The following is a 57,671-nucleotide window of genomic DNA, read 5'->3' as shown; positions in this document are numbered from 1 at the left end:
CCTTCAATATCAAAAGTATTGGCAGAACCAATTCCGATAACAATATTCTTAGTTTGGTAAGAGTTTTTGTTTGTAACTACGGTAAATTCAGGATAACTTCCTTCAATTTTCATTACTTTCTCATTTGGAATCTGAGAAATATGCGGATAAGTTGTTGCTAAATCCTGTGTGCTTTCAGTAAGCAGTTCAGAGCCTAATTTTCCTGGTGTAATTCCGTAAGCGTTATAAAATATTGCTTCTTGCAGAGAAGAATTTTTCTGGTGTGTAAAAATTCCTATTTTTTTGTCAGTAACAAAAGTTTTGTTTTTTGCGGATCCTAATACAAGAGCGCAGGACATTCCTGAAACTCCACCGCCTATAATTAAAACATCAAACATATTATCTGTTGTCATTCATTTTTTCCTCTATTCTTTTTGAAATTCTAAAAATCAAAAGAATAAGAACAGCGCAAAATGAAGCGGCGATTCCAATAAAAGCTACAATACTATCTCCTTGAAAAGGATTTTTAAAGTCTAATAGCGTAATATTAAAAACGATTAAAGCTAATGCTAAAAGCACTAAGATTGAAGTAAAAATTTTCATAAGATTGTTTCTGTTTGGTCTAAAATAATAAAGTAGAACTCTCGAAAAATAGCTAAGAGTTGTATTTTAGAATATTTTACGGGGTAAATTTATAAAAATAAAATTTAGACGAACAAACCTTTAACATTAGCGGCGAATAATTTAACAGCAATTGCTAAAAGTATCACTCCAAATGTCTTACGAACTACGCCAAGTCCGTTTTCTCCTAACAAATTTTCGATTTTTTTAGAAGATTTCAAAACGATGTAAACTAGAATGATATTTAGTAAAATCGCAATGATAATATTAATGGTGTGAAATTGAGATCGGAGCGATAATAAAGTGGTCATAGTTCCCGCTCCAGCGATTAATGGAAATGCCAACGGAACAATAGAAGCAGATCCTGGCTCTTCGTCACGGTAGATTCTAATTCCTAAAATCATTTCTAGTGCAAGAAAAAATAAAACAAAAGATCCGGCAACGGCAAAAGAATGAACGTCAATACCAATTAGGTTTAATAATCCTTCTCCAACAAAAAGAAAGACAATCATAATGGCTCCGGCAACAATTGAAGCTTTCTCTGATTCGATATGTCCAACTTTAGCCCTTAAATTCACAATAATAGGAATAGAGCCAACAATATCAATTACGGCAAAAAGTACCATACTCACTGTGATAATTTCTTTGAAGTCGATTTCTAACATATCGCTTTGATTTTTAGGGTTTAAAAAACTGCTGCAAAAGTAGTTAATAAAGTTAGTTGATTTTTCGACCGATTGTATTTTTGTTATAAAAACATGTTTTATTGGTTAAAAAAGTAATATTTGTAACAATTAATAATTTAACCGCAAAAATCCGCAAAGAATTACGCAAGGTTCGCAAGGATAAAAAAACAAATAATGTTTTGTGAACCTTGCGTAAACCCTTGCGAACTTTGCGGTTAAATTTTAAGAAAGAATATGTGCTTTCTTTGACTATCTTTGCACTTTATAAATAACAGTATTTTAGAATCATGTTTCAGTTAGGAAAAACTATTATTTCAGAAGATATTCTGGAAAAAGAATTTGTGTGCAACTTGTCTGCTTGTAAAGGAGCTTGTTGTGTTGATGGAGATGCGGGTGCGCCTTTGAATGAGGCTGAAACGAAAATCTTAGAAGAAATTTATCCGAAAGTAAAACCTTTTTTAAGAAAAGAAGGGATTGCTGCGATTGAAGCGCAAGGAACTTGGGTAAAAGGAACGGATGGTGATCTAGAAACTACATTAATAGATAATAAAGATTGTGCTTATGTAATCTTTGACGGAAAAACGGCACTTTGTGGAATTGAGCAAGCTTACAATCAAGGAATCGTAGATTGGAAAAAACCAGTTTCTTGTCATTTGTATCCAATTCGAGTAAAAGACTTCACAGAATTTGCAGCAGTAAATTATGATAAATGGGATATTTGTGACGACGCTTGTTCTTTAGGAAAAGAATTGGAAGTTCCAGTTTACAAATTTGTCAAAGAAGCACTAATTCGTCGCTTTGGTGAAGATTGGTATTTGGAACTTGAAAAAGTAGCCGAAGAACATAAAAATTCTTAAAAATCAGCGTTCCAAAATATAGTCATTTTGACTACATATTTTAACTCAAAAAAATAAAGTTTTAACTCAAAAAAAACTTTTTAAAACTATTTAAAATTTCTTGCTTTTTATATTTAAAAGTCTATATTTTACGGGGCTTTAAGAGGATGGTATGGGTTTTAAATGGCTCATTTGCAGTAAATTAATTATTGTCTGAAAAATTTTTCAAAAAATAGCCGTTGTTAAAAACTACGTCCGATTGTGAATAAGTTTGGCTTTTATTTTTGAGCTTAATTAACAATCTTTGTAGTCTACTGAATGAGTAAAAATTCAATACAAAAATTAACAAAATCTGTCATGTCACAAATCGAACCAATATTACAAGAAAATAAAAATCGCTTCGTTATTTTTCCGATTAAACATCATGATATTTGGGAATGGTACAAAAAGATGGAAGCAAGTTTTTGGACTGCCGAAGAAATTGACCTTCACCAAGATTTGACAGATTGGAATAATAAATTGAATGACGACGAAAGATATTTCATTAAACATATTTTGGCATTCTTTGCAGCTTCTGACGGAATTGTAAACGAAAACCTTGCTGAAAACTTTGTAAATGAAGTTCAGTACGCTGAAGCGAAATTTTTCTACGGATTTCAAATCATGATGGAGAATATTCATAGTGAGACCTATTCTTTATTAATTGATACTTACGTTAAAGACGAAGCGGAGAAAACAGAATTATTTAATGCTTTGGAAGTTTTCCCTGCAATTGCTAAAAAAGGAGAATGGGCTTTAAAATGGATCGAGTCTGATTCATTTGCTGAAAGACTTATTGCTTTTGCTGCTGTTGAAGGAATCTTTTTCTCAGGAGCTTTCTGTTCAATTTATTGGTTGAAAAAACGTGGTTTAATGCCAGGTTTAACTTTCTCTAATGAGTTGATTTCTCGTGACGAAGGCGTACATTGTGATTTTGCAGTTCACTTGCATAATCATCACTTAGTAAACAAAGTGCCAAAAGATAGAATTAAAGAAATCATTGTTGATGCTTTAGATATCGAAAGACAGTTTGTTACAGAATCTCTTCCAGTAAGTTTAATTGGTATGAACGCAACTTTAATGACACAATATTTAGAGTTCGTTGCCGATAGATTATTGGTAGAATTAGGTTGTGAGCGTGTGTATGGATCAGCGAATCCGTTTGATTTCATGGATATGATCTCTCTTCAAGGAAAAACTAATTTCTTTGAAAAACGTGTTGCAGAGTATCAAAAATCTGGTGTAATGAACACCGATAGCGATGCTCAGAAAATTTCATTTGATGCAGATTTTTAGGTAACAAAATACTTTTAGCGCCTGATCTTCCAGTAACGCTAAAAAAAGATTACAGATTTTTTTTTAAGGTTGAATCTCTTTCCCCAAGTCGCAGGTTCAATAGCAATTTATGACGCATTTAAATTCGATTTTCGAATTTGAAACAAGTAACTATTGAGAATTCGGTAATTCTCAAAAAATAATTTAAAAACACGCAATGTTTAAGTGCTGGAGTTCGTTCTCTAAGGACTTTCATTTTTTCAATAACTATAAAAGGTAAGCTTATGTATGTAGTAAAAAGAGATGGCCACAGAGAGCCCGTAATGTTTGATAAGATTACAGAAAGAATCAAAAAATTGTGCTACGGCTTAAATGAGCTTGTAGATCCGGTAAAGGTAGCCATGAGAGTTATCGAAGGATTGTATGATGGGGTTTCGACTTCTGAATTGGATAATCTTGCAGCAGAAACGGCAGCTTCTATGACAATTGCGCATCCTGATTATGCTCAATTGGCAGCTCGTATTGCTATTTCTAATCTACACTCAAATACTAAAAAATCTTTCTCTGAAACGATGAAAGATATGTACGGATACGTTAATCCAAGAAATGGACAAGATGCGCCATTAATTGCTGATGATGTGTACAAAGTGATTCAAGAAAATGCTGCTTTTTTAGATTCTCATATTATTTATACAAGAGATTTTAATTACGACTACTTTGGTTTCAAAACTTTAGAGCGTTCTTATCTTCTTAAAATAAACGGAAAAATTGTTGAGCGGCCACAGCATATGTTAATGCGTGTTTCTGTTGGTATTCACTTAGACGATTTGAAATCGGTTATTGAGACTTATGACCTAATGTCTAAAAAGTTCTTTACGCACGCAACGCCAACGTTGTTCAATGCAGGAACTCCAAAACCACAAATGTCTTCTTGTTTCCTTTTGGCAATGCAAGATGATAGTATTGATGGTATTTACGATACATTAAAACAAACAGCAAAAATCTCACAATCAGCAGGAGGAATCGGACTTTCTATTCATAACGTTCGTGCAACTGGATCTTACATTCGCGGTACAAACGGAACTTCAAACGGAATTGTTCCGATGTTGAGAGTTTTCAACGATACGGCTCGTTACGTAGATCAAGGTGGAGGAAAACGTAAAGGAAGTTTTGCGATTTACATCGAAACTTGGCATGCTGATATTTTCGAATTCTTGGATTTAAAGAAAAATACAGGAAAAGAAGAAATGCGTGCGAGAGATTTATTCTTTGCCATGTGGACTTCAGATTTGTTCATGAAACGTGTTCAAGAAGATTCAACTTGGACTTTAATGTGTCCTAATGAATGTCCAGGATTATATGATGTTTACGGAGATGAATTCGAAGCGTTATATACAGATTACGAATTTAGAGGAAAAGGAAGAAAAACAATCCGTGCTCGTGAATTATGGGAGAAAATCCTTGAGTCACAAATCGAGACTGGAACTCCATATATGTTGTATAAAGATGCAGCAAACCGTAAATCAAACCACAAGAATTTAGGAACAATTCGTTCTTCAAACTTGTGTACAGAGATTATGGAGTTTACATCTAAAGATGAAATCGCAGTTTGTAACTTGGCTTCTATTTCGTTGCCAATGTTTATTGAAAACGGAAAATTTGATCACGAAGCGCTTTACAACGTTACAAAACGTGTAACTCGTAACTTGAACAAAGTAATCGACAGAAACTATTATCCAGTAAAAGAAGCTGAAAACTCAAACATGCGTCACCGTCCAGTTGGTTTAGGTGTGCAAGGTTTGGCTGATGCTTTCATTATGTTGCGTATGCCGTTTACAAGTGATGAAGCAAAAGCGTTAAACCAAGAGATTTTCGAAACTTTATATTTCGCTGCTGTAACTGCTTCTATGGAAATGGCAAAAGAAGAAGGACCATATTCAACTTTCGAAGGTTCTCCAATGTCACAAGGAGAATTCCAACACAATATGTGGGGAATGAAAGATGAAGAATTATCAGGTCGTTGGGACTGGGCTTCATTAAGAAAAGAAGTTATGGAACATGGAGTTCGTAACTCATTATTAGTGGCACCAATGCCAACTGCATCGACTTCTCAAATTCTTGGAAACAACGAAGCTTTCGAACCATATACTTCAAACATTTATACACGTCGTGTATTGTCTGGAGAGTTTATTGTAGTAAACAAACATTTACTAGAAGATTTAGTAAAATTAGGTTTATGGAACGAAGATTTGAAACAAGAAATTATGCGTCATAACGGATCTGTTCAAAATATTGATAAGATTCCGCAAGACTTGAAAGATCTTTATAAAACAGTTTGGGAAATGTCGATGAAAGATATTATCGATATGTCTCGTCAAAGAGGATATTTCATTGATCAATCTCAATCATTGAACTTGTTCATGCAAGATGCAAACTATTCTAAATTGACGTCAATGCACTTCTACGCTTGGCAATCTGGTTTAAAAACAGGAATGTACTACTTGAGAACAAAAGCGGCTGTAGATGCGATTAAATTCACATTGAACAACGATAAAAAAGAAGAAACAGCTCCATCATTAGTTCAGGAAACTGAAGCAATCAGTGTTGAGGATTATAAAGCAATGCTTTTAAAAGCACAAGCGGCAGATCCTGAGGATTGTGAGATGTGTGGGTCTTAATTCTTTTTTTAGAAGAAAGAACATAGAATAAAGAGGATAGATTTACTCTTTGAAAATAGAAAGCAGTTATTGTAATGATAGCTGCTTTTTTGTTAATACTAAATAAACAGTTTATGAATAAAGTTTTAAGCTTAGTTTTTCTATGTTGTGTTTTTGCATGCCAACAAAAGGCTGAGAAGCTACCAGTACAAAAAGAACAGAATTTAGAAGAAATTGACCAAGAAGATGTAACAACTATTAGCTCTATAACAACAGACTACGATACGTTGATTAATCGAGTTAAAAAGCGAGGAGATGTAGATGCGTATGATGAACTTTTTTATAGTTTTCAAGATTGCTGTTTTAGTGCAAGAACAGATAGTGTTATGGTATATGCCAAGATTATGGCAGAAAAGTTTAATTATGATAGAGCGTATTATCACTATTATGATGCTGTTTTGGAAAAGAATGGAATAGATTATTCGAGTTTTCCGCAAATTGATATCAGTAAAATGAAAAAACCGGAAAAACAAAAATTAGAAAACTGGTTTAAATTTATGCTCGAAAGAAAACAGATAAAGCAAGAAACATTGGATTCTATTAAAAAATAAAATGTTATGAATCTTAATTTAAGTATAGCTGAAAATAAAATAGAATATTATCAATTGGCAATTCAGTATTTTAAGAATATTAATTCTGAGGAATATGAGAATATTAATTTTAGTGAGATTCTTCCAAAATCTATTTCAATTCTAATAGATCATGATTTTATTCCAACTCCCTGTATTGAAATTAAGTTAGAGCTTCTTGAAAATCAAAAAAAGACAGCGAATTATTTTCTGTATTTAAATGAAAATAAAGAATTTCTAGACGAATTTTTATATTAAGAGGGTTAACGTTTTTTATGTAAAATATAGCCCGTGGTTTCAACCACGGGCTATATTGATTATGGTTGTCTAATATTATGTAGACAATATCCTCAAAAATTTCCCGTTTTAATTATTACCAAAGACTTTTCAAAACTCAGCACCTTAGAATCTTAGCAACTTAGCCTCTTTAAAAGAATTAAACCTTTTAAAAAGAATCGAGTCTTATTGTAATAATTTCTGAACGATGAAAAAAAGCAATCTTTGGTCCTTACGATTAGGTTTTTCAGGAAAACAAACTTCAAAAATTGAAAAACTCGGCTTAGAAAAATTTCTAAAGCAATCTTATAATTCAAAATTTGATACATCATTGCCTTCTTTTTTAGATGATGATCCCAAAACATTGCTTGAACTCAAAGAACTTCGAGAATCTATCAAGACTGCAGATTCTGAAGCCAAAAAGAAAATCCTTAAAAAAGAAGTTTATTCTGCTGTTGAGTTCAGAAAATGGTGGATTGCAAAAATGCGAAACGACGAATTTCCGCTTCGGGAAAATATGGTTTGTTTCTGGCACAATCATTTTGTTTCTACTTCTCAAAAAGTAAAAGTCAATTACTGGATTTATCAGCACAATATGATTTTGCGTGAAAATGCCTTTGGGAATTTCAAAGAATTGACCAAACAAATTCTAAAATCAAATGCCATGGTTCGATATTTGGATAATGGAGACAATAAAAAAGGAAAAGTCAATGAAAATCTAAGCCGTGAACTACTAGAACTCTTCACAATCGGAATCGGAAATTATACTGAAGACGATATTAAAAACGGTGCAAAGGCTTTGGCTGGTTTAAATATTGGCGATGACGGCGCTGTTTACAGAAAAAATATCGAAGACAATAGCAATAAAACCTATTTCGGAAAAACCGGAAACTGGAAAGCAGATGATCTGGTCGATATTATTTTCGAACAGAAAAACATTCCTTATCTCATTACCCGAAAAATTCTGAAATGGTTTGTGTATGACAATCCACCTGAAGATTTAGTAACGTATTACGGCGATTATTTCCGAAAAGAAAAGTTTGAAATTCAACCTTTACTGACTAAGATTTTTACCGAAGAATTTAAAAAAGAGAATTCTGGAAATAAGATAAAAGATCCGTTAGTTTATATTTTGCAGCTGTGCGACGAATTGGAAATAAATGATATAAATGATGCTGTTATTGCTGTTTTCTTAAAACAGCAGGGAATGGATCTATACAATCAGACCAACGTAAAAGGTTGGGATGGCGGAAATTCATGGCTGACATCACAAATTTATCTGCAAAGAAACAATACAGCCGATTTGCTATGCAGTGGAAAAAGTCTTAATCGAAGAGTTTTGAAAACCATGACAAATGGAGTTGAAAAAGAAAAATCGGAATATGAGAAAATCGATGTAAAAGTAGCTTTTGACTCAGATGGAAATAATAAAAGTATTATTTCTGAATTGTCAGATCGATTATTGTTTAATGTTAGCGATTCCGCTCAAAAAGACATGGAAAATTTATTGAAGTACGATTTCGATCCCAAAGACCCACATGCTGATTTTGCCGTGGTTAGACTTTTTAATTACATCACAAAACTTCCAGAATATCAATTAATCTAAAAAGCAGTAATCATGAATAGACGAAATTTTTTAACACTGACAGGAACTTTTACTGGCGGATTATTGATTCTTCCAGATTTTTTACATGCTTTTGGTTCTCAGAATAATTTGGTTGTGGGAGAGCAGTGTATTGTTTTTGTCCAATTGAATGGCGGAAACGATGGTTTAAATACCTTTATTCCGTACGATGATCCTTTATATTATGATTTGCGAACTAAGATTGCTTTAAATAAAGATGCTGTTGTCGGGAAGAATAAAGGAATGGCATTTCATCCTTCTTTAAAAGATTTTGCTCAAATGCAGCAAAACGGAGATTTAACGGTAATTCAAAATGTCGGTTATCCAGAACCGATTCGTTCTCATTTTCGCAGTCAGGAAATTTGGCAAACAGCGACTGATTCCAATAAATACATAAATGAAGGCTGGCTCGGAAGATTTCTGGATTTGCAATGCAACGGACATCAGGCAACAGCTGGAATAAATCTAGATTCGATCGATAATTTGGCTTTAAAAGGTGTCGAACCTAATTTTATAACGGTAAAAGATCCCAATCGATTTAAAGTAAAAGGAAAAGAGGAAAATGTGACTTTGTCTAAAAACCCGCATTTAGATTTTGTTCGAAAAATTGCCAATTCCGTTACCGAAGGTTCAGATGAAATCCAGAAAGCTTTGGTAAAATCAAAAACTGAAATCAGTTATCCAAAAACAGAATTGTCGAAAAACTTAGAATGGATTGCGAGACTGATAAAAGGAAATCTGAACTCAAAAGTATATTATACTTCATTAAACGGATTTGATACGCACGATAATCAGCTTTCCATTCATGAACGAAAACTAACAGATTTAAATGATTCGCTGTTTAGTTTTTATTCCGATTTAAAACAATCTCAATTATTACAGAATGTCACAGTCGTAGTTTTTTCTGAATTCGGAAGACGCGTAAAAGACAACGGCAACGGAACCGATCATGGAACTGCGGCGCCAATGTTTATTATAGGAGGAAATAACAAAGGAACAATTTTAGGAAATAATCCAAATCTAGCTGACTTAGATAACGGCGATTTAAAATACCAAATCGATTTCAGAAGTGTATATGCATCTTTATTAAAAGAAAAAATGAATTTCGATTATACTAAAATCGGGATTATGAATAAACCGGTTTCAGGATTGTTTTGATGGGTTGATAGCCACGAATTCACGAATTTTTATTTTTAAAATCTGTGAAATTTGAATTAAATATCCACAACAATTTGCGCTAATTCGTGAATTCGTGGCGAAAAAATTTTAGAATCTTAGCATCTCAGAACCTTAGAACCTCATTCTAATATTCTCATTTTAAGCTGATTTTTTTATATTATCATACAAAACCTGCTAAATTTGTTAAGAAATCCTTTTTTGTTTCATAAAATGCAATCTTTTTTTTGGTGCACTAAAAATAATTTATACATTCGCAGAGAATTTAAAACAAAACACAAACAAAATGGCAAGTAACCGTTTTTATTTTAGCAACAATTTTTATTTCTTCTTTAGTAGAAGTCAGGATTGTGCTATGGTTATTTGAGATAAAAATTAAGACAAATAAAACTAATATACAATCCTGATGCAAATCAGGATTTTTTTTTGACTATATGACAACGAAAATTGCAATACAAGGTATAAAAGGATCATTTCATCATCAGGTTGTGAAAGAGTATTTCTCTGAAAATGTGGATATTGATGAATGTTTGTCTTTTGAAGAATTGATCGATAGCCTTATTGCCGGAAAATCTGATCAGGCCGTTATGGCGATTGAAAACTCGATTGCAGGCCCGATTATTCCAAATTATGCATTGATTGACAAGAACAATCTGCACATAATTGGAGAGCATTATTTAAACATTCAGCAAAATTTAATGGCTTTAAAAGGTCAGAAAATTGAAGATATAAAAGAAGTTCATTCGCACCCAATGGCACTTTTGCAATGCATGGATTTCTTGAAACAATATCCAAATATCAAATTGATAGAGGATAAAGATACAGCTGAAACAGCGAGAAGAATTCAAGAAAAACAGTTAACAGGAATTGCAGCAATTGCAAGTGTGACGGCTTCTGAAATGTACGATTTGGATATTATTGCATCATCGATTCAAACGATTAAAAACAATATGACGCGTTTCGTAATCATCAAAAAGCAAAATTCATTTTTGCCAGAAAGCGAAATCAACAGAGCGTCAATCAAATTTGAATTAGATCATAAAAGAGGAAGTCTAGCAGCGGTTTTAAATGTAATGAGCGACTGCAAACTGAATTTGACAAAAATCCAGTCGCTTCCAAAAATTGAAACGCCTTGGAAATATTCATTTTTCGTAGATGTGACTTTTGAGAAATACGAAGATTATGCAAAAGCAAAATCGCTTTTAAATATAATGGCAGAATATTTTAAAGTATTAGGAGAATATAGAAATACGAAACCTTTGACTACTGAGTCATAAAGTTGGAAAGTCGAAAGTCTTAAAGTCAAAAAAAAAGCAAATTAAAAAGTTTAAAAGAGCCTAAAGCTTAAGGCCTAAAGCAATAAAAAAATGATTACAACAGCAAAACGATTAGACACAGTTGAAGAATACTACTTCTCATCAAAACTAAGAGAAGTTCGTCAGTTGATGTCTGAAGGAAAACCGATCATCAACATGGGAATTGGAAGCCCTGATTTGAGTCCGTCAAAAGCAGTAATTGAAGCAGTCGCTGCGGCAATTCAAGACGAAAACGGACATGGCTATCAAAGCTATCAGGGATTGCCAGAAATGAGACAGGCGATGGCGGATTTTTATCGTGATCAGTTTGGTGTTGAAGTGAATCCGAATAATGAGATTTTACCTCTTATGGGTTCGAAAGAAGGAATTATGCATATTTCGTTAGCATTTTTAAATGAAGGCGATCACGTTTTGATTCCGAATCCAGGTTATCCAACTTATACTTCGGTAACCAATTTAGTTCAAGCAGTTCCGGTTTATTATGATTTGAAAGAAGAAAATGGATGGGAACCAGATTTTGAAGCTCTTGAAAAATTAGACCTTTCGAAAGTAAAAATTATGTGGCTGGGTTATCCGCACATGCCGACAGGAGCAAGAGGAAGTTTAGCGTTATTTGAAAAATTGGTTGCTTTTGCTAAAAAACACAACATCTTATTGATCAACGACAATCCGTATAGTTTTGTTTTGAATGATAATCCGATGAGTTTATTGCAGGTTGAAGGTGCAAAAGATGTGGCTTTAGAATTGAATTCATTAAGCAAAACATTCAACATGGCAGGCTGGAGAGTTGGAATGGTTTTAGGAAATCCTGAAATTATCGATGCGGTTCTAAAAGTAAAAAGCAACATGGACAGCGGAATGTATTACGGAATTCAGAAAGGCGCCATCGCAGCATTAAAATGTGATAAATCTTGGTTCGAAGATCAAAACAAAATTTACAGACGCCGTAGAGAATTAACGGAGAAACTAGCTGAAAAGTTAAACTGTAAAGTATATGCAGCAGGAGTTGGTTTATTTGTTTGGGCAAAACTTCCGGAAGGAATCGAATCAGCAGAGAAGTTCATTGACGAAATATTATATGAGAAACATATTTTCATCACGCCAGGAACCATTTTCGGAAGCAACGGCGAAGGATATATCAGATTCTCATTGTGTGTAAAAGAAGAAAAAGTACAAGAAGCGATAGATCGATTTTAGATTTTAGAATGCAGATTTTAGATTTCAGATTGTCAGGCTGAGCGAAGTCGAAGCCCGCTTCAATAGGAAAGCCCTTCGACTTCGCTCAGGGTGACAAATGAAAGTAAAAGTTGGAATTTGGAATTTTAAAATTGGAAATTAAAGAAATAGTATGAAAGTATACGTAATAGGAATAGGATTAATTGGAGGTTCGATGGTGTTAGACATCAAAGGGCGTTATCCTGAAGCGACTATTTTTGGAATCGATAGCAACGAACAACATTTACAACAAGCGATTGAGTTAGGAGTTATTGACGAAGCGGGAAGCTTTGAAGATTTACAAAAAGCTGATTTTGTAATTGTTTCGGTTCCGGTGGATGTGGCCTTAACGGTTTTGCCAAAAGTTCTGGATGCGGTTGGAGATAAAACAATTGTTTTTGAAGTAGGATCGACTAAAAAGCCAATTTGTGATGCAGTTGCCAATCATCCGAAAAGAAGAAATTTTATAGCAACGCACCCAATTGCAGGAACAGAGTTCTCAGGGCCATCAGCAGCAATAAGAGGTTTGTTTCAAGGAAAAACAAATATCATTTGCGAAGTGGAAAAAACCACTTTCAAATTGCAGGAAAAAGCACTGAATCTTTTTACCTCAATAGGAATGAGAATTCGATATATGGATCCAGTTTCGCACGACAAACACATTGCTTACGTTTCGCATTTATCGCACATCAGTTCGTTTATGCTCGGGAAAACGGTAATGAATAAAGAAAAAGACGAACAGGATATTTTTGATATGGCGGGAAGTGGATTCGAAAGTACCGTTCGTTTAGCCAAAAGTTCGCCAGCGATGTGGACACCCATTTTTAAGCAGAATAAAGAACACGTTTTGGAAACTTTAGAAGCTTATATTTCAAATCTCAGTCGGTTTAGAGATTTGTTAAAAGAAGAAGATTACAACGCCATTTTTGAAGAAATGGAAAGCACAAATAAAATAAAAGAAATATTAAACGGATTAATTAAAAAGTAAAAACTATAATAAAATGGAAAATAAAAAAGAAATGAGAAAGTGGTTAGAAGATTTCAATTTAAATCACCCACTTGTGATAGCTGGACCTTGTAGTGCAGAAACTGAAGATCAGGTATTGAAAATCGCTCACGAATTAAAAGATTCAAAAGTAAGCGTTTTCAGAGCTGGAATCTGGAAACCAAGAACTCGTCCGGGAGGATTTGAGGGTATTGGAGAAATCGGATTAAAATGGTTACAAAAAGCAAAAGCTGAAACTGGTTTATTAATGGGAACTGAGGTTGCAACTGCAGCTCACTGTAAACTTGCTTTAGAATATGATATCGACGTTTTATGGGTTGGTGCACGTACAACTGCAAACCCTTTCGCAGTTCAAGAAATTGCAGATACTTTAAAAGGAACTGATAAAATCGTTTTGGTTAAAAACCCTGTAAACCCAGATTTAGCTTTATGGTTAGGTGGTGTTGAGCGTTTACACATGGCTGGAATCGAGAAATTAGGAGTTATCCACAGAGGTTTCTCTACTTACGAAAAAACAAAATACAGAAACATTCCAGAGTGGCAGATTGCTATCGAATTGCAAAATAAATTCCCTGATTTACCATTAATCATCGACCCATCTCACATTACTGGAGATCGTAAAATGATTTTCGAAGTAACTCAAGAGGCTTTAGACTTGAACTACGATGGTATGATCATCGAAACGCATATCGATCCAGACAACGCTTGGTCTGATGCTGCTCAGCAAGTTACTCCAGATACTTTGAAACAAATCATCAAAGATTTGACTATCAGAAAAACGGATGATACTACAGACGAGTACAGCCAAAAAATGACAAAATTAAGAGCTAACATCGACGTACTTGATGCTAACTTATTAGAATTGTTAGGAAAACGTATGAAAGTGGCTGACGAAATCGGTCAGGTGAAAAAAGATGCGAACGTTGCGATTCTTCAAAACAACCGTTGGAACGAAATCTTAGGAAAAATGATTTTAGAAGGTGAGAAAAAAGGTCTTACTGAAGAATTCGTTTTAAGAATGTTCAAAGCGATTCACCAGGAAAGTATCGGTCACCAAGAGAAAATTTTCAACGCATAATTTCTTGTTAAACCATATAAGTGATATAAGTTAATTTAAGGTTTTTAAAAACTTTGTTATTGAGTTTTATTATATCACGCATTTAAAATTAGATTGTTTTTATATTAAATCTCCACTGCTTTCGGGCATTGGAGATTTTTTTTGATAAATAAGTTTTATCTTCCCAACCTTTTGACGTTTTTTGTTCTCTATAACAATATGAACCTTAATTTTTGTATTATGAAATTAAAATTGTTTTCGTCTGCGCCGAGCATTTTTCAAGTGAATTTGAATGTATTGCTTCTCTTTTTCTTGTTTATTGGAACAAAAACTTTTGCACAAAGCCCTGAACTTACTGTAAAAGGGGAAGAAGCAGAAAAAGTGAGAATGAATAAACTTTTTGTAAATGTAAAAGTCGTTGGCAATATTGCTTACACTACCGCTGAAATGCATTTTTTTAATTCGGGGAATCGTCAGATGGAGGCAGAACTTATTTTTCCTTTACCAGAAAATGTTTCTGTTTCAAGATATGCTATTGATATTAATGGAAAACTTCGTGAAGCTGTTCCGGTAAATAAAAATAAAGGGAAACAAGTTTTTGAAGCAATCGAACATCGTCGCGTCGATCCGGGATTGTTAGAAAAAGTAGATGGGAATAATTTCAAAACTAGAATTTATCCACTAATGCCAAATGGCGAGCGAACTGTTGTTATTGGTTATGAAGAAGAACTCTCAGCTGTTGATAAAGATAATTTAGCATATCAGTTAGTAAGTCGTTTTCCTAAAAAATTAGATCAGTTCGAAATTAACGTTTCTGTTTTAGGAGCTTCTACGGCACCAACAGTTACTGAAAATTCAGGAAATGAAATTACATTTTCAAAATGGAATCAGGCTTTTCAGGCATCTATTAAAAAAGAAAATTATCAACCATCAGAAAAAATAGTACTTAAAATTCCAATACAGCAAAATATTCCAAGTGTTTTAATGCAAGACGTTGGTGGACAGTATTATTTTTATGGAAATACTTTTATTGAAGGAAATAAAACTGCTAAAAAAACACCAGCTTCAATTGGTTTAATTTGGGATAATTCTTTGAGTTGTAAAAATCGTGATTTGAAAAAAGAATTGGATTTGCTAGATGCTTATTTCCAAAAAGTAAAAAACACAAAAGTTACATTGTACTTTTTGAATTATACTTTTGAAAAACAGCAAGAATATATTATTTCTGATGGGAATTGGTCAGCTTTAAAAGCTATTTTAGAAAAAACGAGATACGATGGCGGAACTCGATTTTCGAAATTGAACTTTACAGGTCAGGATGAATATTTATTTTTTACAGACGGATTATCTTCTTTGAGTGAAAATCTTCTGCCAAAAACTAAAAAACCAGTTTATTCAATTACATCTTCAGTTTCTGCTGATTTTGCTTTTCTGAATTTTTCGTCCACAAAAACTGGCGGTAGTTTTATCAATTTAAATCAGATAAATGCTGAAACTGCTTTGGATAAATTGACGAATACAAATTTGAAATTTTTAGGAATAAAAGAGAATTTAACCGTAACCGATTTATTTCCGATGGAAGGAACGTCGGTTTCAGGGAATTTTAGTTTTTCTGGAATTTCTTTAAACTCAAAAAATGAAATTACGTTACTATTTGGTTATAATAATGAAGTGGTTTTAGAAAGAAAAATTACGCTTGATGCTTCAACTCAAAATAGTAATGATATTAATATTGAAAAACTTTGGGCACAGAAAAAAATCGCAAATCTTGAATTAGAATATGCTAAAAACGCTGATGAAATTGAACTTCTTGGAAAGAAATTCGGAATTGTAACCAAAAACACTTCGTTGATTGTTTTAGAAGATATCAGAGATTATATTTCTTATGATATTATTCCACCAACTGAATTGCGTGCCGAATTTGACAGAATTAAAAAACAAGAACATGATACTTCATTAGCTCAGCAAAGAAGTAATTGGGAAAGTATAGACAGTTATTTTAAAGGATTAGATGTTTGGTGGAAAAAGAATATTAAATATAATGGGCAAAAAATAGCGTCTAAATATAAGCATAAAAATGAGGTTCAATCAGGAATAGCTTATGGACGTGAAACGATAAAAGGAAATCCTGATGCTGTTTTAACAATAGATGAGCCAATTGGAGCAGGACCAGTATCAACGACTATTGTAGAAGATAATGCGGTATACAATACGCCACCTCCACCATCTGAACCAAAAGTAGATCAAGTTAAATTTGTTAGACCAGTTGTTGCAAAAGCAGAAGAGGTTACTGAGGATGCACCAAAAATCACTGATTTAAAAGATAAGAAAGTTGGCAGTGAAGTAATTAATCAAAATTCAAATTCTGCCAAATTAGAAGAAGTAGTTGTAGTAGGTTACGGAACTCAAAAGAAAAGTGAAGTAGTAGGCGCTGTTACAGAAAGTATTTCAAAAGATAAATTTATACCTCAAGATTCAGGTACAGATGAAGGTTATTTGGCTAGAGATTCAAAAAAGCCTTTAATTATAGTAGATGGTCAGTTTTATGAGGGAGAAGTGGCTGATTTAAATTCTGATGATGTTGAGTCGGTAGATGTTTTGAAAGATCCGTTTAGAATTTCTGTTTATGGAAGCAGGGCAGCAAATGGAGTTATTATTATAACAACGAAAAAGAAATCTTCAAATAATGGTATTGTCCAAACAAAAAGTTGGAATCCAGATCGATTATATTTAAAAGCATTGGCATCAGCACCAAAAGAAAAACAATATGATTTGTATTTCGAATTAAGAAATACGCAAGAAAGAAATCCAAGTTTTTATTTTGATGTGGCTCACTTTTTCTACAATCAAGGCGATATTAAAAAGGCGTTGTTGATTATAAGTAATGTTGCCGATTTAGGTTTAGAGAATCATCAATTGTATAAAACTCTTACTTATACATTGCGCCAGTGGAAAGATTATGATGATGCCGTTTTTACCGCAAAACAAGTTGTAAAATGGAGAGAACACGAACCACAGAGTCTTAGAGATTATGCTTTGACACTTGAAGATACTGGAAAATATCAAGAGGCTTTTAATCAATTAATTAAAGCACTTGAAGTAAATTATTATGGAGAAATGGGTGGTCAGTATGAAGGAGTAGAAGATATTATTTTGATGGATATTAACCGATTAATGACAGCACATCCTGGTTTGAAAACAGGTAAATTAGATAAAAAATATATCACAAAAATGCCTGTTGATATTCGAATAATCATGAATTGGAATCAAATGGATGTTGATTTGGATCTGCATGTAATTGAACCAACTGGCGAGGAATGTTATTACAGCCATACATCAACACAAATTGGCGGAAGATTTTCTAAAGATTTTACAGATGGTTATGGCCCAGAACAGTATATCATAAGAAATGCTGTTAAAGGGAAATATAAAATTCAGAGTGATTATTTTGGAGAAACGGAATTAACTGAAAATGGCCCAGCTACAATTATGGTTGAAATTTATACTACTAAGGCAGGAAAAACAACCAGAACTTTAAAAACAATTCAGTTAGGAAAAGTGAAAGAAAATGAAGATTTAGCTGTAATTGTTTGGTAAGATTCATAAAATCAAATTAGAGATTTCAAATTTAAAAGGCGAAGTTGCGTTGTTCAATTCTAAAAACGTAATTTTGCCTTTTATTTTTTAGGTTTAAAAAGCAATCTAAAATCTAAATTCAGCAATCTAAAATTAAAGAATGACAGGAACCGTTTATAAATCTACAGGAAGCTGGTATACCGTAAAATCTGAAAATGGAGATTTTGTGGAATGCCGTATGAAAGGGAAATTTAGAATAAAAGGTATAAAAAGTACCAATCCTATTGCTGTAGGCGATATAGTCGATTATGAATTAGAGCAAACTTCTGACGCTGTTACCGGAATGATTCATAATATTCACGAAAGAAAAAATTATATCGTTCGTAAATCGGTTAACTTGTCCAAACAGATTCATATCATTGCTTCCAATATTGATCAGGTTTTTTTATTAGTTACAATCGATAATCCGCCAACAACTACAAGTTTTATTGATCGTTTTTTGGTTACTGCCGAAGCATACGGAATTGAAGCGATTCTTATTTTTAATAAAATTGATACATTAAACGATCAAACTTTAGACGATCAACTTTACCTACAGCACATTTATTCTGAAATAGGTTATAAATGTCTACGAATTTCATCAACAGAAAACAAAGGAGTTGACAAACTGAAAGAAATGATGGTCGGAAAAGTAAGTATGTTTTCTGGACATTCTGGAGTAGGAAAATCGACTTTAGTAAATGCGATGGAACCAAGTCTTCATTTAAAAACTTCTGTTATTTCAGAACAAAGCAAACAAGGGCAGCATACAACTACTTTTGCAGAAATGTACGATTTATCTTTTGATGCAAGAATTATAGATACGCCAGGAATTAAAGGTTTCGGAATCGTTGATATGGAACCATCAGAAATTAGCGGTTATTTTCCGGAATTCTTCAAATTAAAAGATCAATGTAAGTTTAATAATTGTTTGCATAAAGAAGAACCGCATTGTGCTATAAAAGCAGCTTTAGAAAAAGACGAAATCGCTTGGTCACGTTACAATAGCTATCTTAAAATCCTCGAAGGCGACGACGAGCACTACCGTACAGATACTTATGGGGAAGATCGCGCTGCGAGTGACGAAACGAGAAAATAATCTTTTGAAATTCCAATTTAAAAAAATCCAAATTCCAATTATAAAAAATAACATCAATATTTTGTAGAGATGCACTTCAGTGCATCTAACATTGGAATTTAAAATTTTTATAATCCTTTTAATCTGTGGCTAAAAAATAAAAAATGAGAGTTGTAATTCAAAGAGTATCTGAAGCATCAGTAACAGTAGATTCTAAAATTGTTGCTAATATTCAAAAAGGATTGTTAGTTTTAGTCGGAATTGAAGATGCCGATACTCAAGAAGATATTGACTGGCTTGCCGGGAAAATTATAAAAATGAGAATTTTTGGTGACGAAAATGACGTCATGAATTGTTCGGTTCAAGATGTAGATGGCGATATTATTGCGGTAAGCCAATTTACTCTTCACGCTTCTACAAAAAAAGGAAATCGTCCATCTTACATAAAAGCATCAAAACCAGATTTTGCAATTCCGATGTATGAAAAATTTGTACAAGCTTTAGAAAAGGAGTTTCAAAAGAAAATTCAAACCGGAATTTTTGGTGCAGATATGAAAGTTAGCCTTCTAAATGACGGGCCTGTTACTATTTTAATGGACAGCCAAAATAGAGAGTAAAAAATTACTAAACATTTGTTAAGGTTTTCTAAAAATAATATATATTTGGTGAAAAAACTTACTAATGAAAAAACTTTTTTGCGCGTTATTTTTTCTCCTTTTTACAGTTAATTCCTTTGCTCAAAAAAATGATTATTCGGTATTTTCTATTTCCGATAGTTTAAAGGATAATGCCAATGCAGTTCTTCGTTTAGATCAAATGGATATTACAATTGCTTCTCAAAGAAGTATGAATATAAAAGTGCAGAGAGTCATTTCTGTTCTTAACAGTAAAGGTTTAAATGATGTCGATGGATATCAGCATTATGATAAATCGACTTCAATAAAAAATATAGAAGCAATTGTATATGACGCTTTTGGCAAAGAAATAAAAAAAATAAAACGAAAAGATTTTAGAGATCAAAGCGCTGTTAGCGGTAGTACACTTTTCTCAGATAACCGTGTTCTCTATCTCGATTACACTCCAATTTCATATCCCTTTACTATTGTTTATACAAGCGAAATTGAAACTTCAAATACCGCTTTTATACCGCAATGGTATTTTGTGGGAGGCTATTATTTAAGTGTCCAAAAATGTGCTTTAAATGTTACTTTCCCTAAAGAGCTAGGATTTAAAAAGAAAGAATTTCGTTTTTCCGATTTCAATATTAAGAAAACAACAGAAACCGATACTCAATTAAGCTATATAGCAACAAATATTCCCGCTCAAAAACCAGAAGATCTGAGTCCAAGTTATGGAGATCTTTTCCCTAAAGTAATGATGGGATTAGAGAATTTTCACTTGGAAGGAGTAGATGGTAAGGCAACTACTTGGGAAGCATTTGGAAAATGGTATGGCGATAAAATTTTAACCGGGACAACAGTTTTACCGGAAGAAACCAAAGTAAAAATAAAAGCACTTGTTGGAGATGAAAAAGATCCGATTAAAAAAGCAAAAATCATTTACGATTACGTACAGAAAAAATCTAGATATGTAAATATCGCTGTTGGAATTGGAGGTTGGAAACCCATGATGGCAAATGACGTAGATCGATTAGGATATGGAGATTGTAAAGCATTGTCCAATTATACAAAAGCACTTCTACAAGTTGTGGATGTTCCGTCATACAATACCATTTTATATGGAAATCCATACAAGACAGATATTCAATCGGATTTTGTTTCTATGCAAGGAAACCATATGATTCTCGCAATTCCTACAGGAGATAACTATGTTTGGTTAGAATGTACAAGTCAAGACGATCCGTTTGGATATCAAGGGACTTTTACCGACGACCGAGATGTCCTAGTTGTGAAACCAGAAGGTGGAGAAATTGTTAGAACTAAAATTTACGATGACAAAGGAAATAAACAATACGGAAAAGGAAATTATTCAATTGATAAAGATGGAAATTTTTCAGGAACGTTAGCTATAATTTCAGAAGGAAGCCAATATGCCCAAAAATCGAGAGTCGAAACTTTTCTTCCTAATGAAAAAGAAGAGCATTATAAAGAATATTGGGATAACATTAATAATTTAAAATTGGGTAAAATCACTTTTACCAACGATAAAGAAAATATACGTTTTACGGAAGATGTGCATTTAAGTGCCACAAATTACGGAGCGATTTCAGGTAATAAAATGATTTTTGTAGTTGATGCATTCAATCAATCAACAGCCAATATTAAGCGAATAAGAAATAGAAAAAATCCATTTCAAATTCAGCGTGGTTATTTAGATACTGATGAAATAGAAATCAATCTTCCAGAAGGTTTCAGTATCGAATTTCTTCCTTCAAATTATGAACTTAAAGGTAAGTTTGGAGAATATAAAACAGAAATCATAAAAAAAGAAAATAATAAGCTGACTTACAAAAGATCGATGTTTTTAAATAAAGGGAAATACTCAAGTAAAGACTATGATGAGTACCGTTTATTTATGGAACAGATTTCTAGAAATGATAATGCCAAAATAATATTAACCAAGAATTAAAACGAATCATAACCCAAAAACAAACCAAGAATTACCAATGAAAATTATTAAACTACTTAGCTTGTCTTGCATTCTGCTAGTCGCTCCCAAAGCGATTTCGCAAGAATTCAAATTAGGAAAAGTTTCTATTGCCGAATTAGAGCAGAAAGTTCATCCTAAAGATTCTTCAGCTGCTGCTGCCATTTTGTACAAAAAAGGAGTGTCTAAAATGGAATTTGACCAGAATGAAGGTTTTATAATGGTCACAGATGTTGAAGCTCGTATTAAGATTTATAAAAAAGAAGGTTACGAGTGGGCCAATCAAAGTGTTTGGTATTACAATCAGACCAATTTAAAAGAAAGAGTATTTTTTTCTGATGCTGTTACTTACAATCTTGTAAATGGAAAGATTGAAAAAACAAAACTAAAGAGTGATGGTTCTTTTGATGAGGCTCTTTCTAAATTTAGAGGTCTAAAAAAAATTACAATGCCAAATGTAAAAGAAGGTTCTGTTATAGAATATCATTATTCTATAAGATGCCCTCGCGAATCTATTGTTCGTGATTGGGATTTTCAGACTTCTATTCCAGTTAACTACTCTGAGTTTAAAATAGCTTATCCAGAATATTATGTTTTTAAACCAAGACAAAAAGGATATATTTTTCCTAAAATAACTACTGTTAAAAACCCTAAAAGTGTAACAATTAATAGTAAAGAAAGAGGAACTGGACTTGTTTCTAGAACAGAATTTTATAACGATAAAATTGATTATGTAGAAACCGAAACTACGTATGTTGCTCAAGATTTTCCTGCTTTAAAAGATGAGGATTATGTAAATAATATTGACAATTATACTTCAAGTGTTGAACACGAATTATCGTTAGTTCGTTTTCCTAATCAACCAGTTAAGGAACTTTCTACAGACTGGAATTCTGTTGTGAAAACAATTTATGAATATGAGGATTTTGGTCCAGAATTGAATAAAACTGGTTATTTTGAAGAAGATTTGAAAAAATTTCTGGGAGGAATTACCAACCAAAACGAAAAAATCTGGGCAATCTTAAATTTTGTAAAAGGAAATGTAAAATGGAACGGTTATACAGGTTTTAGCTGTGATAACGGTGTGCGAAAAGCATATAAAGATAAAACAGGAAATATCGCAGATATTAATTTAATGCTTACAGCAATGTTGCGTTCTGCAGGTTTGACAGCAAACCCAGTTTTGGTAAGCACACGTTCTAACGGAATTGCTTTGTTTCCAAACAGAAATGCCTTTAATTATGTTATTGCTGCTGTTGAAACTCCAGAAGGATACATTTTATTAGATGCCAGTTATAAATATTCTGTGCCAAACGTTCTTCCATTTAGAACATTAAACTGGTTCGGAAGATTGATTAGAAAAAATGGTTCTTCTGAAGAAATAGATTTAATGCCACATAAAACATCAAATGATATTGTTTTTATGAATTTTGATATTGATGCTGATGGAAAAGTAAGCGGAAAAGCTAGAAGACAGTGCACCGATTACAGAGCAATGTTGAGTAGAGAAAATTTCGAAAAATCGAAAGAAGATGAATATCTAGAAAAACTTGAAAATAATAATAGAAAAATTGAAGTAAGCGAATATTCTAGAACTAACGAGAAGGAATTGCTATCTCCAACAATTGAATCTTATTCTTTTAAAGGAGGCGATTTGTCTGAAATGATTGGAGGAAAAATATATGTAAATCCAATGTTGTTTTTTGCTCAAGAAAAAAATCCTTTCAAGCAAGAAGTGCGCGAATATCCAGTAGATTTTGGTTATCCGTTTCAAGACAAATTCAATATTACAATCAAAATTCCTGATGGATTTGCAGTAGAAACATTACCGCAGCCTGTTGCTTACAACATGGAAAATAACTTAGGAAGCTTCAAGTTTAATATATTGGCAAATGATAATGTTTTGCAATTAATGGTTGTCAATCAAATTAATGAAGCTATTATTAGTACAGAACAATATGAAATGCTAAAAGAATACTATAAAGGAGTAATCGCAAAACAAACAGAAAAAATAGTTCTAAAACGCATATAAATATCATGTTAAGATCTTTGCTGTTTTGTATTGCCTTATTTTGTAGTACAATAAATATCCAAGCTCAGAAATATGAGCTTGGAAAAGTTACTGTTGCCGAATTAGAAGAAAAAATACATCCTGTAGATTCTTCGGCGCCTGCCGCCATTTTATTCAAAAAAGGAAAAACCGTTTTTACATATAATGAAAAAGTAGGTTTTTCTGCCGTTCATACTTATGAATTTAAAATTAAAATTTATAAGAAAGAAGGATTGAAATGGGCAGATCAAAAAGTACATTACTATGTTGGTTACCAAAACTTAAGAGAAGACATGTTAGAGTTTTCGAATGCAGTAACGTACAATTTGGAAAACGGGAAAGTAGAAAAAACCAAACTTGAAAGCCAAGGTCAGTTCAAGAAAAAAATTAATGAATATTGGAATGAAAAAACAATAACACTTCCTAATGTCAAAGTCGGATCTGTTATAGAATACAAATACGTTTTAAAATCTGAAAATATTGGAGAGTTTCCTGATTTTGATTTTCAATTTGATATTCCTGTAGATTATTTTGAGTATAAAACAGAATTCCCAGAATTTTATATCTATAAAACCATTCTGACGGGAAAAAATAAAATAGAAAACGATGCAAAACTTGGAAACGGAAACCAGAGTTTTGATAACGAATATGGGCAAACCCGAAAACTAAGTTATAAACAGATAAATGCTTTTTATTCAGGAAAAAATATTCCCGCCTTATTAGAAGAACCTTATGTTGATAATTTAGAAAATTATAGAGGTTCTATTAAACATGAGTTAGAACGCATTCGAATGCCCGAACAACCTGTAAAAGATTTTACGATTACTTGGGAAGGCGTTGCAACGACGATTTTTAAAGATGAAAATTTTGGAAAAGAACTCAGCAAAAGAGATTTTCTTCTAGAAGATGTGAAAAAGCTGCTCGGTAACGTAGAATCATTAGAAGAAAGAACAAATATCATTTTTAAGTTCGTTCAAAATAAAATGAATTGGAATGAGATTAACAGTTGTTTTTCAAAAAAAGGAGTTGAGAAAGCATACAAAGAACAGACAGGAAATGTTGCCGAAATCAATTTCATATTACTAAACATGTTGAAATTGGCAGGAGTAGATGCCAACCCAGTTTTGGTAAGTACAATTGAAAATGGTGTTCCGGTTTATCCTACTAGAACGGGTTTTAATTATTTAATTGCATGCGCAGAAATTGACGGAAAACAAATTCTGCTCGACGCTTCCAAGAAATATACTTCGCCAAATATTTTGCCATTGAATGTTTTAAACTGGAAAGGAAGATTAATTAAAAGCGATGGAAATTCGAAAGAAATTGATTTGGTTCCTTCTAAAGCTTCAAAAGAAATTTCGAATATGGTCGCTACAATAAATCCAAATGGAAAGATAGATGGTAAAATCAGAATTCAGCGTACCGATTATGATGCTTATAGATTTAGAGTTCAGAATGGAGCTAAAAATCAGCAGGATTATATTGAAAAATTAGAACAGCAATTAGGTGATTTAAAAATTTCTGACTATTCGGTAAGTAATAAAATTACCAATCTCTCGGATCCAATTTTAGAAACGTTCGCTTTTGAAACCAATAATTTTGTAGAAAGCATTGGCGGAAAGTTATTTATAAATCCGTTGCTGTTTTATGCAAAAACGAAAAATCCTTTCGTTCAAGAAAAAAGACAGATGGAAATTTATTTTGGTTATCCAAATCAGGAAAAGATTCTGGTTAACTTAGAAATGCCAGAAGGTTATGATGTAGAATCACTTCCAAAACCTGCAAAATATGTTTTTCAAGATAACTCCATTATAGTAATGATGAATATTATGAAAGATGGCAACAAAATTCAGTTTAGTTTTTCTAAAGACATAAACAGTAGTACTTTTGCCGCAGAGGACTATGATTCTTTAAAAATGCTTTTTCAAAAGATGATTGTTAGTCTAGACCAAAAAATTATTCTCAAAAAAATATAACCAATGAATTCTCGTTCCCTTGCTGTTTTCTTTTTTTTAATTTTCTCCCTTACCAGAATTAATGCTCAAAAGTTTGAATTAGGAAAAGTAACAGTCCAGGAATTGCAGGAAAAGGTAAATCCCAAAGACACTGCCGCGCCAGCCGCGATTTTATTTAAAAAAGGGAGAACTTTTTTTACTTACAATGAGCAAAGCGGATTTCTTGCTAATCATGTGTATGAGTTTCGGGTAAAAATTTATAAAAAAGAAGGTTTAAGCTGGGCGACCCAAAAAGTTTCTTATTATGTTGGTTATGAAAATTTGAGAGACGACAAAGTTTCTTTTTCTGATGCTGCAACATACAATCTTGAAAACGGAGCAATAGTAAAAACAAAGCTGAATAGCGAAGGTAGCTTTAAAGAAAAAGTAAATAAAAATTGGAATGTTGCCTCAATCGCTTTACCCAATGTAAAAGTAGGTTCGGTAATCGAATTTAAATATACTTTGAAATCAGAGGATTTGGTTCGTCTTCCAGATTTTGATTTTCAATACGAGATTCCAGTAAATTATTTCGAATATAAATCTGAAATTCCAGAGTTCTTTATTTATAAAACACTTCTTGTTGGAACATATAAACCAGAAATGACTGCCGATGTTCAGCCTATTAAACAAGTTTATGGAAGTAATTATAAACAAATTAATAGTTTATACTCAGGAGTTGATGTTCCAGCACTTCAAGATGAAAACTATGTCAATAACATAAACAATTTCAAAGGTTCAATTCAAAACGAATTAGAGCTAAAAAGATTTCCAGATAAACCAGTCGTAAACTTTACCAAAACTTGGGAAGGTGTAGCCGAGTCAACTTATAAAAATGCTGATTTTGCAAAAGAATTGGGAAACAGAAATTTTTTTGAAGAGGATTTAAAGAAAATTTTAATCAACAAAAATTCTCCCAGAGAGCGATTGGATACCATTTTTAAGTTCGTTCAAAACAGAATGAACTGGAATAAGAAGAAAGGCTATTATGTTGATAAAGGTGTAAAAAAAGCATTCGAAGAAAAAACAGGAAATACTGCAGAAATCAATCTTTTGCTGATTTCTATGCTAAAAGCAGCAAAGATACAAGTTGATCCTGTTTTGGTAAGTACGGTAGAAAATGGAGTTTCAGTTTTTCCTAACAGAACGGTTTTCAATTATCTTATAGCGGCTGCAGAAATAGATGGAAAACAGATTTTATTAGATGCAACCAGTAAGTTTACAGTTCCAAATATTCTTCCATTAAATGTTTTAAATTGGAAAGGAAGATTGATAAAAGAAAACGGAAATAGTCAAGAAGTAGAATTAATTCCAACCCAATTCTCGGTAATAAATAATACTGTCAGTGCATTTATAGATCCGGAGCAAGCGAAATTAGAAGGAAGTTTGTCTTTGCAAAAAACAGATTATAATGCTTTGATTTTTAGAGAAAAATACGGTACTAAAACTAATGAGAGCAACATAGAAAAATTTGAACAGCAGTTTAATGGCATCGAAATAGAAGATTACAGGGCTGAAAATCAAGATTTATCAAAGCCAGTTATGGAAAAAGCTTCTTTCAGTATCGATAAAGCGTACGATATAATTGGAGGAAAATTATTTGTAAATCCGTTATTGTTTTTTGCTTACAAAAGCAATCCATTTAAACTAGAAAAAAGGCAAATGCCAATTTATTTTGGTTTTCCAGAACAACGAAGATTTAATATGTTTTTGCAAATACCAAAAGGCTATACAGTAGAATCATTGCCTTCTCCGATAAGAATCGTAATGGAAGACAAAGCAGCTTCTTATACAATGAATATTATGTCTGATGAAAATCAAATACAAATTAAAGTGACACAAGAAATAAGTAAAGCTATCTTTGCAGCTGAAGATTATAGCATGATAAAAGACTTTTTTCAGAAAATAATCGAAATTCAAAATGACAAAATAATTCTTAAAAAGACCTAGAAGATGGATTTGAAAAATGCACAGTTAGATGTTGATACTTGGATAAAAGAACACGGTGTTCGTTACTTTAACGAATTGACCAATATGGCGCAGCTTACAGAAGAAGTTGGTGAAGTTGCTAGAATCATTGCGCGTCGTTACGGAGAACAATCTGAAAAAGAAAGCGATAAAAACAAAGATTTAGGTGAAGAATTAGCAGATGTTGTTTTTGTGGTTTTATGTTTGGCAAATCAAACAGGAATCGATTTACAAGCGGCTTTTGACAAAAAAATGGATTTAAAATCGGTTAGAGATAAAGATCGTCACAAAAACAACGATAAATTGAAATAATTGTGAAATTTCAGCGTGAATTTTGATTTACGGACGAGGAGTGGTAAATTGCGCGCTTGGATTATGTTACTCATAATTCGCAACTCATAACTAATATCATGAATTTAAAATTAACGACGAATTCATCATTCATAATTGATGATTCGCAACTCAATATCACAGGTTCAAAAAGCGAAACGAATCGTTTATTACTATTAAAAGCATTATTCCCAAATATTACTTTAGCCAATACTTCAAACTCTGACGATAGCGAAGTAATGCAAAAAGCCTTGGCAGGAAATGACGAAATTGTAGACATTCACCATGCAGGAACTGCAATGCGTTTCTTAACTGCTTATTTTTCGGTAAACGAAGGAAGAGAAGTGGTTTTGACTGGTTCAAGCAGAATGCAAGAGCGTCCAATCAAAATCTTGGTTGAAGCTTTGGAGCAATTAGGTGTTGAAATCTCTTATGAAAAAGAAGAAGGTTATCCGCCAATCAGAATTAAAGGAAAAAAAGTTACGGCTTCAAAAGTAACTTTGGCAGCCAATGTAAGCAGTCAATATATTTCGGCTCTTTTGTTAGTTGCTTCAAAATTAGATAATGGTTTAGAATTGACTTTAGAAGGAGAAATCACTTCAATTCCATATATCAAAATGACATTAGCTTTGTTAACGGATTTAGATATTAAAACAAGTTTTGAAGGAAATGTAATTAAAGTTTATCCTAAAGAAGCGGTTGAAACAAAAGAAATGGTTGTAGAATCTGACTGGAGTTCTGCTTCTTATTTCTTTAGTTTAGTTGCATTATCTGATGCTGCAAAAATTACTTTAAGCAGTTATAAAGAAAACAGTCTTCAAGGAGATTCAGAATTAGTTTCTCTTTATGAAAAAATGGGTGTGAAAACGACTTTCCAAAACAATAAAATGACTTTGGAAAAAGTAGCTGGTTTCAATTATCAAGATGTAAATTTTGAATTGAACAACACGCCAGATATTGCTCAAACTATTGTGGTAACTTGTTTAGGTTTAGGAATTGGATGCCACTTGACTGGACTTCATACCTTAAAAATTAAAGAAACAGATAGGCTTGAAGCATTACGAATCGAGCTTACAAAATTAGGAGCAGATATTTCTGTAACCAATGACAGCTTAACTTTAAAGCGTTCAGGAGTTATTAATCACGATGTTCACATTGCGACATATAATGATCACCGTATGGCAATGGCATTTGCTCCTTTAGCAATTAAAGTTCCAATTATTATTGATGATGCCGAAGTAGTTTCTAAATCATACCCAGATTTCTGGAATGATTTAAAAGCATTGAACTTTCAAATCTCAGAATTGTAATTTTTTTTGAACCATATAAGAAATATAAGTTCATTTAAATAAAGCTTAATAATATAACCTCTGATTGATACCAGAGGTTTTTTTTATGCTTATCTAAAAAGTAAACACCTGACAGTTTTTTAAAGCCTCAGAAACTTTGTCACTTTGCAGCTTTGGAACTTTTTTAAATGAACTTATATTTCTTATATGGTTCAAAAAACGCATTTTTAATGGTTACGAAAACACCACAAAATCAAGGACTTTTAAAAATAAACGTCAAAACACTTGACAACGCCTATCTCACAATCGTATATTTGCATCCGATTTAAAATTTTAGATAAACAAATCTAAAATCTACACTCTAAAATCAACAATTCAAATATGAAATTATCACACTTCAATTTCAATTTACCGAAAGAACTTTTGGCTGAATTTCCAGCAGAAAATAGAGATGAATCTCGTTTAATGGTAATTGACCGTCAAAAAAACACTATCGAACATAAAATGTTTAAAGACGTTATCAACTATTTTGATGACGGAGACGTTTTAATTTTAAATAATACAAAAGTTTTCCCTGCACGTTTGTACGGAAACAAAGAAAAAACTGGAGCGAGAATTGAGGTTTTCTTATTAAGAGAATTAAATTCTGAGCAACGTCTTTGGGATGTTTTAGTAGATCCTGCTAGAAAAATCCGTATTGGTAACAAACTTTATTTTGGCGATGATGATTCATTAGTTGCTGAGGTAATTGACAATACAACTTCTCGTGGTAGAACTTTACGTTTCTTATACGATGGTTCTTATGAAGAATTCAGAAACAAATTGACAGAACTTGGAGAAACTCCAATTCCTAAATACATCAACAGAGATGTTACTCCAGAAGATGCTGAAAGATACCAAACTATTTACGCAAAAGAAGAAGGAGCTGTAGCGGCGCCAACTGCTGGTTTACACTTCTCAAAACACCTTTTGAAAAAATTAGAAATCAAAGGAGTAAATTTTGCTGAGGTAACTTTACACGTTGGTTTAGGAACTTTTAACCCAGTTGAGGTTGAAGATTTATCTAAACATAAAATGGATTCTGAGGAATTAATCATTACTCAAGCAGCTTGTGATATTGTAAACGAAGGAAAAGCAAAGAAAAAACGTATTTGTGCTGTAGGAACAACTTCTATGCGTGCAATCGAAAGTTCAGTTTCTTCTGCAAATACTTTAAATCCTTACGAAGGATGGACAAATAAATTCATTTTCCCTCCTCACGATTTCAGTATTGCAAACTGTATGATTACAAACTTCCACACACCAAAATCAACATTGTTAATGATGATTTCTGCTTTCTGTGGTCACGATTTAATGAAAAAAGCATACGAAGAAGCGATCAAAGAAGGATACAAATTCTATTCTTACGGAGATGCGATGTTAATTCTTTAATTAGAATTTATAGTATAAAAAGACCCGACGAGTTTTTGAGACTTGTCGGGTTTTTTGTTTTTAATGGTTTCAAGTTTTGAAGTTCGTTGTGTGATTTAACGCAAAGTTCGCAAAGGTTTTTTATCAAGATTAACGTTTACAAACGCTAAGTTCACAAAGCTTTGCGTTCTTTTACATTTGATAAACACAAACTGAGCAAAAAATCCTTGCGAACTTTGCGTTAAATCACACAAGATATATCAACTTGAAACTTTAAACCTGAAACAAAACAAACAATTTTTGTTATTTTAGCGTCCAAAACAAAAACACAATGACTTTTCAAAATACACGCGAATTTGCACGAGAGCTAGATTCAAAAGACACATTAAACCATTATCAGGAACAATTTATATTTCCAAAAGTGAATGACAAACGAGTTATTTACTTTACTGGAAATTCATTAGGATTACAACCAAAACGTACCAAAGCTTATATTGATGAAGTTATGAATGACTGGGCGGAACTTGCCGTTGAAGGTCATTTTTATGCCGAGAAACCTTGGTGGGATTATCAGGAAAGATTTTCTGAACCTTTAAGCAAAATTGTAGGAGCACTTCCGTCTGAAGTTACTGTAATGAATACTTTGACAGTAAATCTTCATTTATTGATGGTTTCATTTTATCAGCCAAAAGGAAAACGTTACAAAATTATTTGCGAAGAAAAAGCTTTTCCATCAGATCAATATATGTTCCAAAGCCAGGTTCATTTTCATGGTTATAAACCAGAAGATGCAATCGTAGAAATCAAACGTCGCGAAGGCGAACATAATATTCGTTTAGAAGATGTTCTCGCAAAAATTGAAGAAGTAGGAGATGAGTTGGCTCTAGTTCTAATTGGCGGAGTAAACTATTATACAGGACAAGTTTTCGACATAAAAACCATTACTGCTGCCGGACAAAAAGCAGGAGCAAAAGTGGGTTGGGATTTAGCACATGCTGCAGGAAATATCAAATTAGAACTTCACGATTGGAATGTAGATTTCGCTGCTTGGTGCAGTTATAAATATATGAACTCTGGACCAGGAAATGCTTCTGGCTGTTTCGTTCACGAAAGGCATCATAACAATCCAGATTTACCACGTTTTGCAGGTTGGTGGGGACACAACAAAGAACGCCGTTTTAAAATGGAACCAAATTTTGATCCAGTTCACGGAGCAGATGGATGGCAGATTAGTAATTTACCAGTTCTTTCGTTAGCACCTTATTTAGCTTCTGTAGAAATGTTTGCTGAGGTTGGCATGGACGCCTTAATTGCAAAACGCGATCATATTACTTCATATTTAGAATTTATTCTTCACGAAATTGATAAAGAAGTAGAAAGTACTTTTGAAATAATTACACCTTCAAATCCAGAAGAAAGAGCTTCACAATTATCTGTTTTCCTACATGGACAAGGACGAAGTTTATTCGATTATTTAATGAAAAACGGAGTCATCACAGATTGGCGAGAACCAAACGTTATTCGTCTTGCGCCAGTTCCTTTGTATTCTTCATATGAAGACATGTATGATTTTGGACAGATTTTGAAAAAAGGAATTTTAGGGAAGTAAATTATTTCACGCAGATTTTGCAGATTCTAGCAGATTTAAAATGATTTTTATTTAATAATCTGTGAACATCTGCTTAAATCTTTCTAAATCTGCGTGAAAAAATCATTGCGACTTTGCGCCTTTGCGAGATTAAATTTATTCAGTTTAAAACACAAAATCTTTTAATGTTATAAACTTTCGAAAAAATTCTGTAATAATCATTATAGCAGATATTCCGTATTTTGTAGTGTATAATTTTAAATAACTACAATCATGAAAGGCTTATATATTTTATTAGCAGCAATAATTTTTACTTCTTGCCAACATCAAAGCAAAGAAGATATAAATAAAGCCAAACAAGCCAGTATTGATTCAATGAAAGTTGAGATTAACAAACAACGTGTTATCGATTCAATGAAGACTGAAATGGCGAAGATAAAAGAAGAGCAGAAAGTTGAATCTGAAAAAGTTGTTGTTGTACAGCAGCCTGCAAATGGACAAGCAACAACTACGACCACAACGACCAAAAAGAAAGGTTGGAGTGCAACTGCTAAAGGTGCCGTAATTGGCGCCGGAGTTGGTGCTGCAACTGGAGCAATTGTCAGCAAGAAAAAAGGCGAAGGTGCTATTATTGGTGGTTTAGCCGGTGCTGCTTTAGGAACTGGAACAGGAGCTGTTATTGACAGCAAGAACAAGAAAAAAGAATAATTTTTCTATAAATAAAAAACAAACCCCAAATTAGAAATAATTTGGGGTTTTCATTTTTAAACCAGCTCGGAAACGGGAATTTTAATATCAACTAATTCTGATTTACAAGAATCGAGTTGATTTAGATCGCCCTTAAAGACTGTCGTCGATTCAAATAAATTTTTATAATACTCAATTCCATCTAACAGATTAGATTTAAAAGTATTCCATTTTTTAAGTTGTGCTGTAGAAATTTCAGAAGAAATAGATTCAATTTCGTTTTTGAAATAAGCAACATACATTTTTAATTCTTTAATAAATAAGTTCGGGCGGTCGTTTGTTCTTATAACCGATTTTCCATAATAAATATGCTGAAGCATTTCTTTCAAAGAAACCTCCTGATCAAAATAAGCCAAATTCGGACCAGGGCAAATTACAACGCCTTGTGCCTGACCTTTTATTTTGATGTCATTTTCAAGATAAGAAGCATTCGCTAAACCAACACACAAACAAGATTTCTCTGTGATTTTAATTTTGCTTTTTTCGAATTCTTCAGTAGATAAAGTATCTTTTTTGCTCTCTAATTCTTCTAGTTTAATATCCTGATATTTTTTTGAAGCCGTACAAATTCCATGAGGATCATATTCTTTGCTTAGCGCTAAGAATTTCTTCGGGCAAGAACTTCCAGCTTTGTTTTCGTGAATTCTTTTTTGTTTTAAAAATTCGTTTGTAGTTCCTTTCAAAGTATTAAAGGGAACTCCCAAAGGCGAAATATTACTTAAATAGAAATCATCTTCTTTGGCATTCATCAATAAATTTCGAGTTTCCTGATCGACAGAAGTAGCTTCAGGAACTAGTAAAAAAGGAGATCCCCAACCAACAGAATCAACTTTGTATTGGTCTAATAAAAACTCATGTTCTTCTGAAGTTCCAACACCGCCTTGAACTGTAATTTTTAAATCTAAAGGCTTTTCAGGAAAAACTTGATTTTTTAGCTGTAAAGCTTTAATCATTAAATCATGGGCAGATTGTACTAATTGTTCTTTTTTTTGCCTGAATTCCTCTAAAATGGTACCTAAAAGAAGTCCGTCTGTAGCGAAGGCGTGGCCACCGCAGTTCAATCCTGATTCAATTCTATATTCTGAAACCCAAAGTCCTTTTTTAGCAAGGAAATTTCCCTGAATCATTGCCGATCTAAAATCACTTACTTTTAGAATGATTTTCTTTTTAAGTTCGTTTTTTTCATTCGGAAAAAAATCTTTGAAGTTTTCGAAGTAACCAAACAATCTCGGATTCATTCCGGCAGAAAGCACAACAGACGATTCTAGATTACTATTTGCAAATCCGCGCAAAGCTGCGTGAGCATCATTAAAATCAATTGGAAGCTGTTCGTTTTTTACAAAGTTATCTTTGTCCAATTTCGTCATAATGTTCACATCAATTTCTCCCGGAAAAAGATGCGATTCAATATAATGTTGAATGTTTTCTTTAAAAGCGATTCCGTCATCCATTAAATTCTGAAAACCTTTTTTAATGTCAGAAGTGTTAGGTAGCATCGACATAAAATTTTCAAGAGCGGTTTTGCTTTCTGCTAATTCAGTTTTGAAATTTTCGAATTTTTCTTTTACAATTTTGTCAACTAAATTTAAGTAAGAAGTTATTCTTTCTGCGCGATAGTCATGAAATTTTTGAGTGATTTCTTCGTACGGAATGTTGAATTTTGTGCTATAAAAATTACGCATTTTCTCGATCAAATCATCATCGGCGAGAGCAACAACAGACGAAATCCCATATTGCGCCACTCGTATCGGGCTGTCTATCGTATAGGCAAGTCCCATTACCGGAATATGAAAAGTGTGTAAGGGTGTTTTTGTCATTTGTCTTCAGATTAAAATAAAGGCAAATGAAAAACAATAATTTTTTTTAAAAACTGATAATTGTCAGGTTTGCGGGTAAAGTTTTTATAGCCACGAATTCACGAATTTTCTTTTAATCTATTCGTTTAAAAATAATTCGTGAATTCGTGGCTATAAAAAATCTATATCAAAATCTTCTTCAATGATTCAGCAATACTTCGCCATAGGAAATTATAGAATGATTTTTCTTGAATTCGTTCTATTTCAACTTCAGCAGTTTTAGCTTTGTCTTTAGAATCGTTTTTAACCAATAGATTGGCGATTGCAGATTTGAGTTTGGCTTCTTTTTCAGGATTTTTCTTTTTGTATAATTTCACTTTCAAATCATCATAATCTAGCGAAGCATTTCCTTTTGAGATATTATCATTTCCATAGAAATTAAAACGATATTTATTGAAAACCCCAGTAAATGAAGCATTCATATAGGGTTTGCTAAATTGCCCCATTGCTCGAACATCAAAATTTGAAATCACACCTTGAATATGAAAACCATCGTTTTTGTCTAGAACATTAAAACTCCAATCGACATCGAGCGGAGAATTTTTCATGAAAATGGTTTTTACTTTGATTTTTACATCAGCCGTTTTTTTCAATCCAAAACCACTTCGCAAATTAGTTGCCTGCAAATTGAATTTATCGAAAGTTAAAACTCCAGGACCTTTAGAAAAATCAATTTCTTCTTCATAAACCAGTTTAGATTTTAAAACCTGAAGCGTATCAATTTGAAGCGGAAATTTTATATTTCGAAGCAAATGATTATAAAGATATTTTTTGCTCAAATCGTCTTTTGGCATTTTTCCGCGATAAATATTAGCGTCAAAATGATTGATGACTAATGAATTTGCTTTGAAGAAAAAGCGATCATTTTTAAAACCCCAATCCATTTTGGCAACTTGTGCAGAATCGAATTTTAAGGTATAAATATCTTTTTCTTTTTCTAATCGTTTTACAAAATTCGGTCTGTCAAATTGCGGAATATTAGAGAAGTTGTTGATTTTAAGAAAATTCTTTTCCGTACTTATTTTTCCAATATTGATATGATAAAAGGCGCTTGGTCTATAAAATAAACTGTCAATTACCAAAGCATAACTTTTATATTGAATCGGAATTTTTTCTTTTAAAGTGGCGTCGGTTATTAAAATTCCTTCTAGTTTCAAAAGAATTTTTTTGACACTGAAAATCGGTTTTTGAGTATCAAGAGAAACTACATCAACCGTTCCGTCATTCAAGTAAATATTTGAAACCGCAACAATTTTTCGAAACGGATCAACAATTTCCTTCTGAATGCTTTTGCTGTTATTGATTAATTTTTCGCCTTTTTTGTATAAAATAATTCTTGGCTTGTTGATGATAATACTTTCTGCCTGAATAATATCGCGAAAAGCCAAATCCCAAATATTGAAATGTTTTATTGTGATAGATTCAATTTTAGAAAAAAGTCCATTTTTGCTGTCTTTAGGCTCATTTTTCGGATTTACCAATAAGGTCTGCGCGTAGATATTTCGAGAAAAAAGAGAAACTTCAATCTTTTCATAATTGATATTATATGCGGTATTATTTTTCTCGTGAATAATAATCGGAAGCTGTTTTTTGATCCAGTAATTCAGTCCGACATTTGCCAGAATTACAACTACGAGTAAAGAAATTACTCCAATCGCTATTTTTTTATAGATGGACATTTATAGGATTAATTTTAAATACATAAATTTAGGCTTTTAAAGAATCTTTCTTTTATAAGATTTTTGAGAAAAGTTATATCATTTTTGAATTTTTATCTTTTTTTAGAATATGAGAATAATTAAAAAAATCCTGCTCGTTTTAGTGGTTGTCATTGCGCTGTTAGCAATTGGTTTGTGTGCCTATATTTTTCATTTAAAACCAAAATATGAAGGGGAATTAAAACTGAAAAATTTAGAAAAAGAAACGACAGTTTATTTTGATGATTTTGGAGTTCCTCACATTTATGCAGATTCAGAAAAAGATGCGATGACGGCTTTAGGTTACGTACACGCTCAAGAAAGATTATGGCAAATGGAATTACTACGCCGAATTGCACCTGGACGTTTATCTGAAATCTTCGGTGGAGTTGCGCTTAAAAATGATAAATTTTTTGCAGGAATTGGTATTGAAGAAGCTTCGACGAAAGCCATAGCAAAATTGGATAAAAACAGTGAAAGCTATAAATTGACTCAAGCTTATTTGGATGGAATTAATCAATATTTAGAAGAAGGAGTAACGCCAATAGAATTTACTTTGGTTGGAGTAAAAAAGCAAAAGTTTACGATAAATGACGTTTATAACATTTTCGGATATATGTCTTTTAGTTTTGCGATGGCTCAGAAAACAGATCCGTTGTTAACCGATATTAAAAACAAATACGGAGTTGCATACTTGAAGGATTTAGGTATTGATGGCGAATTTAATAATACAAGAATTAGAATCTCAAAAGAGAAAACAGAAGAATATACCGAGATTTCAAAATCGATTTCAGCAATGTTGGATCAGTCTCCGATTCCGCCTTTTGTTGGAAGTAATAGTTGGGTTGTAGGGCCGCAGAAATCAAAAACTGGAAAAGTTATTTTTGCGAATGATCCGCATATTGGGTTTTCGCAGCCTGCCACTTGGTACGAAGCGCATATAGTAACGCCAAAGCACGAATTATATGGTTGTTATTTGGCTGGAACTCCATTTCCACTTTTAGCGCATAACAGAGATTATGCGTATGGTTTAACGATGTTTGAAAATGATGATATCGATTTTTATCAGGAAAAAAATAAAGATGGTGATGTTTCTCAATATCAAACTCCGACAGGTTTTAGTAAATACGAAATCAGAAAGAAAACCATAAAAGTAAAAGATTCTTCGGATGTTGTTATGACATTTAAAATAACGCGTCACGGTCCAATTATGAATGATTTGATGGAACGTTTAGAAAAGAAAAATCCGATTGCAATGTCGTGGACTTACACTAGAGAACCGATTCAAATTTTAGACGCTGCTTACGGACTTTCGCATGCTAAAAGCATTGCTGATTTTAAAAAATCTGTTAGCCTAATTGCTGCGCCAGGATTAAATGTTATGTACGGAGATGCCAAAGGAAATGTTGGTTGGTGGGCGAGCGGCAAATTGTATCGACACAATGAAGGAGTCAATACGCATTTGATTTTAGAAGGCTCAAGCGGTAAAGATGATATTACGAAGTTTTTAGATTTCGAACAGAATCCTTCGGCAGAAAATCCGAAATGGGGTTATGTTTATTCTGCTAATAATCAGCCGGAAGCAATTGATAATGGTTTTTTATATCCAGGATATTATTTGCCAGAAGATCGCGCTAAAAGAATTTCAGGAATTTTAGACGCAAAATCAGATTGGGATAAAGGAGCAATCAGCAAAATGATTTATGACAATACGTCTGATGTTGCAGTTGGCGTGATTAAAGATTTGATTTCAAGTTTGGATGAAAAATCACTTTCAAACAAAGAAAAAGAAGTCATTACAGTTTTAAAATCTTGGAAAGGAACAACAAACTTAGAAGATGTTGCACCGACCATTTACAACAAATGGATTTATCTGTACATGAAAAATACTTTTGAAGACGAAATGGGTAAAGAAAATTTTGGTTTGTTTACCGGAATTTCTCTTGGAAAACAGGTTATTGCCAATCAAATTAAGAATGAGAATTCGGTTTGGTGGGATAATATTAAAACAAAAAACATCAAAGAAACCAGAAAAGATATAGTTTCAAAATCATTTCATGATGCAGTTGCTGCGCTTCAGAATCAATTAGGAGAAAATATTTCCGATTGGAAATGGGGAAAAGTTCATACTGTAGAACACGAACATCCGCTAGGAAAAGTGGCGGCATTAAGAGGATTATTTAATGTCGGTCCTTTTGATTCACCAGGTTCTAATGAAGTAATCAATAATCTATTTTTCGGATTTAATGAAGAAGGAAAGTATTACACCAAAGGCGGACCTTCGACCAGAAGAATTGTAGATTTTGCAGATGTAGAAAACAGTTGGAGCATTTTGCCAACAGGACAATCTGGAAATCCTTTCAGCAAGCATTACGACGATCAAGCTGAAATGTACAATGCTGGAAAGTTCAGAAAAATGAAATTGAACAAAGATGAAATTGTAAAAACTTCAACAAAGTTAGTTTTGAAACCTAGGAAGTAGTTTCATGTTTCAAGTTTCATGTTTCAAGTTGATTCGAAACTTAATAGCAAAGGTTCAAAGGTTTCTATAAAAAACCTCTGAACCTTTGCAACTCTGAACCTTTGTCCCTTTAAAAAAAATTACTTCGAAATCTCAGCTAAAACTTTTTTTCCGTTTTCGTTCGTTGGATCCAATTCTACCGATTTTTTATAATTCGCAATAGCTAAATTCTTATTTCCATCAGCTAAATAAGCCTCACCAAGACTATCATAAGCATTTCCAGATTTTGGAAAAGTTTCTACATTTATTTTAAAAACTTCGATAGCTTCTTTCTTTTTTCCGTCTTGCAATAACTGATATCCAACACGATTCATATCGTTTTCTTTGATGGCATAAGAAGGATCATTCTTTAGTTTTTTATAAGTTTCAGTTCCAGTTGCAGCACCTTTTTCGTTATAAATATCTAATAAATCTAAAGCCAATGATTTCTTCGGCTGATTAAAAGGCTGATTGTATAAAATAGCACGAATGGCGTCGTTCATTTCGCCTAAAACAGTTCCGCCAGTATTATTCAATAAAACAATCAAATTTTTATCAGAAGGATATCTTGAAATAATTGTATTAAAACCATTAATTCCGCCTCCGTGTCCGATAGTTTTTAGTTTGCCTTTGTCGCCATTTTCAACATCATCAATAAACCACCCGTAACCGTAAAAAGCTCTTCCAGCAGAAATATAGGGTTTGAATAACGATTCCATACTCTTTGCGTTAAGCAATTTATTTGTGTAAAGCGCCTGATCCCATAAGTACAAATCTTCTACAGTAGAATATAAAGATCCAGCCGCATACGGAATACTCATGTCAAGATACGCCGCATTTACAATTTGTTTTCCGTGTTTTTCATAACCAGCGGCTCTGTTTTTTAAAATTACGTCGCTGTGATCGTAACCAGAATTAACCATTTTTAAAGGCGTAAAAATAATTTCCTGTAAATATTGCTCGTATGTTTTGCCTGAAACTTTTTCTATAATATAACCCAGTAAAAAATAACCAGAATTGCTGTAATTGAATCTTTCGCCAGGAGTAAATTCGAGCGGAAGACTTGAAAATGTTTTTACAAATTCTTCAGGTGTGTAAGGATTTCGAGATTTATCTTTAAAGAAATTTGGTGCATTGGTATAATTTGGAATTCCAGAAGTATGCGTCAATAAATGATGTGTCGTAATTCTATCTCCGTTTTCTTTTGGATAATCTGGCAAATAAGTAGTAATCGGAACGTCTAATTTTAATTTTCCTTCCTCAGCTAATTTTACAATTAAAAGCGCTGTAAATTGTTTGCTAATAGAACCTAATCTAAATTTTGTATCGGGTTGATTTGGAATATTCCATTCCATATTTGCCGAACCAAATCCTTTTTTGAAAATGACTTTCCCATTTTCAGCCACCAAAGCCGAACCGTTAAATTGTCCGTATTCGTTGTATTTATTTAAAAGTTGTTCGATTTGCTTTGCTTTCTCTTGAGCAAAAGTGCTTAATGTGCTGAATTGAAAAGCAACAAAAAGCAGAATAAGTTGGATTGATTTTTTCATGATGATGGTTTTGGATTAATGAAATAATTCGTTTTTGATTGATGATTGAAACATTGTAACAAAAAGATATTCAGTAATTTAAATCGAAATTTCGATTTTTTCAAATGATATAAATTAATGTCCACAAATTGTTAGACGACCGATTTACGATTTGGTTTCAATATCAATTAACTTTTTTCCATCTTCTCCTAAAAAGTGTTCTATAAGCTTTGCGTAAACTTTATAACCATCGTCTACATTTGTAAAAATAATTAAACCTTGCCTAGTTTTTGGAAGTAAAAAAAATAGCGTTTGCACACCTTTATCTGCTCCGCCGTGAGATAAAGCATAATTATCATTTCCTAAATCGTAGATTTCAAAACCTAAACCAAAATATTTGTTTTTCTTGGTTTCAACTTGATGAGAAATCATGTCATTAAAAACGTTCTGACTTAAACCTTCGCTGTTCATTACACTGCAAAGAAACTTTCCGTAATCTCCAACAGTAGTTAGCAAATCGTCGGCAGCACTTGCGGTTTTATTTTTTGTTGGTTCGTACGCATTTCCGTCTTTGTCATAATTAACGGCATATCTTGAAAGATCAATTTTGTCATTCCAAATCAATTGAGAGTCATTCATTTGCAATGGTTTAAAAATCAATTCTGAAGCAAGTTGATCTAGTGTTTTACCAAATTTTTTCTCCAAAGCTTTTCTTAAATATTCAAAACCTTCACCAGAATATTGGTATTTTGTTCCTGGTTTAAATTTAAAATCCAATTTTCCAGATTCGTTAAAAGACCTCCAATTGGGAAAACCAGTTTGGTGACTTAAAACAATTCTCGTAGTCAATAATTTAAGATTTGAGTCTTTTGCAATATCTGGATCTGTCCAATATTTATAAAGAGGTTCGTCTAAATTCCATTTTCCTTGAGAAACCAATTTTAAAGTGACAATTGCAGTTACAGGTTTTGTCAGTGAAGCTACATTCCAAATGGTATTATAAGGAGCAGGAACATCTCGTTTTAGTTTTCCAAAAGTTTTAATTTGTTTTAGTTTTCCTTCCGAAATTATGCCAAGACCTAAAGCTGGAACATTATTTTCTTTTAGCCATTTTTCGGTTTCCAGATCATTGTCAAAAAGAGCGCTTTTTTCTTCTATAGAGTTAGTTGGTTCATGATCGTAACTTAAAATTCGTTTTAATTTCCAAACATTATTTTCTAAAACCCAAAGATGTGAAAATCTTGCTTTTCCAACTAGTTTTTCATTTTCCTTTAAAAATGGTTCGCCTTTGTTTGTTTTATTTTCATGGAAATAATGAATTCCAGTTTGTAAAGCAGCGTACAGAACTCCATTTTTATATAACGGATAAATTTTATTGCTTTCGTCAATTAATTCTCTTCTAGATTGATACGTTGATGGAGAGGCGCATAAACCGCTTTTCATTGTTTTTACAAAGTCCGCTTTGTTAGAAAGTCCGTTTTTATCGTGGTAAAATTCTAACTGATCGCTGCAAAGGCTTTCGGATACAGAAATGTCGCAAGTATTAAAACCGACATTAAAAAGAAGACTGTCTCGCGACATAATAATTTTGTACAATTCTGAGCTTTTTTCTTCTTGAGAAATAGCATTTTGAATCTGAAAGAATAGTATTCCAGCAAAAAATATTTTTAATTGAAAAATGTAATTGATGATTTTCATTTTGATGATTGATGATTAATGATTTTGCAAAAATAAATCAATCAAGTTTAACAAAATTGTACAAATGCGAAATCTTATCTCTTTTGAGAAAGAAAATACAAGTCAGGATTGAACATTTTTGGAGTTGTTTTAGTAACGTCTTTAAACTTTTTTATAAAATGAGATTGGTCAAAATATTTGTTGTAAAGCGCAATTTCAGTCAAATTCATTTTTGATACATCCATATTAATCATTTGATCGACCGATTTTCTAAACTTCAGAATTTGAATATAATTTTTTATTGTAAGTCCGGTTGCCGTTTTAAATTTAATTTGAAGTAAACGCTGCGAGAGATTTAAAAGTTTTCCGATTTCGGCAACTGAAATTTCTTCGTCATGAATTTTAATCAATTCACAAATTTTCTCCACAAGATTTTGATCTGAATTTGAATCTGATAATGCTTCAAAATATTGATTAATTGTATCTAATAAATCTTCAATGGTATTTTGAATCTGAATTTGAAAAGGTAATTCCGTAAAATCAATTTTAAGAATTGAATCTGTAAAATCGCTCAAATCATATTTCGGAAAAAAGGCAAGTGTCCAAGCATGAAATTGAATTATGGTAACTTTAGTTTTAGGCTCAATATTTACGAGAACTTTATTGGTCATTTGCGAACAAAAGTAGATACCTTCGTTCATCAAATATTTGTTTTTACTCGTATGAACTTCTATAGCATTTCCAGAAACAATAGCAAGATTAAAACAGCCATTTGGTAAAACAAGTTTGTTTTCGATTAGGCTTTCGCCGAAGCTGTTGTCTAGACACCAAATCTTATTGACGAACCTTTCCGTTTTTTTAGAGAGATAATGTTCTGAGTAAAGATTCATTAGGATTTTTGAAAGTTTAAAGGGATTCAGTTAATTATTTAAATGTGACATTCGCTTTATTAATTTTCACCGAATTCACTAGTTCTTTAAATGAATTAAGATATTTAGTGAATTCATCATGGTCTTTGGCAGATAAAACTGCAGTTACAATTGTTGTTTTAGTTTCAATAACCAGTAAAACCTCTTCTTTAGAATCGGGGTAAATATATTTTACGGCTCTGTAACGCCCAGTTAGAAAACTATCACTTTTTAAATTGTCGAAATTTATCTCAAAATCACTAATTTTTACGTCAGGAATTTGATTTTTTAAACCTTCATTATTTCCCTGAATCCACAAATTTAAATCAGGAGATGATTCATAATCTAATCCGTAAACATACATATAAGTATTATCGCTAACTTCTTTTTCGTAAGGTTTTATTAAAAAAGGAATTTCATCTGTTTGTACCTGAATCCAATTTTTAGGAATGTCCAAAATTATGAGATGTTTATTTCCAGTCAACATTTTTGTTTGTGCATAAAAATTGACAGAGATCAGAACAAAAAATAGAATTAGATAGGCTTTATTCTTCATGATTCTTGAAAAGAAATAATAGTTTTTGATGAAGCTAATGTATCATTTTTTTGCTAAAGAGATGAATTACTTTTTTTAATCTTGTTCTAAAGTCAATTAAATATTAGACCATCTGGGGAAATATTTGGCTTATTTTAAAGGTCATGTATATTTATTACTTATTTTTACGTCCCAATATATTAGAATTTTCCTCGATGCAAACATCATTAAAAATTGCCGTTGTTGGTTCTGGACTTGTAGGATCGCTGCTGGCAATTTATCTTAAAAAGGCCGGTCACACTGTTCATGTCTATGATCGAAGCCCTGATATTAGAAAAATAAATTTCTCTGGACGTTCCATTAATTTGGCAATGTCCAATCGTGGCTGGAAAGCGCTAGATGCTGTTGGCGTTGGCGATTCAGTTCGCGAGATTGCAATTCCAATGGACAAACGTGCCATACATTTGGTAGACAAATTGAATTTTCAGAATTATGGTCAGGAAGGCGAATCAATTTACTCCATTTCAAGAGGAAAATTGAACCGTAAAATGATTGATCTTGCTGAAGAAGCGGGAGCTGAATTTCATTTTGAGCAAAAAGTTTGGGATGTTACGCTAAATGATGCAACCTTACATATAGGTGAAAGCGAAAGAGGCGAGTGGGAAGAGCGAAAATTTGATATGGTTTTTGGTGCCGATGGTGCTTTTTCTAGAATTCGTCATAGAATGCAGCGTCAGAGCATGTTCAATTATTCGCAAGAATTTTTGAATATGGGATATAAGGAATTGAATATTCCAGCAAACGCAGACGGAACACATAAATTAGATAAAAACTCCTTTCATATTTGGCCAAGGGGCGAGTATATGTTAATTGCGCTTCCTAATCTTGACGGAAGTTTTACCTGTACCTTATTTATGCCTTTTGAAGGAGAAAATTCTTTTGAATCTTTAACCGATCGAAAAATGGTTGAAGATTTCTTCGAGAAAAATTTCCCAGATTCAATAGAAGTAATTCCAGAACTGGCAAATGATTTCTTTAAAAATCCAACGAGTACTTTGGTTACAATGAAATGTTTTCCTTGGACTTTTGAAAATAAAATTGCTCTTATTGGTGACGCTTGCCACGCCATTGTTCCTTTTTACGGACAAGGAATGAATGCAGGTTTTGAAGATATCACGGTTCTGAATGAAATGATCGAAAAATACGGCGACGATTGGAAAAAGATTTTCGCAGAATATCAGATTTCAAGAAAACCAAATGCAGATGCTATTGCTGAACTTTCGTATCGAAATTTCTTAGAAATGAGTACCAAAACGGCCGACGAAAAATTCTTATTGCAAAAGAAAATAGAGAAAATATTCTCAGATAAATATCCAGACAAATGGATTCCGCTTTACAGCCGTGTAACTTTCAGTGACAGACCTTACGCCGAAGCATTAGCAATTGGTGATTTCCAAAACGGAATTATGGAAGAAGTTTTAAAACTGGATAACATTGAAAATATCTGGAATACTCCGGAAGTCGAAAATAAAATTCTGGAATTATTAGAAAACAGATAAAAGTTTTAAACCATATAAGTTATATAAGTTCATTTCAATATTTGCGTAAAGCTTTTATTAACTTATATAACTTATATGGTTTAATTTTTTTTCTACTTTTTAAAGATTTTGGTTAGAACGCCAAAAACACCTCTAATAAAGGTAGCGCTTGTAACTACTTTCAAAACCGATTTCCCAACAACGCTTGCTGTGCTTGGTTCTGCTTTTGAAGATTTTGCTGGAGCTTGTTCTTCTTGTTCTGCTGCGGCTTGTGTTGCTTCATCGATTTTCTTCGTTAATATTTCGTAAGCGCTTTCACGATCGATTTCTTCGGCATATTTCTTAACTAATTTAGATTTCGTATTTATTTCCTCAATTTCATCATTCGTTAAAACATCCATTCTGCTCATTGGTGCGCGCATCATAGTGGCAACCAAAGGCGTCGGAATACCTTTTTCGTTTAGAGCAGTAACCAATGCCTCACCAATTCCTAGACTAGTAAGCAATTCATCCGTTTTATAATATTCAGAAGTAGGATAATTATCAGCAGTTTTTTTAATCGCTTGGCGATCATTTGCGGTAAAGGCTCTTAGCGCATGCTGAATTTTTAAACCTAACTGTGCCAAAACACCGCTCGGAACATCCATCGGATTTTGCGTTACAAAATATACACCAACACCTTTTGAACGAATTAGTTTTACAATCGTTTCAATTTGTTCCAATAAAGCTTTACTCGCTTCGTTGAAAATAAGATGCGCTTCATCAATAAAGATTACCAATTCTGGCTGATCGGCATCTCCTTTTTCTGGCATTTTCTGATAAATTTCAGCAAGTAGGCTTAACATAAAAGTTGAAAACAATTTAGGTTTGTCTTGAATATCCGTCAAGCGAATGATATTTACATAACCTTTTCCGTTTTCATCAATTCGCATTAAATCATCAGTTTCAAAAGATAATTCTCCAAAGAACAAATCTCCTCCTTGCTGTTCCAATTCGATAATTTTTCTAAGAATCGTTCCAGTAGTTGCAGTTGAGATTTTACCATAATTAGCGGCAATTTCATCTTTACCTTCTTCTGTAATATAATTGATAACTTTTTTAATGTCTTTTAAATCCAATAAAGGCATCTGATTATCATCGCAATATTTAAAGATTACAGCGACAACCCCAGCTTGTGTATCATTAAGGTCTAGTATTCTAGAAAATAATACAGGTCCGAACTCAGAAACTGTTGCTCTCAAACGAACTCCATTCTGTTTAGATAAAGACATTAATTCTACAGGAAATGAAGCTACATTATAAGGTATATTCATTTTAGCATGACGCTCTGTAATAAAACTTTGTTCCTTTCCCTCTTTTGCTATACCACTAAAATCACCTTTAATATCCATCATCAAAACAGGAATTCCAGCATTAGAAAGTTGTTCCGAAAAAACCTGAATTGTTTTAGTTTTTCCAGTTCCCGTTGCACCAGCAATTAGCCCATGACGATTTAAAGTTTTCAACGGAATCTTAACATGTGCTTCTGCAAGTGGCTCTCCGTCAAGTATTGCCCCTCCTAAGGTGATGCTATCACCCTTTGAAGAATAGCCCGTATTTATAGCTTCAATAAAATTGTCTTTTTTATTCATGTTTTTATTTGTAATTTAGGTGATTATATAAGTATAGCTTTGTTTTAGAGCGCTTTTATTATAGTTTTTTTTAGTAAGAAAAAGGCTTTTTTGATTGAAATATTAATAAAAAAAAAATTCGCAGCTTTTTAAGAAGATATCAAAGGAATCTTTGAATATTTACTAAAACGTTGTAATTTTTCCAATTATCGTCGTATTTTTTGTTTTATCTAAAAAATGATGCGACCAATTTAATGAGATATTTTTTAAATTGAAGTTAAATTTCGGTCAATTAAATTAAAAAAAGTTTTTTTATTTAAACTAAACGTATAAATTTGCTCCTCTACAAGTTAAATATAACTAAAAAATAAAAATTATTTAAAACTATTAAAATTAAAAAAAATGGCAAACGTTAAAGTTAAAAAAGAGAGCACTTCAAATGGGGGAGGAATGATTACAGGAATCATTATTGTAGCGTGTATCTTAGTTGGGTTTTTAATTTGGAAATTCGTGATGGGTTCTCCTGCTAACTTTGAGGGAGGTAATCCAGAAACAGGTCACCCAATCAATACTTTAGGAATGGTATACAAAGGAGGTTTTATCGTACCAGCATTATTAGGTATGTTCTTAATGGTTGTTGTTTTTTCTATTGAAAGATTTATTGTTATCTCTAAAGCTGCTGGAAAAGCTAATTTAGATACATTCATGAAAAATGTTCAAGGTAGTATTAAAGAAGGAAACATCGAGGCTGCTATCGCTTCATGTGACAAACAACAAGGTTCTGTTGCAAACGCAATTAAATCTGCTTTGATTAAATATCAAGACGTTAAAAAAGAAGGATTCAACAGTGAAGAAGCTTCTGAAGTAATCCACAAAGAAATTGAAGAGGCAACTTCATTAGAAATGCCAATGTTAGAGAAAAACATGACTATTGTTTCTACTTTAGTATCTTTAGGTACATTAGGAGGATTATTAGGAACTGTATCTGGTATGATTAAAGCGTTTGGTGCGTTAGCTTCTGCTGGAACTCCAGACCAAGCTGCTCTTGCAACAGGTATCTCTGAGGCACTTATCAACACTGCAACAGGTATCTCTACTTCTGTATTAGCGATCATCTCTTACAACTTCTTTACTGCTAAAATTGACGATTTAACTTACTCTATCGATGAGGCTGGTACTACTATCGTTAATACTTACAGAAAATTCAGAGGAAGTTTAAGACAATAATTAATTTTTGATATTTAATTATCAAAAACATAAAATAAAAAGATAATGGCTAAAATAAAAATGAAAAAAAAGTCTACATCGACAGATATGACTGCGATGTGTGATGTTGCATTCCTTTTGCTAACGTTCTTTATTTTGACCGCTACTGCTAAAGTGCCAGAAGCACTTCCTGTAGACATGCCTTCTTCTGTTGCTCAAACTAAATTGCCAGATTCAGATTTGGCTATTATTACAGTAGGAAAAGGAAAAGTGTTTTTTGACATCAAAGGTAGAGAGATCCGTAAAAGAACTCTTGAAGGTATTGGTGCAAAATATGGTATTAATTTCTCAGAAGAAGATAAAACCAAATTTTCATTAATGGATGATTTTGGTGTGCCAGTTACAGGTTTAAAGCAAATCATTGACATGAAAGCGGCGGACAGAACCAAAGCAGAACAACCTGGAATTCCTTTGGATTCATTAGATAATCAATTAAAAGAATGGCTTCTTATTTCAAGAAGAGCTACAATTGATTTAGATGACAAAGAATTGCAGATTGCGATAAAAGGAGATGCTAAAGAAGAATATCCAAAAATCAAAAAAATTATGGATATCTTACAAGATCAGAAAATCAACTCTTTTAACTTGGTTACAGGTAAGAGAGGGAGAGACTTTTAATTAAAAAATATACACTAAAATGGCTGAATTAAATACTGGCGACGGCGGTGGTGGTAAAGGCGGTAAAGTAAGAAGCAAAAAACAAAGCTCGAAAGTCGATTTAACGGCGATGGTAGATTTGGCATTCTTATTGATTACATTCTTTATGTTAACTACTTCGTTGTCAAAACCTCAATCGATGGATTTGTCATTGCCAAATAAAGATGATAAAGATACCGACACGAAGGACACCAAAGTAGACGAAAATCGTACCATGACAGTAATGTTGGGCGGCGATAATAAAATGGTTTACTACATGGGGTTATTAGCTACTCCTAAAGTAGGTCCGAAAGACATTGCTTATGGTAAAGATGGAATCCGTAGAGAATTATTAAAACAGAAAAAAAATGTTTTAGAATATTCTGCAGCTTTGGGGAAACCAAAAAACGGAATCATTGTGATCATTAAACCAACTAAGAAATCAAATTACAAAAATTTGGTTGACATATTGGACGAGATGGCTATTGTGGGAGTTGAAACGTACGCAATTGTTCCTGAATTTACACCAGAAGAGACAAAAGTGATTGATAAAAAATAAGAGCAATCTTAAATTTTATCAACTAAAAAATCAAGAGATATGAAATTAGATATTATAAAAAATCAATGGCTTGATATCGTATTCGAAGGACGTAATAAGATATATGGAGCATACGAGCTAAGAAAATCGAACGGTAAGACTACTGTGAAAGCACTTATTATCGGTTCTATTATTTTTAGTTTTGCAGTTGCTGCACCTCTTATTGCTAGTCTTTTACCAGATTCGCAAGAAGTGGAAGAAAACAACGATATTAAGATTGCAACGGTAAAATTACCTCCAAAGAAAAAAGAGGAAATTAAACCAAATCAACCGCCACCACCACCACCACCACCAAAAGTGGATCAGGTAAAATTCGTAAAACCTGTGGTTGCAAAAGCGGAAGAAGTAACTGAAGATCCACCAAAAATTGTGGATTTGAAAGACAAAAAAGTTGGTGCTGAAACCATCAAAGGAGATCCAGATGCAGTTTTAACTGTTGATGAGCCAGTTGGAAAAGGACCAGTTCAAGAAGTAATTCAAGAAGATAACACTGTATATAACACAGCTGGTATCGAAGTAAAACCAGATTTCCCAGGTGGTATTGATAAATTCTACAAATTCGTAGGAAACAACTACAAGACTCCAGAAGAAGAAGGTTTAAAAGGTAAAGTTTACGTTACGTTTGTAGTTGAAAAAGACGGGTCGTTAACAGATATTAAAGTTTTAAGAGATATCGGTTACGGTACAGGAGCAGAAGCAATTCGTGTTCTTAAAAAATGTCCAAAATGGACTCCCGGCGAGCAAAATGGTAAAAAAGTTAGGGTATTATATTCTCTTCCTATTACTATTCAATCTGCAGAATAATGTTAAAAGATATGCTTAATAATATTCAGAAGAAATCGCTCAAAGAGCGATTTCTTCTTGTTTTAGGAATACTGTTTTTTTTAATTTATCTTGTACTCGGTTTAATGATTATGTTTTGGGAAAAACTCCCGCTTAATATGGAGCCAAAGTACAGATATGCTTTTGGAGGATTACTGATAGTATATTCTGCAATAAGATTTTTAAGATTAATTAATGCAAAAGAATAAATAGGTATGTTGAAATATAGTAAGACTTTAGGAGTTGTAGTTTTTGTCTTTTTGTTTGTAATGTGCAACCAAAAAAACAAGAGTGAAGCTGAAAAAGAAACCATTTTAAAAGGATCTCTTGATATTGCTGTAGACGAAACAGTAAAACAAATTGTAGATGATCAGGTTGCTGTTTTTGAAGGAACTTACTATGATGCAAAAATTACGGTTAAGCCAAAATCAGAAGCTGAAGTAATTAACGATTTGTTGAATAAAAAAACAAAAGTCGCAATAACGACAAGAGACTTAACAGCTGATGAGAAAGCTCGCTTTGAAAAAAGTAAGATTAATCCACGAGTTACACCTTTTGCTCATGATGCGATTGCATTTATTTCAAGTAAAAGCAATAATGATACACTTATTGCGTTGAAAAGTGTAATCGATTTTCTGCAAGGTAAACCAGATACAAAGATTAAAGGTTTAGTTTTTGATAATCCTAACTCTAGTACGGTTCGCTATATGAAAGATTTAGCGAAGATAAAAGAGGTTCCAAAATCTGGAGTTTTCTCCTTTAAAACAAATAAGGAGGTAATCAAATTTGTTTCTGAAAACGAAGGGATGATTGGTGTTATTGGTATTAACTGGTTTTATCAACCAACTCCTGATATGGTAGAGACTATCGACAAGATAAACGTTCTTTACGTAAAAGGCCTAACAGGCAATGAGTATTACAGTCCTACTCAGAATGACTTAGAAATTGGTAAATACCCTTTGGCACGTGATTTGTTTATAATCAATTGTCAGGGTTACTCTGGTCTAGGTATGGGATTTGCCTCTTTTATAGCAGGTGACATTGGACAAAGAATCGTTTTGAAATCGGGTTTGCTTCCCTATAAAACTCCAGGACGTAAGCTTAAAATTAGAAATGAAATTATAAAAGATAAAGAATAAATTAATTACGATAAAGATGAATAAATTTAAAATTTTTAGTCTTGCTTTAATTGCGTCGGCTGCCGGTGCAAATGCGCAAGACATAAACGAAGCAAAAAAAGCAATTGATGCGGAACAGTTTGACAAAGCAAAAACTATCCTAAAATCAATTATTAAATCTAAACCATCAGATGGTGAAGCTAACTTTGTTTTAGGTAACGTTTATTTGAATCAATCTGTTGTTGACTCTGCTAAAATCTATTATAATAATGGATTACAAGCTTCAGATAAGAAAAACTTAAGCTACATTGGTTTAGGACAATTAGACTTAGATGCTAAAAATACGGCTGCTGCTCAAGCAAATTTTGCTTTGGCAACTAAAGATATGAGAAAGAAAGATGTAAATGAGTTTATTTACATTGGTAGAGCTTATATAAACTCTGATAATCCAGACTATAAGAATGCAATTGCGGTTTTGCAAAAAGCTTTAGCGATTGATCCTCAAAATGCGCAGGCTCTTTTAGCTATCGGTGATGCTTATTATGGAGATAAAAACCAAAATGATGCATACAAAGCGTATCGTGATGCTTTTGCTGCTGATAATACTTTGTTAAGAGCAAAAATGCAGTTAGGTGTTTTATTAAAAGGAGCTAAATCGTACGATGAAGCAATTAAATCATTCAATGAAGTTATTGCTTTAAATGCTAATTACGGACCAGTTTACCGAGAGCTTGCTGAAACTTATTACAAATGGGCAAGAAATAAGCCTTCTACTGCTAAAGTTAATTTACAGAACGCGATTACTAACTACGAAAAGTATTTGAGTTTAACAGATTACTCTTTAGATTCAAAAATGCGTCATGCAGATTTCTTAATCTTAGTTAAAGATTACAAACAATTGGAAACTGTTGCAAATAAAATGATTGCTCAAGATAAAGTAAATCCTAGAATCTACAGATATTTAGGATATGCTGCTTACGAAAACGGAAATGTTGATGTAGCGATTAAATCTATTGAGGATTTTATGAAAGCGCCAGAAAATAAAGTAATTGGTAGAGATTACTATTACTTAGGATTAGCTAAAATTAAGAAAGGAACTGCTGCTGACGGTACAATTGACCAAGCTGCTTTTGATGCAGGTTTAGCTGATATCAAAAAAGCAATTGAGTTAGAGCCATTAGTAGTTGAAGAATTTGCTGATTTTGGAAAAGAATTATTCAGTAAAAAACAATATACACAAGCAGCATCAATTTTTGAGCTTGGTGCAAACAATAAAGAATCTAAAAATTATTTAGATGATGCTGTATATTATGGAATTTCTGTTTATTACGGAAATGCTGGTAAACCTGCTGAAAGCCGTGATAAAGCTGCTTTAGAAAATGCAAATGCTACTTTTGATAAAGTTCTTGAAGCATCTCCATCATATGATGAAGCTTACTTGTACAAAGGAAGAATCAACAGTGCATTGGATAAAGATGACATGATCATTAAAAACTATGAAGAGTATGTAACTAAAGTTACTGCTAAAGGTGCGGAAGAGTTAGCAAAACCTGCTACAACTAAAAAAGTTATTGAGGCTTACAATGCAATTGGTGCTGCTTATGCTAATACAGATAAAGCTAAAGCTATTGAATATTTCAATAAAACTTTAGTGTTAGATCCTGCAAACTCATACGCTACACAGTCTGTAAAATCTTTAAAATAATTTAGATTTTTATAATAAATCAAAAACCGATAGTTCAAAAAACTATCGGTTTTTTTGTTATGTATATTATTGACTATCTTTGCACTCTTAAAATATTAAAATGTTACCAAAAGAAATACAATTAGAAGTAAATAAAGGAGCAATGCTTCCTTTGATGGAAGAGTTTTATACCATTCAAGGAGAAGGCGCACATACAGGGCGTGCTGCTTACTTTATTAGGATTGGAGGATGTGATGTTGGATGTCATTGGTGCGATGTAAAAGAAAGCTGGAATGCGGAGATTCATCCGCCGACAAGTATTGATTTAATTGTAGATAATGCAGCAAAATATGCTGATACTGTTGTTGTAACAGGAGGAGAACCTTTATCTTGGGACATGACTCTGCTGACAAAACGTTTAAAAGAAAAAGATTTAAAGGTTCATATCGAAACTTCTGGTGCTTTTCCATTGTCAGGTGTATGGGATTGGATTTGTCTTTCTCCAAAAAAAAATAAATTACCTACTCAAACCGTTTATGATAATGCACACGAATTGAAAGTGATTATTTATAATAAGCATGATTTTATTTTTGCAGAGGAACAAGCGGAATTAGTCAATGACAATGCTATCTTATTTTTGCAACCAGAATGGAGTAAAAAAGAAGAAATGACTCCTCTTATTGTTGATTATGTTATGAATAATCCAAAATGGAGAGTTTCGTTGCAAACGCATAAGTATCTAAATATACCATAAATAGAAAATCCCTTCAAACGAAGGGATTTTTTTGTGTAGTCAAAGTATACAAATGTGTAATAAATAAACTATTTTTTATTTCCAGTTTTTATATTTTTTTAAAGTTGTAATGTGAGCAAGATGATGGTTTCCGTGCCAAGCATAACTGCCAATGATTTTCTTTATTTTATTTTCTGAATTATCTGAAGGATGTATAAATGTCTTTTCTAAATCCGATTCAGATAAGTTTTTCATAATGTAAGCTAATCTAAAGTGCAGTCCCTTCAACAAATCCAGTGTTGGTTTAATAGGCATTGTTAAATTATCATGTATTTCAGACCATAATACTTCGTCATACGCTTTAATTACGGGATTATTTTCCGTGAGAGCCCATTTAATTCTAATATAACAATTCATGTGGCTTTCGGAACAATGATGAATAACTTGTCTAACAGTCCATCCTCCAGGACGGTAAGGCGTGTCTAATTGTTCGTCTGTTAAATGAATTACTTCTTTTTCTAGTCGATTTGGAAATGTTTCAATTTCTTCGATTTTTGTAGCAAGATATTCGGCCGAATAATAGTCAGGTGCAGTAAATTTTCCGATTGGATATTTTAATTTTTCTAAATCTAATTCTTCCATAAATTTTAATTCGCTTTTATTTTTAAATAGTAAGTTTTGCTAAATAATCATAATGATCTCCCTCCAAAATAAGTTCGCATTGCAATCCGTTTGCATTTGCGGCATTTTGCAGAGTATTGTAATCTAAATATAACCAGTCAAAAGGTTGTTCTTTTTCTCCTTTGTAAGTTATATTAAAAACGAGTTCTCCATAATAATCATTTTCAGAAGGAATCCATTTTCCGCCATCTTCATCTTCGTCAAACATATATATAATGTCTGAACTGTCAATTAAAATCTGTCCTCTTGGATTCAGTAAAGATTTTAACTTCAAAAGATATTCGTTGCAGTTTTTTAATTTCCCAAAAATCCCAGTTCCATTCATTAAAACTAGAATGGTGTCAAATTTTTCACCTTCAAAATCTAGAATATTTTTTACTTGAGCATTTTTTATTCCTCTTAAAAGCACAGTTTCGATTGCTTTTTCTGAAATATCAATAGCAGTTACGTCTAAATTTCGTTCGTTTTGTAAAGATAAAGCATGGCTTCCAGCGCCGCATCCGACATCTAATGTTTTTCCGTAAGCCAATTGAAGCGCTTTTTGTTCAATTTTGGGCATTTCATTATAAGTTCGAAAAAGATATTCGACACTCATTTCATCTTCTTCAGAGATTGAAGTTTCAGTAATAATATCTTCAGGCGAATTATTGGTGTAGAAATCAAATATCGCTTTCCCAAAAAGATCTTTCATTGTTTTATTTTAAAGTTTAAGGTTTCGAGTTCAAAGTTGCTTAATTTTGCAGATCAACTTTAAATTTTAAACTTGAAACAGATTTTAAATAACTTAAGCAAGTTAGCCAAAGATAAGCATAACGAGAATAAAAAGTATTTCGACAAGCTTAAAAAGAAACAGCCAAAGAATTTAGACTACGTTATGCAGGATTTGCATAATGCAGAATTTAAAAGAACGGACTGTTTGAAGTGTGCGAATTGCTGTAAAACAACTGGGCCATTATTTACTTTGGCCGATATTGAACGAATATCAAAGCATTTTCGACAAAAGCCACAGCAATTTATAGAACAGTATCTTCGCATTGATGAAGATAAAGATTATGTTTTGAAAAGTGTTCCGTGTACTTTTTTGGATAACGAAAACTACTGTATGATATATGATGTTCGTCCAAAAGCGTGTAGAGAATTTCCTCATACCGATAGAAACAAATTTTATCAAATTTCAAATCTGACATTAAAGAATGTTGAGATTTGTCCCGCAGCATTTAACATTGTGGAAGAAATGAAAAAGAAACTTCCTCTTTAAATAATAAAGAACACGAATTGTTTTCAAGAACTTCTTATTTTATTCTTTTAAGATGTATTTTTGAGAATGGAATAATTAAAAACCTATAATTTGAATTTAGAATATTTTATAGCCAAAAGACTCATTACTGCAAAAGATTACAAAAGCAGCATCTCGGCACCTATTATTAAAATTGCTATTTCGGCAATTGCAATTGGAATAATTATGATGATGGTTTCTGTTGCGACGGGAATTGGTTTGCAGAAAAAAATTCGAGATAAAGTCTCAGCTTTCAATGGACAGATTATTATTTCTAATTATGACAATAATAATTCTGAAGTAACCCTAGTTCCGATTTCAAAAAAACAGGATTTTTATCCTAATTTCAAAAGTGTTCCAGAAGTTACCCATATTCAAGCAATAGCAAGTAAAGCAGGAATCATAAGAACTGAAAATGCATTTGAAGGAATTGTTTTTAAGGGAGTCGGAGCTGATTATGACTGGAATAATATTAAAGAATATATTGTAGAAGGTAAATTGCCAGATTTTAGCAAAGAAATCAATGAAGATGTTATTGTTTCGAGATTTTTAGCAAATAGGCTTAATTTGAAACTTGGAGATCAATTCAATACTTTTTTTATAAAAGAAGAACAAGGGAAACTGCCAAATAGCCGTAGATTTAAGATTGTTGGGATATTTAATTCCGGATTTCAGGATTTTGATGCTACTTATATAATTGGCGACATTCGACATATTCAAAGAATTAATAAATGGAATGAAGATCAAATAGGAGCATTCGAAGTTTTTGTGAATGACTTTAATGAAATTAAATCAGTTGGAAATCTAGTTTACGAAAAAACATCTTCAACTCTCGACACAGAAACCATTGTAGAAAAGTACAGTTATATATTTGATTGGTTACAATTATTCGACTTTAATATAATAGTGATTTTAGCAGTAATGATTTTAGTAGCTACAATTAATATGGTAGTAGCATTATTGGTTCTTATTCTAGAAAGGACCCAAATGATCGGAATTTTGAAATCAATGGGGGCAAATAACTGGTCGGTTCGTAAAATATTTTTGTATAACGCTTTTTATCTTATCCTACGTGGATTGTTTTGGGGAAATCTAATTGGTATTTCCATTTTATTAATCCAACAGCAATTTGGCATAGTGCAATTGAATCCGGAAAATTATTATGTAAATCAAGCGCCAGTTTATCTAAATTGGATTTACATTTTACTTTTAAACATACTAACAGTAACAGTTTGTTTTCTGGTGTTGTTAATTCCATCTTATATAATAACAAAAATATCTCCAGTAAAAGCTATACGATTTGATTAAAGAAATAAAACTCTAATTTTATTTTATAACCCGACAGTTTGTTAAAGCGCGTCGGGTTTGTTTTTTCTACATATATAGTATGGCATAAAATCCAGTTTTACTGTAGAGGCGCACCGCAGTGCGTCTATTGCATATTGTCTATTGGAATTTGAAATTTGAGTATTGATATTAATATTAATAAGGAGCTGATCCCGCTATCCGCTGCAATCTTTTTGCGGCGAACCCCGCCACAAAAAGGATTTCCGCTTCTATCGGGGCTAGGGCATCGGTTTTCAGAAGAAATTCCGAGGAAAGAAATGCGTTTTGGGAAGAAATAGAGAAGAAGAAAGGAAAAAAACTTAGCGCCTTAGCGTCTTTGCGAGATCAAATCGGTGCAAATAGGGCTTTCCAAAACCTGATAGGTGTTTAGAAAAGCGCCAAAAAAGATAAAAACTCCGCAAAACAGGAAGAAGAAACAGGAGCAAAAATAAAGAAACCGCACCATGATTCAGAAAAACCCCACAAGTCATCAAAAAAAATGAAACTGTAAACAATCCGTTATCAGCAGGTTAAGAAAAAGATCGAAAAAAGATTGAAAAAAGCTTGGAAAAAGTATTGGATAACTGGAAAAAGGTTCTACTTTTGCACCCGC

47 protein-coding genes (1 of these 47 running past the window's edge) are annotated in these 57,671 nt (G+C 32.7%); 35 read left to right on the top strand and 12 right to left on the bottom strand.

The window, feature by feature from the left end; genetic code table 11:
• From HNP35_RS00230 to HNP35_RS00220, 3 genes are all read right to left on the bottom strand, one after another.
• On the bottom strand, window positions 1-377 hold the 5' portion of the coding sequence (locus HNP35_RS00230; protein WP_184159743.1) for an FAD-dependent oxidoreductase. 229 nt of this gene lie to the left of the window's left edge; only the first 377 of its 606 coding nucleotides appear in the window; the start codon lies at window positions 375-377; its stop codon lies beyond the left edge, outside the window.
• Between the two features lies 1 nt (window position 378).
• Window positions 379-582, bottom strand: coding sequence for a hypothetical protein (locus HNP35_RS00225; protein WP_095954910.1), 204 nt, complete (start codon window positions 580-582; stop codon window positions 379-381).
• A gap of 104 nt (window positions 583-686) precedes the next feature.
• On the bottom strand, window positions 687-1,265 hold the full coding sequence (locus tag HNP35_RS00220; protein ID WP_091494800.1) for a MarC family protein: 579 nt from the start codon (window positions 1,263-1,265) through the stop codon (window positions 687-689).
• Between the two features lie 308 nt (window positions 1,266-1,573).
• On the opposite strand from HNP35_RS00220, the gene HNP35_RS00215 reads away from it, so the two are divergent.
• From HNP35_RS00215 to HNP35_RS00105, 23 genes are all read left to right on the top strand, one after another.
• On the top strand, window positions 1,574-2,143 hold the full coding sequence (locus HNP35_RS00215) for a DUF3109 family protein (protein WP_184159595.1): 570 nt from the start codon (window positions 1,574-1,576) through the stop codon (window positions 2,141-2,143).
• A gap of 336 nt (window positions 2,144-2,479) precedes the next feature.
• Window positions 2,480-3,457: a ribonucleotide-diphosphate reductase subunit beta gene (locus HNP35_RS00210; RefSeq protein ID WP_026728414.1), complete on the top strand. Its 978-nt coding sequence runs from the start codon at window positions 2,480-2,482 to the stop codon at window positions 3,455-3,457.
• A 263-nt stretch (window positions 3,458-3,720) separates the two neighbouring features.
• Window positions 3,721-6,114 (top strand): ribonucleoside-diphosphate reductase subunit alpha, encoded by a 2,394-nt coding sequence (locus HNP35_RS00205; RefSeq protein ID WP_184159597.1) that lies wholly within the window; start codon window positions 3,721-3,723, stop codon window positions 6,112-6,114.
• Between the two features lie 113 nt (window positions 6,115-6,227).
• Window positions 6,228-6,704 carry a hypothetical protein gene (locus tag HNP35_RS00200; protein ID WP_184159599.1) on the top strand — a complete coding sequence of 159 codons (477 nt, stop codon included), beginning with the start codon at window positions 6,228-6,230 and terminating at the stop codon, window positions 6,702-6,704.
• Between the two features lie 6 nt (window positions 6,705-6,710).
• Window positions 6,711-6,980, top strand: a complete 270-nt coding sequence (locus HNP35_RS00195) for a hypothetical protein (RefSeq protein ID WP_184159601.1) — start codon at window positions 6,711-6,713, stop codon at window positions 6,978-6,980.
• 226 nt (window positions 6,981-7,206) lie between these two features.
• Complete coding sequence (locus tag HNP35_RS00190; protein WP_184159603.1) at window positions 7,207-8,604, top strand: DUF1800 domain-containing protein; 1,398 nt, start codon at window positions 7,207-7,209, stop codon at window positions 8,602-8,604.
• A 12-nt stretch (window positions 8,605-8,616) separates the two neighbouring features.
• Window positions 8,617-9,780, top strand: coding sequence for a DUF1501 domain-containing protein (locus HNP35_RS00185; RefSeq protein WP_184159605.1), 1,164 nt, complete (start codon window positions 8,617-8,619; stop codon window positions 9,778-9,780).
• A 452-nt stretch (window positions 9,781-10,232) separates the two neighbouring features.
• The gene (locus tag HNP35_RS00180; RefSeq protein ID WP_184159607.1) at window positions 10,233-11,075 is read left to right on the top strand and encodes a prephenate dehydratase; all 843 of its coding nucleotides are present in this window, start codon (window positions 10,233-10,235) and stop codon (window positions 11,073-11,075) included.
• A gap of 90 nt (window positions 11,076-11,165) precedes the next feature.
• Window positions 11,166-12,311 carry a pyridoxal phosphate-dependent aminotransferase gene (locus HNP35_RS00175; protein ID WP_184159609.1) on the top strand — a complete coding sequence of 382 codons (1,146 nt, stop codon included), beginning with the start codon at window positions 11,166-11,168 and terminating at the stop codon, window positions 12,309-12,311.
• Window positions 12,312-12,462: 151 nt separating this feature from the next.
• Complete coding sequence (locus HNP35_RS00170; protein ID WP_184159611.1) at window positions 12,463-13,317, top strand: prephenate dehydrogenase; 855 nt, start codon at window positions 12,463-12,465, stop codon at window positions 13,315-13,317.
• A 13-nt stretch (window positions 13,318-13,330) separates the two neighbouring features.
• Window positions 13,331-14,413: a bifunctional 3-deoxy-7-phosphoheptulonate synthase/chorismate mutase type II gene (locus tag HNP35_RS00165; protein ID WP_144217355.1), complete on the top strand. Its 1,083-nt coding sequence runs from the start codon at window positions 13,331-13,333 to the stop codon at window positions 14,411-14,413.
• A gap of 219 nt (window positions 14,414-14,632) precedes the next feature.
• Entirely contained in the window at window positions 14,633-17,989 is a 3,357-nt protein-coding gene (locus HNP35_RS00160; protein ID WP_184159613.1) for a VIT domain-containing protein, read from the top strand.
• A 139-nt stretch (window positions 17,990-18,128) separates the two neighbouring features.
• A complete protein-coding gene (rsgA, locus tag HNP35_RS00155; RefSeq protein WP_184159615.1) occupies window positions 18,129-19,106 on the top strand; it encodes a ribosome small subunit-dependent GTPase A in 978 nt (325 codons plus the stop codon).
• 143 nt (window positions 19,107-19,249) lie between these two features.
• Window positions 19,250-19,702, top strand: a complete 453-nt coding sequence (gene dtd / locus HNP35_RS00150) for a D-aminoacyl-tRNA deacylase (protein ID WP_184159616.1) — start codon at window positions 19,250-19,252, stop codon at window positions 19,700-19,702.
• Window positions 19,703-19,766: 64 nt separating this feature from the next.
• Window positions 19,767-21,674, top strand: coding sequence for a DUF3857 domain-containing protein (locus HNP35_RS00145; RefSeq protein WP_184159618.1), 1,908 nt, complete (start codon window positions 19,767-19,769; stop codon window positions 21,672-21,674).
• Between the two features lie 37 nt (window positions 21,675-21,711).
• On the top strand, window positions 21,712-23,724 hold the full coding sequence (locus HNP35_RS00140; protein WP_184159620.1) for a DUF3857 domain-containing protein: 2,013 nt from the start codon (window positions 21,712-21,714) through the stop codon (window positions 23,722-23,724).
• A gap of 5 nt (window positions 23,725-23,729) precedes the next feature.
• Window positions 23,730-25,718: a DUF3857 domain-containing protein gene (locus tag HNP35_RS00135; protein ID WP_184159622.1), complete on the top strand. Its 1,989-nt coding sequence runs from the start codon at window positions 23,730-23,732 to the stop codon at window positions 25,716-25,718.
• A gap of 3 nt (window positions 25,719-25,721) precedes the next feature.
• Window positions 25,722-27,686, top strand: a complete 1,965-nt coding sequence (locus HNP35_RS00130) for a DUF3857 domain-containing protein (protein ID WP_184159624.1) — start codon at window positions 25,722-25,724, stop codon at window positions 27,684-27,686.
• 3 nt (window positions 27,687-27,689) lie between these two features.
• Window positions 27,690-28,016 (top strand): nucleotide pyrophosphohydrolase, encoded by a 327-nt coding sequence (locus HNP35_RS00125; RefSeq protein WP_012022600.1) that lies wholly within the window; start codon window positions 27,690-27,692, stop codon window positions 28,014-28,016.
• A 98-nt stretch (window positions 28,017-28,114) separates the two neighbouring features.
• Complete coding sequence (aroA, locus tag HNP35_RS00120; protein WP_184159627.1) at window positions 28,115-29,344, top strand: 3-phosphoshikimate 1-carboxyvinyltransferase; 1,230 nt, start codon at window positions 28,115-28,117, stop codon at window positions 29,342-29,344.
• Between the two features lie 360 nt (window positions 29,345-29,704).
• Window positions 29,705-30,754, top strand: coding sequence for a tRNA preQ1(34) S-adenosylmethionine ribosyltransferase-isomerase QueA (gene queA, locus HNP35_RS00115; protein WP_135223526.1), 1,050 nt, complete (start codon window positions 29,705-29,707; stop codon window positions 30,752-30,754).
• Between the two features lie 310 nt (window positions 30,755-31,064).
• Complete coding sequence (gene kynU, locus HNP35_RS00110; RefSeq protein WP_184159629.1) at window positions 31,065-32,342, top strand: kynureninase; 1,278 nt, start codon at window positions 31,065-31,067, stop codon at window positions 32,340-32,342.
• A gap of 252 nt (window positions 32,343-32,594) precedes the next feature.
• On the top strand, window positions 32,595-33,029 hold the full coding sequence (locus tag HNP35_RS00105) for a YMGG-like glycine zipper-containing protein (protein WP_184159631.1): 435 nt from the start codon (window positions 32,595-32,597) through the stop codon (window positions 33,027-33,029).
• Between the two features lie 56 nt (window positions 33,030-33,085).
• Here the strand turns inward: HNP35_RS00105 and HNP35_RS00100 are convergent, their stop codons facing one another.
• The gene (locus HNP35_RS00100; RefSeq protein WP_184159633.1) at window positions 33,086-34,885 is read right to left on the bottom strand and encodes a hypothetical protein; all 1,800 of its coding nucleotides are present in this window, start codon (window positions 34,883-34,885) and stop codon (window positions 33,086-33,088) included.
• Between the two features lie 161 nt (window positions 34,886-35,046).
• The gene (locus HNP35_RS00095; RefSeq protein WP_184159635.1) at window positions 35,047-36,603 is read right to left on the bottom strand and encodes a hypothetical protein; all 1,557 of its coding nucleotides are present in this window, start codon (window positions 36,601-36,603) and stop codon (window positions 35,047-35,049) included.
• A 109-nt stretch (window positions 36,604-36,712) separates the two neighbouring features.
• On the opposite strand from HNP35_RS00095, the gene HNP35_RS00090 reads away from it, so the two are divergent.
• On the top strand, window positions 36,713-39,103 hold the full coding sequence (locus tag HNP35_RS00090) for a penicillin acylase family protein (RefSeq protein ID WP_184159637.1): 2,391 nt from the start codon (window positions 36,713-36,715) through the stop codon (window positions 39,101-39,103).
• A gap of 119 nt (window positions 39,104-39,222) precedes the next feature.
• Here HNP35_RS00090 and HNP35_RS00085 read toward each other — a convergent pair whose 3' ends face one another.
• From HNP35_RS00085 to HNP35_RS00070, 4 genes are all read right to left on the bottom strand, one after another.
• Window positions 39,223-40,671 carry a serine hydrolase gene (locus HNP35_RS00085; RefSeq protein WP_184159639.1) on the bottom strand — a complete coding sequence of 483 codons (1,449 nt, stop codon included), beginning with the start codon at window positions 40,669-40,671 and terminating at the stop codon, window positions 39,223-39,225.
• A gap of 144 nt (window positions 40,672-40,815) precedes the next feature.
• The gene (locus tag HNP35_RS00080; protein WP_184159641.1) at window positions 40,816-42,348 is read right to left on the bottom strand and encodes a serine hydrolase; all 1,533 of its coding nucleotides are present in this window, start codon (window positions 42,346-42,348) and stop codon (window positions 40,816-40,818) included.
• A 74-nt stretch (window positions 42,349-42,422) separates the two neighbouring features.
• On the bottom strand, window positions 42,423-43,217 hold the full coding sequence (locus HNP35_RS00075; protein WP_184159643.1) for a helix-turn-helix domain-containing protein: 795 nt from the start codon (window positions 43,215-43,217) through the stop codon (window positions 42,423-42,425).
• 34 nt (window positions 43,218-43,251) lie between these two features.
• Complete coding sequence (locus HNP35_RS00070; RefSeq protein ID WP_184159645.1) at window positions 43,252-43,791, bottom strand: hypothetical protein; 540 nt, start codon at window positions 43,789-43,791, stop codon at window positions 43,252-43,254.
• A 194-nt stretch (window positions 43,792-43,985) separates the two neighbouring features.
• Here HNP35_RS00070 and HNP35_RS00065 point away from each other — a divergent pair, with 194 nt between their 5' ends.
• Window positions 43,986-45,329 carry an FAD-dependent oxidoreductase gene (locus HNP35_RS00065; protein ID WP_184159647.1) on the top strand — a complete coding sequence of 448 codons (1,344 nt, stop codon included), beginning with the start codon at window positions 43,986-43,988 and terminating at the stop codon, window positions 45,327-45,329.
• 92 nt (window positions 45,330-45,421) lie between these two features.
• Here the strand turns inward: HNP35_RS00065 and HNP35_RS00060 are convergent, their stop codons facing one another.
• Entirely contained in the window at window positions 45,422-46,939 is a 1,518-nt protein-coding gene (locus HNP35_RS00060) for a helicase HerA-like domain-containing protein (RefSeq protein ID WP_184159649.1), read from the bottom strand.
• Between the two features lie 381 nt (window positions 46,940-47,320).
• On the opposite strand from HNP35_RS00060, the gene HNP35_RS00055 reads away from it, so the two are divergent.
• The 8 genes from HNP35_RS00055 (at window position 47,321) to HNP35_RS00025 (ending at window position 53,796) form a co-directional block, all read left to right on the top strand.
• Window positions 47,321-48,145, top strand: coding sequence for a MotA/TolQ/ExbB proton channel family protein (locus HNP35_RS00055; protein WP_184159650.1), 825 nt, complete (start codon window positions 47,321-47,323; stop codon window positions 48,143-48,145).
• A gap of 45 nt (window positions 48,146-48,190) precedes the next feature.
• Window positions 48,191-48,802: an ExbD/TolR family protein gene (locus tag HNP35_RS00050; protein WP_184159652.1), complete on the top strand. Its 612-nt coding sequence runs from the start codon at window positions 48,191-48,193 to the stop codon at window positions 48,800-48,802.
• Between the two features lie 19 nt (window positions 48,803-48,821).
• The gene (locus HNP35_RS00045) at window positions 48,822-49,379 is read left to right on the top strand and encodes an ExbD/TolR family protein (RefSeq protein WP_184159654.1); all 558 of its coding nucleotides are present in this window, start codon (window positions 48,822-48,824) and stop codon (window positions 49,377-49,379) included.
• Between the two features lie 39 nt (window positions 49,380-49,418).
• Entirely contained in the window at window positions 49,419-50,222 is an 804-nt protein-coding gene (locus HNP35_RS00040) for an energy transducer TonB (protein WP_184159656.1), read from the top strand.
• Entirely contained in the window at window positions 50,222-50,449 is a 228-nt protein-coding gene (locus tag HNP35_RS23740) for a hypothetical protein (protein ID WP_184159658.1), read from the top strand. Before HNP35_RS00040 ends, HNP35_RS23740 begins: the two co-directional genes overlap by 1 nt.
• 6 nt (window positions 50,450-50,455) lie before the next feature.
• Entirely contained in the window at window positions 50,456-51,379 is a 924-nt protein-coding gene (locus HNP35_RS00035) for a PstS family phosphate ABC transporter substrate-binding protein (protein ID WP_184159660.1), read from the top strand.
• Window positions 51,380-51,395: 16 nt separating this feature from the next.
• Window positions 51,396-53,063, top strand: a complete 1,668-nt coding sequence (locus tag HNP35_RS00030) for a tetratricopeptide repeat protein (protein ID WP_184159662.1) — start codon at window positions 51,396-51,398, stop codon at window positions 53,061-53,063.
• Between the two features lie 100 nt (window positions 53,064-53,163).
• Window positions 53,164-53,796 carry a 7-carboxy-7-deazaguanine synthase QueE gene (locus HNP35_RS00025; RefSeq protein WP_184159664.1) on the top strand — a complete coding sequence of 211 codons (633 nt, stop codon included), beginning with the start codon at window positions 53,164-53,166 and terminating at the stop codon, window positions 53,794-53,796.
• A gap of 75 nt (window positions 53,797-53,871) precedes the next feature.
• On the opposite strand, the gene HNP35_RS00020 is transcribed toward HNP35_RS00025, so the two are convergent.
• Together HNP35_RS00020 and HNP35_RS00015 are read right to left on the bottom strand one after the other, a co-directional pair.
• Window positions 53,872-54,417, bottom strand: a complete 546-nt coding sequence (locus HNP35_RS00020; RefSeq protein WP_184159666.1) for a YfiT family bacillithiol transferase — start codon at window positions 54,415-54,417, stop codon at window positions 53,872-53,874.
• 22 nt (window positions 54,418-54,439) lie between these two features.
• Entirely contained in the window at window positions 54,440-55,147 is a 708-nt protein-coding gene (locus tag HNP35_RS00015) for a class I SAM-dependent methyltransferase (protein WP_184159668.1), read from the bottom strand.
• A gap of 72 nt (window positions 55,148-55,219) precedes the next feature.
• Here HNP35_RS00015 and HNP35_RS00010 point away from each other — a divergent pair, with 72 nt between their 5' ends.
• The gene (locus HNP35_RS00010) at window positions 55,220-55,714 is read left to right on the top strand and encodes a YkgJ family cysteine cluster protein (protein ID WP_184159670.1); all 495 of its coding nucleotides are present in this window, start codon (window positions 55,220-55,222) and stop codon (window positions 55,712-55,714) included.
• Window positions 55,715-55,804: 90 nt separating this feature from the next.
• Window positions 55,805-57,040: an ABC transporter permease gene (locus HNP35_RS00005; protein WP_184159672.1), complete on the top strand. Its 1,236-nt coding sequence runs from the start codon at window positions 55,805-55,807 to the stop codon at window positions 57,038-57,040.
• Window positions 57,041-57,671: the final 631 nt, after the last annotated feature.

The sequence above is a fragment of the Flavobacterium notoginsengisoli genome, assembly GCF_014207905.1.
Lineage (GTDB): Bacteria > Bacteroidota > Bacteroidia > Flavobacteriales > Flavobacteriaceae > Flavobacterium > Flavobacterium notoginsengisoli_A.
This window is presented reverse-complemented; position numbering and strand designations above follow the sequence as displayed.

Coding starts and splice junctions, on each gene's coding strand:
- HNP35_RS00050 (WP_184159652.1), top strand. CDS start 48,191: ATGGCTAAAATAAAAATGAAAAAAAAGTCTACATCGACAGATATGACT.
- HNP35_RS00200 (WP_184159599.1), top strand. CDS start 6,228: ATGAATAAAGTTTTAAGCTTAGTTTTTCTATGTTGTGTTTTTGCATGC.
- HNP35_RS00035 (WP_184159660.1), top strand. CDS start 50,456: ATGTTGAAATATAGTAAGACTTTAGGAGTTGTAGTTTTTGTCTTTTTG.
- queA (WP_135223526.1), top strand. CDS start 29,705: ATGAAATTATCACACTTCAATTTCAATTTACCGAAAGAACTTTTGGCT.
- rsgA (WP_184159615.1), top strand. CDS start 18,129: ATGACAGGAACCGTTTATAAATCTACAGGAAGCTGGTATACCGTAAAA.
- HNP35_RS00055 (WP_184159650.1), top strand. CDS start 47,321: ATGGCAAACGTTAAAGTTAAAAAAGAGAGCACTTCAAATGGGGGAGGA.
- HNP35_RS00045 (WP_184159654.1), top strand. CDS start 48,822: ATGGCTGAATTAAATACTGGCGACGGCGGTGGTGGTAAAGGCGGTAAA.
- HNP35_RS00100 (WP_184159633.1), bottom strand. CDS start 34,885: ATGACAAAAACACCCTTACACACTTTTCATATTCCGGTAATGGGACTT.
- HNP35_RS00145 (WP_184159618.1), top strand. CDS start 19,767: ATGAAAAAACTTTTTTGCGCGTTATTTTTTCTCCTTTTTACAGTTAAT.
- HNP35_RS00105 (WP_184159631.1), top strand. CDS start 32,595: ATGAAAGGCTTATATATTTTATTAGCAGCAATAATTTTTACTTCTTGC.
- HNP35_RS00215 (WP_184159595.1), top strand. CDS start 1,574: ATGTTTCAGTTAGGAAAAACTATTATTTCAGAAGATATTCTGGAAAAA.
- HNP35_RS00135 (WP_184159622.1), top strand. CDS start 23,730: ATGTTAAGATCTTTGCTGTTTTGTATTGCCTTATTTTGTAGTACAATA.
- HNP35_RS00070 (WP_184159645.1), bottom strand. CDS start 43,791: ATGAAGAATAAAGCCTATCTAATTCTATTTTTTGTTCTGATCTCTGTC.
- dtd (WP_184159616.1), top strand. CDS start 19,250: ATGAGAGTTGTAATTCAAAGAGTATCTGAAGCATCAGTAACAGTAGAT.
- HNP35_RS00030 (WP_184159662.1), top strand. CDS start 51,396: ATGAATAAATTTAAAATTTTTAGTCTTGCTTTAATTGCGTCGGCTGCC.
- HNP35_RS00065 (WP_184159647.1), top strand. CDS start 43,986: ATGCAAACATCATTAAAAATTGCCGTTGTTGGTTCTGGACTTGTAGGA.
- HNP35_RS00190 (WP_184159603.1), top strand. CDS start 7,207: ATGAAAAAAAGCAATCTTTGGTCCTTACGATTAGGTTTTTCAGGAAAA.
- HNP35_RS00020 (WP_184159666.1), bottom strand. CDS start 54,417: ATGGAAGAATTAGATTTAGAAAAATTAAAATATCCAATCGGAAAATTT.
- HNP35_RS00165 (WP_144217355.1), top strand. CDS start 13,331: ATGGAAAATAAAAAAGAAATGAGAAAGTGGTTAGAAGATTTCAATTTA.
- HNP35_RS00195 (WP_184159601.1), top strand. CDS start 6,711: ATGAATCTTAATTTAAGTATAGCTGAAAATAAAATAGAATATTATCAA.
- kynU (WP_184159629.1), top strand. CDS start 31,065: ATGACTTTTCAAAATACACGCGAATTTGCACGAGAGCTAGATTCAAAA.
- HNP35_RS00205 (WP_184159597.1), top strand. CDS start 3,721: ATGTATGTAGTAAAAAGAGATGGCCACAGAGAGCCCGTAATGTTTGAT.
- HNP35_RS00175 (WP_184159609.1), top strand. CDS start 11,166: ATGATTACAACAGCAAAACGATTAGACACAGTTGAAGAATACTACTTC.
- HNP35_RS00210 (WP_026728414.1), top strand. CDS start 2,480: ATGTCACAAATCGAACCAATATTACAAGAAAATAAAAATCGCTTCGTT.
- HNP35_RS00015 (WP_184159668.1), bottom strand. CDS start 55,147: ATGAAAGATCTTTTTGGGAAAGCGATATTTGATTTCTACACCAATAAT.
- HNP35_RS00090 (WP_184159637.1), top strand. CDS start 36,713: ATGAGAATAATTAAAAAAATCCTGCTCGTTTTAGTGGTTGTCATTGCG.
- HNP35_RS00080 (WP_184159641.1), bottom strand. CDS start 42,348: ATGAAAATCATCAATTACATTTTTCAATTAAAAATATTTTTTGCTGGA.
- HNP35_RS00170 (WP_184159611.1), top strand. CDS start 12,463: ATGAAAGTATACGTAATAGGAATAGGATTAATTGGAGGTTCGATGGTG.
- aroA (WP_184159627.1), top strand. CDS start 28,115: ATGAATTTAAAATTAACGACGAATTCATCATTCATAATTGATGATTCG.
- HNP35_RS00225 (WP_095954910.1), bottom strand. CDS start 582: ATGAAAATTTTTACTTCAATCTTAGTGCTTTTAGCATTAGCTTTAATC.
- HNP35_RS00130 (WP_184159624.1), top strand. CDS start 25,722: ATGAATTCTCGTTCCCTTGCTGTTTTCTTTTTTTTAATTTTCTCCCTT.
- HNP35_RS23740 (WP_184159658.1), top strand. CDS start 50,222: ATGTTAAAAGATATGCTTAATAATATTCAGAAGAAATCGCTCAAAGAG.
- HNP35_RS00125 (WP_012022600.1), top strand. CDS start 27,690: ATGGATTTGAAAAATGCACAGTTAGATGTTGATACTTGGATAAAAGAA.
- HNP35_RS00075 (WP_184159643.1), bottom strand. CDS start 43,217: ATGAATCTTTACTCAGAACATTATCTCTCTAAAAAAACGGAAAGGTTC.
- HNP35_RS00180 (WP_184159607.1), top strand. CDS start 10,233: ATGACAACGAAAATTGCAATACAAGGTATAAAAGGATCATTTCATCAT.
- HNP35_RS00185 (WP_184159605.1), top strand. CDS start 8,617: ATGAATAGACGAAATTTTTTAACACTGACAGGAACTTTTACTGGCGGA.
- HNP35_RS00160 (WP_184159613.1), top strand. CDS start 14,633: ATGAAATTAAAATTGTTTTCGTCTGCGCCGAGCATTTTTCAAGTGAAT.
- HNP35_RS00025 (WP_184159664.1), top strand. CDS start 53,164: ATGTTACCAAAAGAAATACAATTAGAAGTAAATAAAGGAGCAATGCTT.
- HNP35_RS00140 (WP_184159620.1), top strand. CDS start 21,712: ATGAAAATTATTAAACTACTTAGCTTGTCTTGCATTCTGCTAGTCGCT.
- HNP35_RS00220 (WP_091494800.1), bottom strand. CDS start 1,265: ATGTTAGAAATCGACTTCAAAGAAATTATCACAGTGAGTATGGTACTT.
- HNP35_RS00040 (WP_184159656.1), top strand. CDS start 49,419: ATGAAATTAGATATTATAAAAAATCAATGGCTTGATATCGTATTCGAA.
- HNP35_RS00095 (WP_184159635.1), bottom strand. CDS start 36,603: ATGTCCATCTATAAAAAAATAGCGATTGGAGTAATTTCTTTACTCGTA.
- HNP35_RS00085 (WP_184159639.1), bottom strand. CDS start 40,671: ATGAAAAAATCAATCCAACTTATTCTGCTTTTTGTTGCTTTTCAATTC.
- HNP35_RS00060 (WP_184159649.1), bottom strand. CDS start 46,939: ATGAATAAAAAAGACAATTTTATTGAAGCTATAAATACGGGCTATTCT.